The following is a 57470-nucleotide window of genomic DNA, read 5'->3' on the forward strand; positions in this document are numbered from 1 at the left end:
GCTCATGCTGGCCATCGGCCTGGCCGCCGGCGCCCTTGCGGCCCACGCGGGCGGCTCGGTCGCGGCGCAGCTGCTGGCCGCGGCCGCGGTCGGGTCTGCGGGCGTGGTGGGCTGCTATGTGTTCCGTAAAAAGAACCCGGGCGCCCAGCCCGCATCGAGCAACCGCGACGTGAACATGGATGTGGGCGAGTCCGTGAACGTGGAGATCTGGAACGCCGACGGCACCGCGCAGGTGCGCTACCGAGGCGCCCAATGGACGGTGGTTCTGCGCCCCGGCAATGCCCCCTCCTCCGGCATGCACCGCGTGGCGGAAGTCATCGGCAACCGGCTGCTGGTCGACAAGCTCTGAGGCCGCCCCCCCCACGCACCGCCACAACGCAACGCAAAGCGCCCACCCCAATCTTCACCATCGCAAAGGACCCCATGGAAATCATTGCCCTCGTCATCGTCGTCATCGCCGGCATCTTCATCGCTCGCTCGGTGAAGGTGGTTCCCCAACAGAACGCCTGGGTCAAGGAGCGGCTGGGCAAATATGCCGGCACCCTCACGCCGGGGCTGAACTTCCTCGTGCCATTCGTCGACCGTGTGGCCTACAAGCACAGCCTCAAGGAAATTCCGCTCGACGTGCCCAGCCAGGTCTGCATCACGCGCGACAACACCCAGCTGCAGGTGGACGGCATCCTCTACTTCCAGGTGACCGACCCCATGCGCGCCAGCTACGGCTCCAGCAACTACATCATGGCCGTCACCCAACTGGCCCAAACGTCGCTGCGCAGCGTGATCGGCAAGCTCGAACTCGACAAGACCTTCGAAGAGCGCGACATCATCAACGCCCAGGTGGTCCAGGCGATCGACGAGGCCGCTTTGAACTGGGGCGTGAAGGTGCTGCGCTACGAAATCAAGGACCTCACGCCGCCGGCCGAAATCCTGCGCTCCATGCAGGCGCAGATCACGGCCGAGCGCGAAAAAGCGCGCCCTGATCGCCGCTTCGGAAGGCCGCCGCCAGGAGCAGATCAACATCGCCACCGGCGAGCGCGAAGCCTTCATCGCACGGTCGGAGGGCGAAAAGCAGGCGCAGATCAACAACGCCCAGGGCGAGGCCGCCTCCATCACAGCCGTGGCCGAAGCCACCGCCCAGGCCATCGAACGAGTCGCCGCGGCCATCCGGCAGCCGGGCGGCGAACAGGCCGTGCAGCTGAAGGTGGCCGAGCGCGCCGTGGACGCGTACGGCAAGGTGGCCGCCGATGCGACCACCACGCTGATCGTGCCCAGCAACATGAGCGAAGTGTCCGCCCTGATCGGCTCCGCCATGAAGATGGTTCAAACGACCCAACGCGCGCCTTGAACGGCGCTTCAACGGTTTTTCCTAAAACGGGCCAAAACCACTGCTACAATCGCGGGCTTCGGAGAGGTGGATGAGCGGTTTAAGTCGCACGCCTGGAAAGCGTGTGTGGGCTAATCCCCACCGCGGGTTCGAATCCCGCCCTCTCCGCCAGATACAGCTCTAAGTCATTGATTTTCAAAGACTTTTAGTCAAGTCATCAAACCGTTATACGGCTGGTTATACGGTTACTTTCAGCCAGTTTTGGCTCAGGAAGTGGCACCCCCACCAGCCTGAAGAAGTTCTAGCGCCCCCGGCCCTAGAACTTTTTTTCATTGGTGGCTTCCCTTTTGACATCAACCCCCACCAGCCCGGTACCAAGCGCCAGTGCAGCCCCCTGCGGCTTTCCTGCCAGCGCCACCATGCCGCACATCAGCAGCCAGTGCTCGGTCGCCTTGAGCGCCGTCTCCAGTGCCCAGCGCTTCACGTCGGCCACCAGCATATCCCTAGGCACCCACACCGCTTCATCCCAGTGCCATGTCGCCAACCATGTGGCTTGGTGACCGCCATTTGCACTGGCATACCGCAACTGCGCGCCCGGTGCCCAGCCGCCTCAAACCGCTCGGCAATGGCCGCTTGGTGCATTGCCGACAGCCGCCCCTCGCCCTGAATCTCCAGCCACAGCCCCAAGCCTTGTGCCCAACTCCGTTGGCGCAGTCGCAGCGCTGTGACCACAGGCGCGTTGGCCTGCAGTTCTCTTGCCTGGGGTTCCAGCACAACGCCAGCTTCGCCGTAACGCAATGCCGACGTTGGTGACAACTCGACGCGCCATTCGTCACCGCTGGCTGCTATGCCTCTCTCCTGGGCTACATGCACCTGCAACGCTTCGGCCACACACTGCCACCACAGCACCCGCAGGCCTGGCGCATCGTCAACACCCATCGCTGCCCGCTCCCAACAGGCTACTTGCCGGGCCAGCACCCTTTGCGGCACTCCCATTGCCTCTGCCGCATCCCGAAACGCCAGCATGGCAGGCCCCTCGCTGACCGAATGCCCCAGCGCCCTGCGGGCAAACCGCAGCACCCAGGCATGGTCCGTGCGCCCTGACTTGGCTTGCCACAACAGCACCACCGCCACAGCGCCCAACGTATCGAGCGATTCCCGCAAGGCTTCTTCAAACCCGGCTGTGCCCATCCACGCATGCCACTGCCCCAGCTCGGCGATGTCATACGTTGCCATGAACCACACCAGCAAGCGCAGCGCCCGCGCATGTTCAGGGGCCTCTACACCCCACAGCAAGCGCGCCACTTCGGCATCGCCTTCGTCACTTTGCGGGTACTGCTCCAGCAAGGCTTGCAGATCCCGCCAGGACGCCAAGCCCAGGCGGTGGCGGGCGTGTTTGCAGAAATACCGCACTGCAGCCATGCGCTGGGGTTGTGCGGGCGGGGTGTGCAGCGCCGTGTCAACCACCTCCAACACCAGCTGCGCCGCACCATCACCGGCTTCGTGTAGGGATGCCAGCCCAGGCAGGGGCGGCAACTCCAGCAGCGCAGTGAGCAACCGCTCCAGCGGCGGGGGCATCAAGGAATCGTCGGTCATTGCAAAGCACCTCCAAACAAAACAGCTCAAAAACGAACTCCCGCCCGCCATGCGCTCATGCAGCAGCGGCACTTGGCTCACAGCCCAGCGCTACGGAAAGCGGAAGTTCAGGAAGAAGAAAAAGAAAGAGAAACCGAGGAAAACAAGCCAAACGGCCTACTCGCCCTCTTGCGCCTGCATCACAGGCGACAGCACCAACACCGCGTCGATGTTCACGCGCTCACTGAGCGTGGCCACCACACGCCGTGGCTGCTTGCTCGTCCAGCCGGTCAGCATGGCATTCCAGGGCACCAGCGGTATCGGGGCCATGGCCGGGTCCAGCACCAGCAAGTCGGCGGGTTCCTCCGCCTCAAAGCGCAAGCCCACGGCCAGCACCCAATGCATGTAGCGCTCCGTAGAAAAGCACACCAAGCACAGCTTTCCACCGGCAAGGGCATCCAAGGTGCGTTCCGCCACGCGTGAGCGCAATTCCTTGCAGTGCACCTGCTCGGCATAGGGGGCCAGTTGCTGCAGCAGCTCTTGGACCTCGCAGCCATCAAAGTAGTAGCGCTGCGCCACTTTGCGCAGCGCTTGCAGGCGCGCGTCGCGGGTGTCCCAAATCAGCGCATTGCGCCGCACTTGGCCCAGCACCATCAATGCCATCAAAACGCAGTGGTAGCCGCAAGTGGCATCCACCTCCCCCTGGCGCACATGCAGCCGCTGGTTGCCCACCATGGGGCCATGCATGCCAGCACTGATGCGGGGGTGGCAATGGTAGGAATGCAGCATTGCTCAGTATTCCTCCGGCAGCAGCAAGGTGGTCGAGCGCCGGTCGGCCTCCGTGATGATCCACAGCCTGTGGTTCGGGGGGATGTCATAGGCCGACAGCAAACGGCTGCCGTAAGTGAGCGCCGCAGCATTCGCTTGCTTGTCTTCCTGGCACAAGTCACCCCAATCCCCGGCGACGTGGCGCAGCACAAACGGCAGCGGTGCCAACTGCAGTGCTTCGAGCATATCGATTGCGCCGGGGGTGATCAGCACGGTGCCCAAGCTGAACAAGGGAGTGCGTTGTTGTTCGTAACGCGCGCATGCGGCGGCCTGACCAGGCGAAGAGGTCATGGGAAAGCTCCTGAGAAAAAGAGAAAGGGAGAAGGAAAAAGAACGAAGCGCAGCTATGCGCTCGGCACCACCGCCAGCACACCCCGGCGCGATCTGCCACCACACAACCCATCACCGCCGCGATGACACGGCCACGGCGGTGCCACGCGTGCTGTCATGGCGACAGCCGCGCGCACGCTACCGTGGGGTTACGGCGCGAGGGAAATCAAGCAGGGGGATGGGGAGAATGCGACCTGGGAATACAGGCGGGAGATTTCGATACTGGCTTTTTATTTGGCTGCAAATAGCCGACATTCAAATCATCAATTCGAATGCAATCATTATATCACAACGCCAAATCAACGCAATAAAAAGCAATTATATCAATATCCAACAAGTAGCCAGCCATTCGCTCCCCAGGCATCGATAGCACTGTTGATTTGGAGATATCGGTATTTATACCACTTAATATGAATAGGCGCTCATGCCAAAGTATTTGATCTGCAATTAACTTGAGGACTTTGCTTTGGTTTGAACAAAAAAATGCAATCCCCCTCTTAAATACGCTTTCCTTGATCCTCAAGCCAAATTTATCAACGAGTTCATCATAAAGCTGATCTTTGTTTTCTTTGTATTTATGCCTTTCCTTGGGATTTTTCGATTTATAAAGACCTTTTATCTTGCCGGAGCCTACTGCCCTCTCTATGGTGTTTTTATTAATTCCACATTCCCAACCCCAATTGTTTTTCTCGCGTCTCTTTTGTTCTTTATGTCCGATGGTGCATGCGAAATTAATGGCGCAATAAGCTTGATGTCGAATTGCAATTCTTCGGCGGATGGAATGCCGCCTAGGATGTAGAGATCAATTGGCTTTGACTTGCTATATTTAGTCTCCTCCTGGGCTACGTATGAAACCTCAAACTTGCGACTCGCCTTTTTCGTCCGCCACTTTGCATAGCTTTTCAAGAGTCTTTCTGAAGGCAGGATTCCATCGAATACTAAAGCAAACCAAATTCTGTACCAGGTAATTTTCTTAAGTTTGGTTTCTGGATTCAATTTTGGAATAGAAGGCTGTAGCCTCTTCGAAATTTCTGCAACCACAGCCAGATCGTTTTTGGCGGCAATTTCGGCCTCATCTGCACTCGACTTGATTGGCAAAGAGAATTTGACGACCGGTCGAGATGATCTTTCACCTTCGGGTTTTTCTATTGCTGCAGCGATATCCTGGTTTTTAATACCTGTAGCCAATTCAATAAATCTCGAATAAGTCCAGTTTAAATCCAAGCGACTGAGGTTTTCCGGAAAATTCATGGCATGTGATGGGTCAAGGGTGAATGAATACGTGTGCGGCAACTTAGCGGGAGTGCGTCGCCCCGTCAGGTGCTCCGCCCGTCACCTTGCCAGCGAGAGCATCTCTCCTCTCCAATTTTTAGGGTCTGAGAGCGCCTCCTTCCTGTTTGCTGGGGCGCATCAAGGATTGTTCAACTACCGAAGTTTTCCTCTTTCCTCTTAGTTTAAAACGCCAGCAGAGCCACTGTCTTCATCTTTCCTCTCCACACATTGGCGCAGTGTTTTTTTTCACGCGATGGTTCGCGCCAACGTCTTGAGCTAAATGCGCGTAAAGCAAGCAGTGGCGCGGCTTAGCGCGGAGTTGAACAACATTCGGAAAAAAAAACTGTGAACCCTGATGGCTGGATGCAGCGCACGTCGCGCTGGTCCGTAGCACATACCTGGAGTTCATCCATGAATGAGAAGCTGCAAGCCGTCACGGCCTACCAAGTGAAGTTGCCACGCAAGCGCACTGCGTCGGCCCCCACCCTTCCCGATCCCCTGCGCAATTTCAACGGCCTTCCCGATCAGGCCTTCGTACGCCTCCCCGTAGTGCTGATGCTGCTGGGGGTATCCCGCTCGACCGTTTGGCGTTTGTGTAAATCCGGCGCGTTGCCTGCTCCAAAAAAGCTGGGTAGCCATATTGCCGTTTGGCAAGTTAAGGATCTGCGCGAAGTATTGAATTCGGGTTCACTTTGGACGCATTCTGCTTCGGCATAAATTGCGGATTTATCAAACGCTCGGGAAACCAAGAAAACCCGATTTGATGCTGCCGTAGAGCTGTTTTTCAGTGGTTTTGAGGGTTTTGGCGGTGATGTCGTCAAAAGCGAATGTGCTGGTTACTAGTAATTGATTGACTATGACTAGCTCACCACCACCAACCACTCATCAACCACTAGAGCGGATCAACTAGCGGACCAACTATTTAACCAACCTGTAGCGTGCTTGCGTGATATGCAATATCGCCCATAAGGGCATCGTTGCAAGCACCAAAATCACAATTGAAAGCTTTTATGTCTGATTCTCAAACGTCCATCTTCTATATGCCAGCACCCCGCAAAAAGCATGGGGCCATCAACTTTCCTGCAAAGTATGGAATCATCTTTCACAATAAAGAGGTCTGTCACCTCAATACTATGAGTGATCACATTAAGGGCCTAACAAAGGCTAATAATAAGATCATTGCGAAGTTGAATGGTGACTTTCAGGTGTACGCCTACCAGCTATCAGTGAATCACCCTGCAACGCTGATCGGCAACAACGTATTGATGAGCAATGCTGTCTACCAGGCTGCGCTCACCCATAAATACCAGCTGCAGATCAATCTTGCGGAATCGGGGGGCGTCGACCCGGCGTATGTGAAGACTATTAGCTTGAAGCACTGCGAGTTTCAGGAGATCACGCTGACTTACTGCTTGGAGTTTGAGTCGGCGAAGCTGGCGGCAACCCTTCTATCAAAGCTCAAGCGTTATGCGGGGGTGGTGCTGAAGTCCCCCCGCAATCACGGCGAAAAAATCTCCAAGAAGGTTGGGGTTTCCGCATCTGGGGATACTCAGTCTTGGTACATCAACAAGGTCGATGGGCGCTCGGTATTGTTCTACGTGAAGGATCGAAACCAGCCGAACAAGTTTTCTAGCTTTGAGTCGCCGGAGGTGGCGGGTGATATCTACGCCATCGGCAAGCGCGTGCTGCGGGTGGAAATCAAACTCAGCACCAAATACCTTGCGGAGAGCGGGCTGAGCAAGCCAAGCGCTTGGCGCGGAACCAAGGGCAAGGCGGTGTATCAGCAGCAGTTCGATTGGCTTCGTACGTTGCTGAAGGTGGATGCGGACTACCGGGTCAACAAGCCACAGCAGCGCCATATTGGTCAGCTGTCGGTATGTGACATGCTGGTACTCGATTGGCACCTCAAGGGCAAGCCCATGAATCGCTTCCCGGAGTTCAAGTCAGGCGAGTGGAAGAAGTCGCCGATCAAGCAGCGTATCCAGGAGCGCCTGCGCATCGACATTGATATTCCCTGGAAGACCCAGTGCCGCATCGCGATCCCTGGGCTGAGCGAGTTGCTGTCGCTGGATCGGTTGGTTGAGCCACCGAAGGAGTTGCTGGCGCATTGCCATATGCCTGCCACGGTCAAGCGCAAGAACCGTGAGCTGCGCAAGCGTGTTGATGCGGCACTTGCTGCGGCGCAGATCAAGTGGGATGCGAAGGTGCGTGGCAAGGGCAAGGCCACGAGTAAAGGCAAGAGCAAAGCCAATAGCAGTGTTGCTGGCAATGGCACAACGGCCTCGATCCCGGTCTCCACGCTGTGGGCGGTTTTGGAGGGGTTCCGCAAGGCGGGGGTCCAGGTGCACTTTCCCTCGGACGGGACGACCAGCGATGTGTCTAACTTGATGGGGTAAGTTGTGGGTGCCGCCCCTTGGGCTTTCCCCAAGGGGCAGTGCCATCACCGTGGTGCGATATACCCTTTTGGAAGGTGGTCTGCCTTCCAGCGGCTGAGTGCAGGATAGTTCAGCACGGCATAGGGTGATCCTGGGGCGGCGCGATCCCGTTACTCACTTAGAGTCTCTTGGTGATGTGGGTCTTGCGCTCGCCGCCCTACTCTGGTTACAAGGCTGCAGAAAATCTCAACCGCTCGCCATCACGCGCTTCATCTTGCACTATTCTTGGGCAGCGTCTTGACCACGCAAAGCATCACGAGGGTAGAGTAAAAATGACAGTAGAAGCGATTGTCGAACTACGCGTATTAGTTGGAAGCCTGGGAGAAAAGTGGCAAGCCAATTGGTGGGGAACTGACTTCTTCAGTTCGACTGCGGGCGCTTTCCTTTCTCCCATATTCACCCGGTCTGTGTTCCTGGCACAGTACAACGGCGTGACGGCCGCCGCCGCCAAGGTTCATGACGATGTGATCGGCGTTGGGCGGACCATTCACCTTTTCCGCTTACCCATTGAGCTGGAGCAGTCCTGCCAAGAGGTGGTCAACGACAAAGCCTTTGTGACGCGCGTTCAAACCCACCTGGGCGATCGACAGCAAGCGCTGAATCGATTGGCTGAGCTCGCCACACCTGCACAAACGGTCAGCCCTGGTCCGTCGCTTTTGGGCCTGGTGGGCGATGACATCACCGCAGACTTGGCTCGTGCCGCCGGTGTCTATGCGGCAGCCTTCCAACAGCAGGTTCAGTCCTTCCCCTATTTGAAGGAAGCCGCGTGAGCGATCCGCGGTACCACACCACCCAACTTCAAGCCGGGTTGGGGCTGATCGAGGAAACCAAGCAGCTTCTGGAGGTCTACCAACCTGACATGTCAGCGCCCGCCTTGTACGACGCTGCGCTCGCCTCTGGACGGTTCCCTTTGGTCACCGCTCGCCGCCTACGCAATATTGTTGTGGAGTGTTTTGCGCCCAGGTACCTGCGCAGCTCTGGCGTGTCATCTAATCTCCAGCGCTTGGCCCCCCAGCTTTCGTCGGCCGAGCTTGCGCAGCTGTTCTTTCTCTACACGGCCCGGGCCAACCTCGTGCTGGCCGATTTTGTTTGCGAAGTTTTCTGGCCCCGATATGCCGCAGGTCGGAACGACCTGGAGCTGGAAGATGCCCGCACCTTTGTCGTCAACAGCGTGCGCGAAGGCAAGACGCAGAAGCCTTGGTCCGATATCACGATCAAGCGCATCGCCTCGTACCTGGTCGGCTGCTGTGTGGACTACGGTCTCTTGACGGTGACCGGTCGGCACAAGCGCTCCGTGGCCCCATACCGGATTCAACCCAAGGTGGCCCTCTACCTGGCTTATGAGCTTCGGTTCAGTGGCTTGGGCGACAACCAGGTGGTCTCACATCCAGACTGGAAACTCTTTGGCTTGGAGCCGCACGACGTTAGGGACCAACTCAAACGCCTATCGCTGCAGGGGCACCTGATTTTCCAAGCGGCATCCGATGTTGTCCACATTGGGTGGACCTACAAGAATATGGAGGAAGTGATCGATGTCATCGCTCAAGGCTGACTTCAACGAGCTCATGGAGCGTATCAAGCAAGGGCGGGAATTTGGTCACGCCAGCTTCGAGCCCATCTTCTACTTGGTCTTCCCGCCCAGCCAGATCCTGAACGTTAAGCGCGAGACGCCAGCGTGGGTTCATCGGCTCAAAAACGAAGGCTGGGACGTCGCTACTTTCTCCATCGCTGAGCACGTGGCCGACATCATCGAAAAGGCGCCGCTGCGCAAGATTTGGGTGGCTGCGGACCAGAAGGCCCCTCAGGCTTGGGACAAGACCAACGCTTCGCTGGCCAACGCCATCAGCAACGGGGCGCTGCAGGCACGCATTGAGGCCAAGTTGGCTGAACTGGAAGGCAAGACCAAAGCCATCCTGATCGTCACCGACCTGGAAGCTCTCCACCCCTACACACGCATCGGCGTGATCGAAGGCAAGCTCCAGGGCAAGTTTCATGTGCCCACCGTGTTCCTCTACCCGGGCGTGCGCACCGGCAAGACACGGCTGAAATTTTTGGGCTTCTATCCAGACGACGGTAACTACCGGTCGGTTCACGTGGGTGGCTGATCCAGGCAGGGAATCACAGTATGAACATCAAGCAGCTTTTCGACCCATCCAAGAACATCCATCGCAGCATAGAAAAGGTCATCACCTACGGTGTTTCGCAGGAGGCCAGACTCCGATCCGAAATCTCCGAATACGTGGTGACCGACAGCATCGACGAGCAGTTTGAAAACCTGCTGCTCAAGATGGAAGCCGCCATGGACGTTGGCGGTGAAAACGAAGTGGGCGTTTGGGTGTCCGGCTTCTACGGATCGGGCAAGAGCTCGTTCACCAAATACCTCGGCCTGGCCTTCGATGACAGCATCAAGATCGATGGCGTCCCCTTCATCCAGCACCTGCAGGACCGCCTGAAGCGCCAGAGCACCAAGGCGCTGCTGTCCAGCGTGGCCAAACGCTTCCCCGCCGCAGTGCTGATGCTGGACCTGGCCAGCGAGCAAGTGGCAGGTGCCACCATGGAGGAAGTCTCCACCGTCTTGTTCTACAAGGTGCTTCAGTGGGCGGGCTACTCGCGCAACCTCAAGGTGGCCGCACTGGAGCGCAAGCTCAAGAAGGAAAAGCGGTACGACGAATTCCTGGCGCTCTTCAAGGAGACGGCCGGTGGCGAGGAATGGGCCAACTACCGCAACGACGAACTCGTGGTGGACAGCCTCATCCCGGAGATCGCCCACAAGCTGTACCCCAACCTGTTCAAGACGACCACGTCCTTCACCACCGAAGCCAGCGAAATCGTCGTGTTCGAGAACGACCGCGTTCGCGAAATGCTGGAGATCGCCCGCGAAGCCTCTGGCAAGGAATACATCATCTTCATCATCGATGAAGTGGGGCAATACGTGGGGCCGCGCCCCAATCTGATCCTGAACCTCGATGGCCTGGCCAAGAACCTCAAGAACATCGGTGATGGCAAGGTCTGGATCGTGGGTACCGCTCAGCAAACGCTGACCGCTGACGACACCAAGGCAGCTTTGAACTCGCCCGAGCTGTTCAAGCTCAACGACCGCTTCCCGATCCAGATCGCACTCGAATCCAACGACATCAAAGAGATTTGCTACACGCGCTTGCTGGGCAAGTCTGCAGCGGCAGAAGCCGAACTGGGCAAGCTGTTTGACCAGTTCGGCCAGCAGCTGCGCCAGAACACCAAGCTGGTGGATGCGCGAGTCTATGGCGTAGATTTCGACCGTAAGGCTTTCACCGACCTGTACCCGTTCCTGCCCTCGCATTTCGACATCCTGCTGCACCTTCTGGGCGCGCTGGCCAAGTCCACCGGCGGCATCGGCCTGCGGTCGGCCATCAAGGTGGTGCAAGACATCTTGATCGACGGGTCTGAAGGCAAGCCCGCCGTAGCAGAGCAGCCCGTTGGCTGGCTGGCCACCACGGTCACATTGTTCGACGCACTGGACAAAGACATCAAGCGCGCCTTTGCCTCGCTGCACGCAGCGGTGGAGAAGGTCACCAAGATCCGCTTCACCCATTCGGTGCTGCACCAGGACATCGCCAAGACAGTCGCGGTACTGCAAATCCTGGGCAACCTGCCCATCACGCGCCAGAACGTCACCAGCTTGATGCACGGCAGCGTGTCCGCCTCCTCGCAGGTAGACGCCATCGCCAAGGCCGTTGAAGACCTGATCAACGACCCCATCGTGCCGTTTGGCGAACAAGACGGCAACCTCTGCTTCTTCAGCGAAAAGCTGAACAACATCGAGCAAGAGCGCAGCCAGGTCGCCCTGCGCGGCGTAGAACTGCGCCGCATCGTCAACGAAGCATTGACCGGCGTCTACGCCCCGCTGCCCACCACGCAGTTGCACGGCTCGTATGCCGTGTCCACGGGGCTGAAGTCGCAGTCCGCGGGCGGCATCCCTGCATCGCTGGCGGGTGAGCGCAACCCCATCCAAACCGTGGTGGAGTTGTCTGACCCCAAAGAGGTGGATACCGTGCGCACCCGCCTCACCGACGAGTCGCGTCACAACAGCTCCCGCTTCAACATCTTCCTGGTCGGGCGCACCACGCCCGAAATGGACGAACTCACGGCCGACATCTTCCGCTGCCGCGAAATCGCCACTCGGTATCGCAACGACCCAGACCAGGAAATTCGCGAGTACTGCAACGCCCAGGCCGACCGTGCCGAACAGTTGGCCGGCAAGTTGCGCCTGCAAATCCAGCGCAGCCTGCTGCAAGGCTCGTTCATCTTCCGCGGCCAGGTGGTGGCGGTGGACACCCTGTCGGCCGATCTGTTGGAGGCCGCGCGCAAACACCTGAGTGAAGTGGCCGAGCAGGTCTTTGACAGATACGCCGAAGCGCCTGTGCGCGCGGGCACCGATCTGGCGGAAAAGTTCTTGCGAACAGGCAACCTCGCAGGCATCACCAGTGCAATCGACCCGTTGAACCTGGTGCAGACCCAGGGCGGGCGCCACAGCGTGCGCACCGACCACCTGGCCATGATCAGCATCCGCGATTACATCGACCGCAATGGCATGGTCGAAGGCAAGCGCCTGACCGACGTGTTCAGCGACGCACCGTTCGGTTGGTCGCCCGACACCTTGCGCTACGTTCTGGCCGCCATGCTGGTGGCTGGAGAAATCAAGCTCAAGGTGGCTGGGCGCGAGGTCACCGTCAACGGCCAACAAGCCATCGACGCCCTCAAGACCAACAACGCGTTCAAGAGCATCGGTATTGCGCTGCGGGGTGGCGACAGACCGTCGAACGAAGTCTTGGCTCGTGCCGCTACAAGCCTCACCGAGCTGACAGGCGACTCCGTCATTCCGCTGGAAGACGAAATCAGCAAAGTCACCACCAAGCTGTTCACCCAGCTGCAGCACCAATACGGTCCGCTAACTGAGAAGGTCCGCGCGCTGAACCTGCCTGGAGTCGACCGCCTGGAGAGCTTGACGCAAGAAATCAACGACGTGCTGCTGACCGACGCGTCGGACGCTCCACGCCGCCTGGGCAACGAAGCGTCCGAACTCTTCAACAGCCTCAAGTGGGCGGCAGAGGTCAAGCTCAAGCTGGAGCAGGGCCTGGAGCCCACTCTGCAGGAGCTGGGAAAACACTGCACCACCATCGGCAGCCTGCCCAATGTGGCCCTGCTGGCCACGTTGAAAGAAGAGTTGTCAGAAGACCTGGCCCTGATTCAGCAACGCCTGCAGCAGGCGGACTTTTTCCGCTACGCGGCCGACTTCAACACCAGCCTGACCACGCTCCGCGCCCGCGTGCGCGACACAGTGCTGGCCATGCAGGACCTCATCAAGCAGCGCGTCAAAGACGCCGAGGTGGACCTCAAGCGCGTGCCCGAGTGGTCCAAGCTCACCCAGCAGGAACAAACCGAGCTGCTGGGCAGCCTGGACCGCTTGGTGGTGCAAGCCCCGGCAGACCTGACCGGGCTGACTGTTACCTTCAACACCGACTATGAACTGCAGTCCCTGGTGCAGACCCTCAAGCACCGCATTGAGAAGCTGGGGCAGCAACGCATCAAGGAGGAGCTGGAGGCGGCTCAACCCAAGGTAATTGACGGTGCCCCCCAAGAGCCGCGCAAGCCCGTGTTGCGCAGCTTCAAGGCCCGGAGACAGATCACCAAACTCGAAGACCTGGACACGCTCATCGTCAACCTGCAACAGGTACGAGGCGAACTCAAGTACGCCCACGCGTTTGACCTCAGCATTGAACTGGGAGACGAGTGAGCATGGCGTTCGATCAAAACACTCGGGGGCGCCTGCAGAAGCTTGTCAACGCCTGCCGGGCCTTGCTCAGTGACGACTTCAGCATCCAGCTGCAGCAGGTCTATGGCCTGGACCCCAAAACGGGTGAAGTCACGCCCATGGCGCGACTGACCCACCTAGACGATCGCCAACGCCACACCGCCCAAGTGCTGCGCCAGGTGCTGGGCCACTACCTGGGAGCTGACGCGGACGACACCGAGCACCGCATCGCCGTCATCGACCGCATGGTTCGCGAGCAGGCCTTTACCGTGCTCAACCGCATGGCCGCGCTGTTGATGATGGAAGCCCGCGGCCAGCTGTTCGAATCCGTCAGCAAGGCCTACCAGTCCAGAGGCTTTCAGAGCTACGCACGCCTGGCAGGCACCGCCCTGGGTGAAACCGGGCAGGCCTATCAGGCTTACCTATTCAGCCTGTTCGACGAGCTGGCGCAAGAGCTGCAAGGCCTGTTCGATCGTTTTGCGGCCAACGGCCTGCTGTTCCCGCGCGAGACGGCGCTGCGCGCCCTGCTGGACGAACTGAACCACCCTGACATCACCCCCTTGTGGGCTGAAGACGAAACCATCGGGTGGATCTACCAGTACTTCAACTCGAAAGAAGAGCGCAAGGCCATGCGCGAGGCCAGCCAGGCCCCGCGCAACAGCCGCGAGCTGGCCGTTCGCAACCAGTTCTTCACGCCTCGTTACGTGGTTGAGTTTTTGGTGGACAACACCCTCGGCCGCCTCTGGTACCAAGCCACCCAAGGCACCACCGCGCTCAAGGACCGCTGCCAGTACCTGCTCTGCACCCCTCGTGATGTGTTTCTCCGTCGGTTTGACGCAGACGACCTGCGCCCAGGCTCGGTGGCGGCACTCGTTCAGGCGGGCCAGTGGTCGGAACTGCCCGCCTTCGACACCAGCGAAGCCGGTGTGCAGGCCATGATCGAGCTTGCGCACTGCGTCAACACCTACGACCGCCACCACAACGACACCTGGGGCGACTATTTCCAGCGGCTTGAAGCAGCCTTGCGCGCTCAGCGCTATGAATCGTTGTCCACGCAAGAGCTGTGGGACGGTGTGTTTCTCATTTGCCGGGCTGACCGCCATGGTGGCGATGGCAGCGTTTACCAAGAGCGCTGGTTCGTGGGTGCTTGCCAAACCATCTTGGAACGCCTCAAAGCGGACGACGCGCAGCAAAAACCGAACGTCATTGCTTTCCACGTGGTTCGCGACCCCCGCACTTTGAAGCTGCTGGACCCGGCCTGCGGCTCCATGCACTTTGGCCTCTACGCTTTTGATCTGTTTGCCGAGATCTACCGTGAGGCATGGGCCTGGGAGCACCAGCACGGCCCAGGCTCGCTGGATGTGTCGACACAACCTCAGATTTCGCTCAAGCCCCTGTGCCAGACCTACGCAGACGAAGAGTCATTTCTGCGCGATATACCTCGCCTGATCATCGAGCACAACATCTACGGTGTGGACATCGATCCGCGCGCCGCCCAAATCGCCTCGTTGGCGCTGTGGCTGCGGGCCCAGCGCGCCTGGCACGAAGCAGGCGTGAAGGCCAAAGACCGCCCGTTGATCGGACACGGCCATGTGGTTGCTGCCATTGCCCCGCCGGCAGAGCGGGAGTTGCGCCAGCAGTTTGCGGCCAGCCTGGATCCCCGCGACGCCGAGTTGTTTGAGAAGACTTTGCAGCTGCTCAAGGGGCTGCCCGAGATGGGCGTACTGCTGCAGGTCGAACGTGAGTTACCGAGCCTTATTCGCCAGGTCTATGTGGGCAAAGGCACCGGTCTTTTTGCCCAAGAGGAGCGGGCGGATTGGCTGGCAGCCGAGGCTCGGCTGCGCCAGGCATTGAGCGACTTTGCGCAGGCAGCGAAGTCGACCTATCAGGGGCGGCTGTTTGCGCAGGATGCCTTGCAGGGGTTGCGGCTCATCGATCTGTGCCGAGAGGTCTTCGATGTGGTGGTGATGAACCCACCGTTCGGCGCGCTGGCTGTAAACACCAAGGATCAGCTTGCTAAGTCTTACAAGTACAGCAAAAACGACTTGCTTGCCATCATGGTCGAAAGAGGTCTGGAACTACTGCGTGCGGGAGGACGCATTGGCGCCATTACCTCTCGCACCTGCTTCTTTCTCTCCAGTTTTCAAAGGTGGCGCCAAAAAATTGTGCTCGGTATGGCAAACCCAGAGGTGATGGCTGACCTTGGGCTCGGGGTCATGGATGATGCACTGGTAGAGGCATCAGCGTACGTGCTGGAGAAGAAGTAATGACCCTATTCATAAATCTGCTTGCCGATTCAAACAAGCTTGAAGCGCTTGGAAGCTCCGTTCGGAATTTTAGGGTCGATAGGGGCGATCAACGAATCTTCTTGAGCTCCCCTGACACGTTTCACGATCTGCCGGGAACCTCGTTTGCGTATTGGGTTGGGAGCTCTGTTCGAGCTGCTTTCAAGCGCTTTCCAGCTTTTGAGAGTGAGCTAACGGGTTTATTGGCAAAGCGTGGCGTAAATTCTAATGACGATTTTCGTTTTATTAGGCTTTGGTGGGAGCCATCGTCAAGCTGTAATCGCTGGGTGGTTCATCCGAAGGGTGGAAAGTACCATCCCTTCTACTCAGAATTGAGCTTGGTTATCGATTGGCACCCTAATGGTCGTCACTTAGAGGCAGAGCGGGTTACTGACCGCGTATATTCACACGCCATTATTCCGAGCCGAGAACTGTATTTCCGGGCCGGCCTTACCTGGGCGCTCAGAACCAAGAGTCGTCTTTCCATGCGGGTGATGCCCAAGGGATGCGTGTTTGGTAGTAAAGGTCCCGCAGTGATTGCTCCAGGCGATGATGAAAACACATTGCTGTCGGCTCTTGCGCTTTGCTCAAGTGCGGCCTACTACGCATTTGTGGAAGTGCAACTTGCTGCCGCCGATGCGAAACCTGGTGGCGCTGCGCATTCATTTGAAGTGGGCGTGATACAGAACACACCGCTTCCGCCCCTGGGAGCCGCGACGCGAGAAACTCTTGCGTCGCTCGCGAGACGCGCTTGGTCACTAAATCGCACGCTGGACACCACCGATGAAGTTTCCCATGCCTTTTCGCTACCAGCAGCGTTGTGTGCATCTCTTGGTGATTACGACCCGCAGGCTATCGAACTAGAACTAGCACGCATACAGGCTGAGATCGAAGTTATCGCATTTGACCTCTACGGCTTCAGCGATGCTGACCGGGCTAAGGTGCATGGTGGCCAGTTTGCAGCCAATGAGGGCGATGCCGACTCAAGCGCAGACGACGAGGATGATGATGAAGACGGCGCTCCGTCAATCGACCAGACGGCTGGATTGTTGACCTGGGCCATCGGCGTGGCCTTCGGTCGTTTCGACATTCGGATTGCGACTGGCGAGCGCGCCACTCCGCCTGAACCCGAGCCCTTCGACCCACTGCCGGCGAAAAGCCCAGGCATGTTGCCCGACGGTGATGCACCGTTTCATCCTAACGCAGGCATCTTGGTCGATGACCCAGGCCATGAGCACGACCTGGTCCGCATCGCCGAGCATGTTTTAGAGCGAGTGGACATGCCGGTGCCAGCGGACCTGCGCCGCTGGTTGCTGAAAGATTTCTTCCCCTTCCACCTGCAGCGGTATTCCAAGAGCCGTCGCAAGGCACCGATCTACTGGCCGCTGTCCACCGCCTCCGGCAGCTACACCCTGTGGCTGTACTACCCCAGCCTCACCAGCCAGACGCTGTACACCGCCATCAACGATTTCGTCGAACCCAAGCTCGTCGATGTGGTGAAAGAAGCTGCCGGGCTGAAGGCCAAACGCAGCGCTCGTAACCGAGAGGAAGAGAGGCGCCTGGAAGCCCTGACCACCCTGGAAGCCGAACTGACCGACCTGCGCGACCAGCTCCAGGCCATCGCTCCACGGTACCTGCCCAACCACGACGACGGCGTCCAGATCACCGCGGCTCCTCTGTGGCCGCTGTTCCGCCACAAGCCCTGGCAAAAGGTGCTCAAAGACACCTGGGCCAAGCTGCAGAAGGGCGACTACGACTGGGCGCACCTGGCCATGAACTACTGGCCCGAGCGCGTACGCGAGAAGTGCAAGACCGATAAGTCCCTGGCCATCGCGCATGGTCTGGAGGATGTGTACGTTGAGCCAGAGGCTGCACCCAAGAAAACCAGGGGCAGAACGAAGAAGGAGGACGCTGAATGAGCGTGATGCAGCAGTCGAGCCGGGCTCAGGACCGGACCTTGGGCGTGTGGTTCCAGCACATTCAGCAGGGCATGATCAAGTTGCCCCGGTTTCAGCGCTTTGAGGCCTGGGACCGCGGGCGCATCACGAGCTTTTTGAACACGGTTATCAGCAACCTGCCGGTGGGCGTCACACTCGCCCTGGAAGTGGCCGGGGTTGAAAAGTTCGAGTCGCGCTACATCGTCAGCGCCGAGCCTGCCTCGACCGGCACGGTCACCCAACACTTGCTAGACGGCCAGCAGCGCCTGACCGCTTTTTGGCGGTCCATGCACAACAACTACGAGTGGGAGACCTTCTATGTCTACCTGCCGCAGTTCGATCGCACCCATCAGAACAAAGACGCTGACGCCGAGGTGCGGTGCGTCCCCCGGTGGACCAACAAACACCAGCTGCGGATGCCACGCTGGGCCGATGAGCCCGCCAAATGCTTAGAGCGGGGCTTGTTGCCGGTGCACCTGCTTCGGCCAGGCGACCTTTCTTCTGAGATCGATACATGGTTGACGCAGGCGACCAAGCCATTGGAGCCGTCAGACACGGACCCTGATGCGCTTGCCAAGTACAAGGCCTACACGGCCATGCGCGACAAGATCAAGGCTGAGATCACCTCCCTCCGAGAGAGGGTCACGCACTTCAACTTGCCTTATCTGTCGCTGCCGTCGGATACCAGCAAGGACGTGGCGCTGCAGGTGTTCATCAACATGAACACCAACAGCAAGCCGCTGTCGCTTTACGACATCATCGTGGCCGAGGTGGAAAGTGTGGCCGAGCGGTCTCTGCACGACCTCGAAGCCGCCTTGGTGACCAAGCACCCGAAGGCGTCCCGCTATGGCGATGTGTCTGACCTGATCCTCGCTACCTCGGCGCTGCTGCAGGAGAAGCTGCCCAATGCCCGCGGCATGGTGGAAATGGACAAGCGTGCGCTGCTGGATAACTGGCCTAAGCTGGAACGGGGTTTGGACCGCATGGCCAGCTTTCTGGAAGGGGAGCGCATTTTTGACGAAGCGCGCCTGCCCACCAACGCCGTGTTGGCTGTGATCGCGGCGGCGTATGAGCTGATACCGGAGGACGGTGACTTTTTGGCAAAGGCCGAAAAGCTGCTCAAGCGCTACCTGTGGTCGTCCTTCTTCTCCGATCGGTACGAAAACTCCGCTGCGTCGCGGGCTTATGCCGACTTCAAGGCAATCAAGGCTTTGCTGGCAAAGCGGACGTTTGACGACGCAGAGCTGACAACTGTGCCGGTGTTGAACCGCGCAGAGAGCCCGCTGGCCGACGTGGATTCATTGCTGGCGGCGCGGTGGCCCAAGGCAGCAGGCATCGAAGCGCGGGCGATCTTGGCGGTGTCGCTGTATTTGGGCGCCAACGACTTTGCAGACAACCGAACAGCCACCTACGACAGCATCCAGAAACGGGAGTACCACCACGTCTTCCCAGATGCTTTGTTGTCTGAGGCCGGAATTGAGAGCTACCTGGCACTGAATTGCGCGCTGATCACCTGGAAGACCAACCGGATCATTGGTCGCAAGGATCCGCTGGAGTATTTGAACGAGCGGGTGGCCGCTGCCGATGCGGCGACGGTCAAAGAGCGCCTGCGCTCGCACTTGATTTCCTTCGACCATTTGTCCAAGGCGCACTACGCGGGGCTGTCTGGGGACGACCTGACGAAGAAGTTAAAAGAGGACTTCGCCCAGTTCTTGCAAAGCAGAGCTGCCCTCGTCGTGGCGGCGATGAATAAGTTGGTCGCGGGTGAAACGCCTCAGTTGGAAGAGGTCTGGCAGAGCCAATCAGCGCCAGATGCTTCTTGAAGTCGGCTTGCCATTGAGGGAGGAGAAAAAAACATGTTGATCTACGCAAACAGCTTTTGGTTTGAACCGACGGGAGGGCCTGCCGAGATCATCGATTTCATTGCCAAGTGGGTGGGCCAGCGTGCCAAAAGTTTTGTGGATGGTGACCGACTTGCCCAAGGTATCCGCGAGTTGAAGCTCCGTGACGGCAGCACCCTCACCTCTAATACCACCGGTAATTTGGCTGAGGAGTTGACCTACCCATACCTGTTCAGTGCGCAGCTGAGCCACAGGGACGAGATGGTGTCTGGCCGAAAATGGATCACCGAGGTAGGTCTGCGCCAGGAAGCGGCGGGTAAGCCCGTGGAATGCTCCCTGTTGCTCAAGACCGATGAGGTCAGCGCCAGAGTGACTGCTCCCATTCAGGTAACGCGCCCCAAGCTGGTTGAGCAACTCATCAGGGCCTGTCGGCCGGCGGCAGATACGCCCGGTCTGGTGGTCAAGACCCTGGACGAAAACAGCGCGAAGGCGTTTTTGCACGAGGTGGAACGTGATGCGCGGAGGTACCCGCTGGTGTTGATCAGCTGCTCGCGCGAGGGGTTCTTTCCGGTGGAGCCTGAGCGCCTCCGTTCGGTGCTAGCGGGCTTGGCAGAAGTGGTGGCAGTTCCCAGCGGGGTGGACACTTTTGCCATCGAAGAAGAGGTCGGGCGGCGACACATGGCGTTTGGTGGTGCGGTGAACGTAGTCTTCCCGGTTCGGCATGGAAACAGGGATCGCTTCTGTGAAACGGTGCTCATGCGACCTGATGCGATTGCAGATCTCTTGAGCGGAGGCAAATCGCTGGAGTCGGAGGTGTTGGCGGCCATCACACACCGCACTAATTTACCGGCATCTTGGCGACACATTTCGCCAGCGAAGGTGGACCAGGCGATCCTACACGGTCGGGTCTCGGCTTTGCTGGAGAAAGCCAGGGGTAGCGCCCACGCGGGCGAGTTGACCGAGTACGTTGACCTGTTGCAAGCTGCCGATCAAGAGCTGTTGAGCAAGGATGCAGACCTGAAACAGGTAAGAGCGGACTTCGAAGCCAAGGACGAAGAGGTTCGAGACTTGAAGGCGGAGATCTTCAACCTGAAGCAAACCCTGAGCGGGTTGCAGGCAGACGACGGACAGGATGGGGCCATGGAGGCCTTGGAGCCGCTGCGCGAAAAGATGATGGACTTGGTCAGTTCCAAGCCGACGCTGCAAAAGGTGGTGGACCTGATGGTAACCCTGTACCCAGATCGGTTGGTGTTTCTGGAGACCGCCATGGCATCGGCGAAGGACTCGGACCGGAATGGATTCAAGCTCGCCGACAAGGCCTGCGAGCTGTTGCACACCCTCGCGACCGAATACTGGGCCGCGTTGATGGATGGCAAGGGAGATCAACATGCCAAGGGAGTGTTCGGGCAAAACGCTTTCGCAGCCAACGAATCGGAATCGTTAAGCAATGAAGGCAAGAAGTTGCGCACCTTCAACTACCGTGGCCGGGACTTCGTCATGGAAAAACATCTCAAGCACGGCGTGAAAGACAGCAAGGCCGAAACGCTACGCATCCACTTTGAGTGGCTGCCCAGCGAGAAGAAGCTGGTGGTCGGTCACTGCGGCAAACACTTGAACTTCTGAAAGCCCGTTGAATGAGCATTGCAGACTTCATCCAGAACCAAGTACTGCGCCCACGGGTGCAAAAGGCCGGTGCCCTGGTGGTGTACGACCCCGAGCAGCGATACCGGGAGGTGTGCGCCCAGATGGCTGACGACAAACTGGTGGTGGTTGATGCCACCGCCAACAGTATCGAAAGCCGCCTGCTGGCTATTCAGGGCTTGCGCAATGTGGTGGTGCAGCAGTTGCAAGGCTTGTTGGTTTACGTGCCGACCAAGGCTCCTGAGACCGAAGAGGAGAAACAGATCAATCCGTTCTCGCCTGTCGCTGCGGCCGGGATGGTGTTTCCCGAGGGGGACGGTGACAGCTATGAGAGCCTGTGTCTGAAGGCCAAGCCTGACCACGTGTCGGCCATTCGCGCGGTTTTTGCTCAAGACGCGAGCCCTACCTTTGCCGTGGTGGATGCGGTGGGTGGTGGCCTGGGATGGCCTAATCTGCGTGCGTTGCTGCACGTGGAGTCTGCGCGCGACATTTTGTTTGCACTTTTGGCCCCGAATGCTTCGCAGGTGGCTGCGCTGAACGGTAGCGAAGCCTGGTTGACCGAAGTGAAGGACCTGCTTAAAAACAGCATTGGCCTGAGCTTGAAAACCCGCGGCAAAAAATGGGACTCGGTCTCGGCTGAACTGTGGCGCTTTGTGCTTTTCAGCGAGTTCACGTTTGATCTGCCTGGTGCACTGCCTGATGCGCTGGCCGATGTTCCCAGGGCGGAAGTCAACAGCCAGCCCTTGATCGACGACTTGTGTGATCGGCTGCGCAATGATCGCCGCACACAAAGCATCTATATCGAGAATGCAGAGGGAATTGAAGCAGACCTCAAGTTGGTGAAGCTTTTCGAGGGCTGGGCCGACTTGGGAACGCGCGATACCTTTCCGTTTGAAGAGAGAACGTTCCTGGCAAGGGCTATTGACGGCGTCTTGCGCGATGACATCGATCGCAGCCGCAGCATTCTCGAGCAGCACCAAAGGTCAGTGTGGACGGGCAAGGGTGAAAGCCGCGCACAGTGGGATTTAATCCGCGCGGCGGTCGAGCTCATCCAAACCTGCGAAGACATGGACCGGCAACTGGCCGATAACGCACGCAACGCCGAAGCGCTGCTTGTGTTCTACACCAGCAGTCTGCGCGAGGTTGATCGCCTGCACCGGGAGTTTGAGCAGGCTGTGAGCGACTACGACTGGCAGGACGCGAACGGCCTGATGGCGCCAGTAAAGCACCAGGTGCGCAAGCAGTACGGCAAGCTGGTTGAGAAAGTGCAGCAAATCTTCGTTCGCCACGTAGAAAAAAGCGGCTGGCCATTGGCTGGCTACTTGGCCAACTCCGATGTGTTTGACCGGGTGGTGGCCCCCAAGCTGCAAAAGAACGGCCATAAGGTGGCGTTCTTGATGATCGATGCTTTACGCTATGAACTGGGCGTCGCGCTGGAGCGGCAACTGGCGGAGGACGGACAGGTTCACCTACAAGCTGCCCTGGCGCAACTGCCCAGCGTGACGCCTGTGGGCATGGCCAGTCTGCTGCCCGGTGCGGGGGCGCAACTGCGCTTGAGCAACAACGCGCAAAGCCTGGTGCCCATGCTGGGTGATCAGGTGGTGGAGACGGTGACGCAGCGGATGAACGTGCTCAAGCAACGCTATGGGCAGCGCTTTGAAGAGGTTCGCCTGGAAGACTTTGTGCGTGGGCGGGCGAATTTCTCAGCGGATGCGGATCTGTTGGTATTGCGTGCGGTTGAAATCGACAGCCATTTCGAGAATCACCCCGACACGGCGCCCGGTGAAATCACCCATGCGCTTAAGCGTATTCGGGTGGCGATCAATCTGCTCAAAAAGCGCGGGTTCAACGAGGTGGTGATCGCCACCGATCATGGTTTTTTCATGAATACGCACGCTGGCGCGGGCGATGTGTGCCCAAAGCCAATGGGCAACTGGCTGCCAGTGCACGACCGCTGCGCGCTGGGAGATGGTGCTGGCGACGGTAACCACCTGGTGGTGCCCGCGGAACGGATGGGCATTCGCGGAGATTTCGCCAAGATCACTATGCCGACCAGCTTGGCTGCTTACCGAGCTGGCCTACTGTATTTTCATGGCGGGCTTTCACTGCAGGAATGCGTGGTGCCTGTGATCAGCATGCAATTGAAGGTCAGCACGCAGCCCAGCGTGCACCAGGCGACCATCTCCATGACCTACCGAAACGGTGCAAAGGCCATCACGACCCGTGTACCGGTAATCGAGTTGAGCGTGGACACCGCAGACATGTTCTCGGTGGACAGCGGCTTCGAAGTCTTGCTGGAGGCGCACGACCCGCAGGGAGACGTGATCGGTGAAGCCAAGGCGGGTGGTGCGGTGAATCCGGCCACAGGCACCTTGACGCTGAAGCCTGGGGAGAAGGTCCAGGTCACCGTGAAAATGCACATGGACTTTGAGGGTAAGTTCAAGCTCAAGGCCTTGAATCCATCCACCTTTGAGATCTACGCGCAACTGGATTTGGCGACCAACTACGCGGTATGAAAACCATGAACGAACTCGACCGAAAACTGATCGATGCCTTTGACGGCAAGGTGCTCAGAAAGGACCTGTTGCACCGCATCAAGAAGGGCACCAACGTGCCCACCTTCGTGTTGGAGTTCTTGCTGGCCCGCTTCTGTGCGAGCGATGACCAGGCGGAAATGGATTCCGGCATGGAGGCGGTGATCGCAAGCCTACAGGACAACTACGTCAAACCCGACGAAGCCAACGCGGCGCAGTCCAAGGTGGCGACCAAAGGCAAGCACCGCTTTATCGACAAGATTCATGTGCGGTACGTCGAGAAGGAAAAGCGGCACTGGGCTTCGCTGGAGAACTTCAACTCGCAGCGCATCGCGATCGGCGAGAAGTTTTACCGGGACAACGACCGCTTGCTCGAAGGCGGCATCTGGGCCGAGGTCACGCTGGCGCATAATCCGATTGAAGAGGATGACTACGCCTTCCACGTGGAAGACATGCGGCCCATCCAGATCAGTCGGTTTGACTTTGAGCGCTACTGCGAAGGGCGCAAGCATTTCACCCGCGATGAGTGGGTGACCATCATTTTGCGCACGGTCGGGCTGGAGCCTGAGAAACTCTCGAAGCGGGTGCAGATGCACTTCATCGCTCGCCTGGCCGCCCTGGTCGAGCCGAACTACAACTACATCGAGCTGGGGCCTCGCGGCACCGGAAAATCGTACTTCTTCAGCGAGTTTTCGCCGTACGCGACGCTCATTTCTGGTGGTCAGGCCACGAAATCCACCCTCTTCTACAACAATGCCCGTCGTAAGGTGGGCCTGGTGGGGTTCTGGGATACGGTTGCGTTTGACGAGGTGGGTGGCATCAAGGTCAAAGATCCCGACACGATCCAGATCATGAAGGACTTCATGGCCAATGGGCGCTTCTCCCGTGGCGCCGAGGTCATTGCCGATGCGAGCTTGAGCTTCGTGGGCAACTTTGACCTGTCGATCAGCCAGGTGGTGAACTCGGTCAAGCATGACCTTTTCCAGCCGTTGCCAGCAGAGTTTGACCTGGCTGTGATGGACCGGTTTGCCGCATATATCCCTGGCTGGGAGATGCCCAAGAACAGCAGTGCTTTCCTGACCAACAACTACGGATTCATCACTGACTATTTGGCCGAGGCGTTCCACCACCAGTTCAAACACACGAACCGGTACGAGGAAGTCACTAAACGCATTCGCCTGGGCAAGTCGGTCGAAGGTCGGGATGAAAAAGGCATCAAAAAGACGGTGTGCGCCTTCCTCAAAATCCTGCACCCATCGGGCACGGCCACGGACGAAGAGTTCGAGGAATACGTGGCCTACGCGGTGGAATGCAGGCGGCGGGTGAAGGAGCAGATGAACAAGCGCAAGCCTGACGACGAGTTTGCTCAGATCAATCTTTCCTACCAACGCACGGATGGCACTGAGGTTGTCGTGTTCTGCCCCGAGTCGAAGGATGCGAGTGCTACGCAGCAACCCGCCAGGACATCGCTGAGCCCTTCGGAGGCGGGCGCTCTGGACCTGGGGGAATCGCATGGCACGGCCCTTGATGTGACGCTCACGAAGCCAGCCGAGCTGGCAGAGTTTGCGGCCGTAGTTACAACACCGGCGCCAGCGCAAGCTGCGCTAGAACCGGCGCCTGCCGAACAGCACTTCACCATCCTGTACGGCGACACGGGTCACACCTACGAGTCCATCATGGGGCCGTACCTGCAGGGCGCGAAAACGGTTCAGGTAGAAGATCCCTATATCCGTTTGCCTCATCAGATCCAGAATTTTGTACGGTTCTGTGAGGCTGTCTTGAAAGCAGGAACATTGCGCAAGATCTCGCTGATGACTAGCTTCGACGACACCACGCCGTTGGCCGACATGAACGACAAGCTTGATCAGCTGCGCCAAAGCCTGCTGGAGCAGGACGTAGAGCTGGAAATCAATGTCAACCCCAATCTGCATGACAGAGAGATTCGACTCGACAACGGCTGGGTCATCAAGATCGGTCGGGGTCTGGACTTCTACCAACGACCTAGCAGCTGGTTCGAGATAGGCGCTATGGATATGAGTCTGCGCAAATGTTTGGAGACCAAGGTAGACATCTTTAGAGCCTGACGCACCCCGGGCAACCGGGGCCTGGTAAGCAACAGACCCAGCCCGTGGACAACTGTGCTCACTGCAAAGCCAATCGCAATTCAAGCACAGTGGAGATCTTTCCCCGCAGGGCACCTCGGCCTATTGTTTGGAGAAAGGTCGGGAGCGCGCTTTAGTGCTCTGTGCAACCCCGTGCCTATGAACAGGCCAGCATCTTCAGAATTTCTGTGCGTACGGGCGTTCCTGCTTTCTTGTACAAGAGGAGCAACTCAGCGATCTCATCATCCTCATCCGCAAAGAAGAAAGCCACTGGCACATTCAACACCTTGGCCAATTTGCGCACGGTGAGCAAGTCGGGCCGATGGATGCCCAGCTCGTACCGATTGATCCGCGTGCTCGCCACGAAGGCATCGATCCCTGCCTCAATCCCCAGCATTTTTTGAGACAAGCCAGCGTTGAGCCTGGCTTGCTTAAGCCTGGCTCCCCGGCATTTGGGGTAGGTGGTGCAGCCCCAGAATGTGTTTCCGGCATTGGCCCCTTGTCTGGCGGTACGCAGTGCCATGGCGGCACCACAACATGGGCATTCGGGTTGGGCTGCTGCCTTGGCGGTAGCCTGGGGAGCTTGGACTGCCGATTGGGGTTGAGGCGCCGGGCTCTCCATTGAGTTGGAAGTCTCGCGTTGTGCAGCAGCTGGTTGGCCTTGGGTGCTCCGAGCCTGCTGAATCATGGCAAAGAGCCTGGGGCCGTCCACGAGTTCGATGTTGCGCCCCTGGGCGAAGTCTTTGGCATCGGTCGTGAACCGCCCCGAGGTGACGACAAAGCCGCCCGTGGCACCTTTGGCAGCCATGACGCCATAGAGTTCGCGCACGGTGGTCACGCCCACCTTGTAGGCCTTCCACTGTTTGCACTGCACGAAGAACTTTTCCGAACCCTTGGCCAGGACGAGATCAACGCCGCCATCGGGACCGCCCCCACCGATTTCCGTCACGCGGTACCCCTGTAGTCGGTAGGCTTCACCGACCAGCAACTCAAACTCCCGCCAGCTCATGCCGTCCAAGGCGTCGGCATTGCGTGCTTGCGCCACATCCGAAACCAGTGCTTGACGCTGTTTGCGCCGCCAGGCTGAAAGGGCTGCGGTAGATCGTCTCGTGTGACACATGCAGACTGGAGTTGTTGGGATACACGCACATCCGGCCGGAAGATCTGCATCGCCGGTTCGAGGCGCTGAAGCCGGCGGGGTGAGCGTCAGCTCGGCTGATGGGGCTCGAACCTGAGTTGAGGCAAGAGGCGTCCCTGGCCTGCCCCAGTGAGATGTCATACACCTCGCCCAACTGAGTCAGGTTCGCCCACTGAGCCAAGGCATCTACCGAGTGTCGACCCGTCCCGGTGGGTATACTGACGAAACTAAGCAGCTAACACATGCCCAGAGCCGATCTAATCGTCAATCTTGTGCGCGCTGGCACACAAGGCGATCAGAAGATGTTCAGGTCGACCGTTGAAGCCATCGCTGCCGAGGAGCGCGCTAAGCGCCACACATTGCTGGCCGACAGGTTAGAAGAAAACCTGCGTTCTATCGCAGCGCCTCAGAAAGCGCCCGAAATCGTTCGCACATTTGACGGCGGACACGGCGGGCTTCTCTACGAACTTCAGCCCAAACGGAGCCTGGAGTCGATCCTACTTGCCGAAGAAGTTAGGGCTGCGGCGCGGGAGCTGGTCGAGGAGCAACAGCGGCAAGATCTGCTTCGCTCTTACGGACTTGAGCCACGCCATAAAGTGTTGTTGTCTGGGCCGCCGGGGAACGGGAAAACAACTTTAGCGGAGGCCCTGGCCTACGAATTGATGGTTCCGCTGTTCGTCGTGCGCTATGAGGCGGTTGTAGGCAGCTTCCTCGGCGAAACCAGCGGGCGGCTAAAACGGCTATTTGACTTCGCGCGTACACATCATTGCGTCCTCTTCTTTGACGAATTTGACACCCTTGGCAAGGAGCGTGGGGATACACACGAAACCGGTGAGATAAAGCGAGTTGTCAGTTCGCTTCTCTTGCAGATCGATGGACTTCCAAGCCATGTGGTCGTAGTGACTGCCACCAATCATGCCGAGTTGCTGGACCGTGCGGTGTGGCGCCGTTTCCAATTGCGACTGACCTTGCCAGCCCCCACGCTTGAACAGCGTACGCAGTGGTTTGACCGATTCCAGCGACGACTCGGCGTGTCTCTTGGCATGACTCCGAAGACCTTGGCAAGTCGCCTCAAGGTGACTAACTTTTCCGACCTGGAGCAGTTCTGCCAGGACATTCACAGGCGCTATGTTTTAGCGCTGCCATCTGGTGACCTCAAGGAAATCATTGCCGAACGCATCGTGCAGTGGAAACTGCGAGCAGCCATCGACGACGCCATCGAGCGCTAAAGCTTGCCAGAGGGCGCAACCGGGCATTTGCCCCTACTCATCTTCCCTCAACCGTCGGCAGTTGGGCGGCAGGGCGGCCAGAGAATGGTTCCCACCCTGCATGTGCCAGGCCATGGGCGCCAAGCAGAGCGACTGACGCCGCAATTTCAAACTCTCCAGGCTGCCTTTGAGGCCCGGCGCCTCGAGCTTCAGGCTGCCGCAAACAACAGCGATCCCGATCTTGTAGTGGTCTTTGAAACGGTTGGTGCTGTGGGCGACTTCATCAGCTCGGCCGAACGCATACCGGGGCTTGAATGGCTGGCAGGTATGGTCGACGCGCAAGTCGAGCCCGATGAGGACTTCTATTCGACCCAAGACGCCGCCAAAGCGCTCGGTGGCAGGTTGTTCTTGATGGGCAGTAACAGGCAAGCGCTCGACGAGGTCGTTCGCCTGTGGTGCATATATAAGGAGACGCCGACAGGAAATCTGGGCACCGGTCTTAGCGCCTGGAAGGACTTATTCAAACACCTGAAGGATGTGCGTTTCTGGGGGCCACAAGATCGGCTGAGCGACGACCTTAGGCAAGCTTGGCGCTTTCGGTTGGAGAACGGCACACCGGCTCTGAGGTTTGAGATCGAAGCCTGGTGCTTTGCGTCGGCCGCAAAGAATGCGGCTTCGTCTGCCGAGATAAGAACCCTCGTCACTGAGCTTGGGGGACAGGTTCTTGACGAGCGGTTGATCGGCGACATCGCCTACCTAGGGTTCCTGGTCGAAATGCCGGCCCCAGGCGTTCAGCGATTGCTGGACGCCGTACCTGCTCCTCTGCTGCGATCCGAGCGGGTTATGCTGCTGCGACCACAAGGACAGGCCATGTCGCGGGTTTCCGATACAGCTCCGCAGCTGCCGGATGCTGCTGTGCCTCAGCAATTGACCTCGGGCAGTCCGATAGTGGCCATGCTGGATGGCCTGCCTTTGGCGAACCATCCACGCTTGCAGGGGCGCTTGATCGTCGATGACCCGGATCAATGGGCCGACACATACCCAGTAGCCGCACGAGTACATGGGACGGCCATGGCGTCCCTCATTGCTTGGGGTGAACTTGATAGCGCAAGTGGGGCGTTGGCTGCGCCAATCTACGTACGGCCCATCATGCGGCCTGAACAGGGTAGCAATTCGCAGGTGGAATGCACACCTGATGATCGGCTGCTCATAGATCTTGTACATGTCGCTGTGCGCCGAATGTTTGAAGGTACTCCAGCAGTGCCGGCTGCAGCTCCGACGGTGAAGGTGATCAACCTCTCGGTCGGCGACGGCTACCGCCCATTTGCTGGCGAACTGTCGCCGTGGGCGCGACTGCTCGATTGGTTGAGCCACAAGTACAAAGTGCTCTTCATCGTTAGTTGTGGCAACTGCTCAGACGACCTTATCCTGAAGGTGGCGCGAGATTCCTTGGGAGCGATGCCGCCAGAGGAGCAAGCGGGCCATTCGATGCAGGCCTTGATGGACCTGGACATGCACCGTCGGCTGCTTTCACCGGCGGAGTCGGTGAACGCGCTCACTGTCGGCGCAAGCTACAGCGACGGATCGATCTTCCCCGCTGTGACAGGACGGCATACCTTGTTTCCAGAGCAAGGTGTAGCGCCGTACTCCCGCATCGGACCGGGCTTCCGACGAGCGATTAAGCCTGAAATTCTGCTGCCAGGAGGCCGCGCGCTTTACCGAGAGCGACCTGTTTCTCCGGCGAATGAAACACATGTCTCTGGCGTTTGGAGCACACCGCAACCACCTGGTCATCGCGTGGCATCCCCCCCGGATGCGGTTGGCGATACGGCCTACACGCGTGGCACCAGCAACGCGACAGCCCTGGCGACGCGCGGGGCCGCTCAAGCATTCGATGTGCTGGAAGCCCTGCGTGCGGGCAATCCTCAGAACCTTCCTCACCGCTACGACGCTGTGATGATTAAGGCGTTGCTCGCTCATGGTGCAAATCTTGGGGACATCCAGTCACAAGTGTTGGCCGCGCGCCCTGATGTCGAGCATTGGCATGCGCAGCGTCGCCTTGTCAGTAGATATGCAGGTTACGGCGTGGCCGATGTCCAGCGTGCGCTGACCTGCACTGAGCAACGCGCAACTATGCTTGGCGTGGGCGAACTTCGAAATGACAAGGCTTGGGAGTTCAAAGTACCTATTCCCGAGGCACTCAATGCGACATTGGTTCGCCGACGGCTGACCGTAACGTTGGCATGGCTGACGCCGCCTAATCCACGGCACTCTAAGTACCGCGCCGCAAAGCTGTGGATGGACTTACCGAGCGATCCTCTGAATTTGACTCGCTTGGAAGGCGAGGCGCGGCAACTTCAGTTGGGAACACTACAGCACGAGACTTTTGAAGGCGAAGGCGCTGTGCCGGTTGTAGCAGGTCAGCACCTCTTGGTTCGAGTCAATTGTGTCGCGGATGCTGGTCGGCTGTTGAAGCCCGTTGAGTTCGCACTATGCGTCTCACTTGAGGTCGCTGAAGGCGTTGCCCTGCCTATCTACAACCAAGTTCGTGCACGAATTAGTCAGCCAATTGCCATCGGAGCGCAAGGCTAAGCTCAGCTTCCATAGCCTGCGCAGGGTGTCCTCTATCGAGGTTGATCCACCAAGCGGGCGGTATCAAGGCAGTTTGGAGACGCCGAAGACCTTATGACGTTGCGCACTCTTTGCGATGACAAGGGGCTGGGTCGTGAGGCACTCGATGCGATCAAAAGATTGAAGACCGCATCCGCTACCAGCAGTAAAAGCGCTGGCAGGTACATCCAGACCCAGCAGAAGCCTCGTTCTGTATGACGGCTTGACGCGATGCGGCGTGAACACCTCAACCAGCAGCAACGGCGGCAATCTCGGCATATCGTCCGTCGTGCTCGCGTGGTGAGCCTGTGCTGAATGTCCGCTTGCGGGCCATGAGTCCAGTTTACGAGAAGACCGCTTCGGGTCGGCCACTGCCTTCTGCGTTATTCGTGCCGACGACCGCTCCAGTCTGGAGCGGTCGGCCTTCCAGGACGTCGACGATCAACCCTAGCCCCCGCCTATCGAGGCCAATGGGACGTTCCGTGTTCTGTGAACACGGACGGCCAGTTCGATTAGCCGCTGAATCTCAGCTACGTTACGCCTATTGCCTCCCCAACATAACTACGCGCCATGGCGTGATCGCCAGCAGTTATTCGAAAATTTCGAGCAACTGAATGGGTAGCCACCCTCTGAATACAAGCCCCCTAAACTCTGTACCCAACCTCAAGCAAATGCCCATCGCCGCTCGCACTTCAGCGGGCTGGCAGCCTTTTTTGCTTCCGCAGTCAGCGCAGTTTTCATTTGCGCGGAATCCACTCACGAGGGCATTGCAGCCTGTGTCGGAGCACCCAGTTCCGCAAAGTTGCTGATCTTCACCGCCCCATCTGGAAACCGTGCAATGACTTCCAGCTCACCCCCCATCGCTTGGATGTGGCTGCGTAGCGTTGAAAGATACATGTCTGTGCGCTTCTCCATCTTGGCAATGGAGGGCTGCTGCACATGCAGTACGTCAGCCAGCATCTTTTGCGACAGCCCCCGAGCTTGGCGCAGCTCGTGCAGTGGCATTTCGCTCAGCATGGTTTGCGCGAGTTCAGCGGCTTGAGCGCGCGCTTGAGGGCTCATTGCAGCCCGCAATTCAGAAAACTTCTTAGCCATCTATTTCTCCTTCACGGCGAAGCTGGTCAAGATGCTCGTCATACAACCGATCAGCGATTGGCACATGCACTTCGTACCAGCGGTCATCACCCGTCTTATCGCCGCCGATCAATAAAATTGCCATTCGGCGAGGGTCAAAGGCATACAGCGTGCGAAACGGCCGCCCGCCGTGCTGCGTACGCAATTCGCGCATGTGCCCGTGGCGAGAACCGTTGATACCACTGCTGTGGGGGTGTCCGAGTGAGGGGCCACGCTCTTCCAGCAACGCTACCGAAGCTGCCAAGGACACTTGCTCCTGTTCAGACAAACCTTCCCACCACGCTTCAAACTCATCGGTGTACTCAACGTCCCACGACATAGTTAAATATAGCCCCCAAGGAATATTCCGTCAAGGGAATGGATATCGGGCTGGTTGATCAAACATCACTGCACTGTGTTCATAGCGAATGCTCGGCCCACGCCTGCATCATCGCGCGCCGCTTCTCCAGCATGTCCCCGCGTCGGTAGGCTGCCTCCACCTTGTTGCCCACAATGTGCGCCAGCGCCATTTCCGCCATTTCCTGGGGGTAGTCGGTGGCTTCTGCTGCCCAGTCCCGGAACGAGGACCGGAAACCGTGCACGGTGATGTCGTCGCGCTTCATGCGCCGCAGTACGGCGGTGAGTGTCATGTCAGAAAGGGGTTTGTGGTCACGCGTGCTGGGAAACACGATGTCAGTGTCCGCCAGCTTGGTGTCCTTCAAAGACTCCAGCAGTTGCACCGCAGCATCCGATAGCGGTACGCGGTGCTCTTTCCCGGCTTTCATGCGTTCGCCAGGGACGGTCCACAGTTTGTGCTCGAAGTCCACCTCGTACCAGGCCATACCGCGCACTTCGCCTGAGCGGGCGGCGGTGAGGATGGTGAACTGCAGAGCCAGCGCACCGATGCCGCTTTGCTGGCGCAGTTCGGCCATGAAGGGTTTCATGTGGCGCCAAGGCAGTGCGGCGAAGTGCTTTGATTTGGCGACTTTGGAGCGTGCGGGCAGCAGTGCGTCGAGGTGGCCTTTCCAGCGGGCGGGGTTGTCTCCCGTGCGGTACCGGTGCACGGTGGCCCAATCCAGCACGGCTTCCAAACGACCCCGCAGGCGCGAGGCGGTTTCTGCCTTGGTGTGCCACACCGGTTCAAGCACACGCATGATATGCGCGGTTTCAATCAGCGCGACATCCATCTTGCCGATGACGGGGGCTGCGTAAGTCTGCAGCGTGTTCGTCCACTGGTCGGCGTGCTTGGCGTTCTTCCAGCCAGAGCGGTGTGATTCGATGTAGCGCTCAGCGCAGCTGTCGAACGTGATGGTTTTGGCTTGCTCGGCACGCGCTACGGCAGCGGCTTGGTGCTTGACTTGCATGGGGTCGATGCCTTGGCGCACCTGACGACGCCATGCCATGGCTTTGTCACGGGCATCGGCCAGGGAGACTTCGGGGTATGGCCCCAGCCCCGTCCAGCGCTCACGACCGTTGAAGGCATAGCGCAGAATCCAGGACTTGGAGCCCCCTTCAGTGACTTTGAGCCACAGGCCGGCACCGTCGCCATGCAGGCCCGGCTCCTTGAGCCTGGTGGCTTGCAGTTGAGTGAGTTTGTTGGCTTTGACCATGGGTGGAGTTCGACGGAGACGAGACCCAAATTTTGGTCTCGTTATACGGAAAAGTATACGGAAAAAACACAAGATTGAGAGATGCTATCAGAAACCTCGTGAAACAACAAAAATCATAAGTCATTGTTTTTATTGGGTTAATTTATGATTTCGTGAGATTTCTGGACGCAAAGTGAAACCCGGGTTCGACTGCCGCCCTCTCCGCCAAAGACAGTCCTGATTCCCAGTCGGGAACAAAAAAGCCACCCTCGGGTGGCTTTTTTATTGCATGCGGCACCGCAGTGCCGACGCCCCGTTGGCCCCTACATGACCAAGGTGGCGAGATTCGCAGCCGCGACGCCAAGCACCTCCACCACACGGCGATTGGCCGCCTCCAGCGAGGCCCGGGCCCCATTCCCCGAAAACCAGTGAAAGGCGAACGCCGACGCATAGGCATCTCCTGCACCCAGTGTGGACGCGACGGTGGTGCGCTCTGCAGGATGGTGGTGGCCGTGCAGCCCATCGAAGAACGCCGCACCGCCAGCGCCGAGGGTGACCAGCACCCCCTGTCCCTGTGGGCGTGCCAGGGCCGTGGCAAGCGCCACAGCCTCGTCGGCACCCAGCTCCGGGGTGCAGGCCAGTCCTCGGTGGGCGGCCAGCCACTGCGCTTCGATCGCGTTCAGGCAGACCAGGTCTGCCGCGTTTAGCAACCGTTCCAAGGAGTCGGGCGATTGGCGCAGTGAACGTGCGCCCGGATTGACCACCAGTTGGAAAGGTCGGGACGGCAGGCCCGCCAACGCGTGGTTCAACTCGTCGGTGGCGGCATCGGACAACGCGGACACATAGACAAGCTCGGCTTGCATGAGCATTGCAGAGGCATCCGCCAACGACAGTCGGGTACTGGCACCGCGCTGCGCGAACACGGTGGCATCGCCCTGCGGGTCCAGGTGGATCACGGCCTTTCCCGTGGGGCATCCGGGGATGGCCTGCACACGTTCCACCGCGATGCCTTGCCGGTCCAACGTGTCGCGCAGCCATCGCCCTTCCACATCCGCGCCGATAGCGCAGCAGGCCGTGACCTGTGCGTGAAAGGCTGCGAATCCGAGCGCCGCGTTCACCGCGCCGCCCCCGCTGGACCATCGCACGCTGGCCACATCGTGTTTGGCTCCGGGGCCTCGCACCGCGTCCACGCCTGCAACCACAATGTCGAGCGTGGCACCGCCAATCGTCAGGACACGCACGTCAGACCCCGACCATGGCAGCGCCGATCACACCCGCCGAATTGCCCAGCCTGTTGCGCAGCACGGGGGTGTGGAACTCATCGTTGAAGACCATGCGCTGCAGCCGAAGAGCGCCCTCCTCATACAGTTCATCCATGCTGGCAAGCCCCCCGCCGATGACGATCAAATCCGGGTCCAGCACGGCGACCACGTTGGCGACCGCGCCGGCAAATTGGCTGAGAAATCGATCCAGCAATTCGACGGCCGCGCCATCGCCATGGCGCGCCATTTCAACGATGCGGGCCGCATCGGCAGACTTCCCGGTGGACTGCTGGTAGCGGGCCTCCAGCGCGGTTCCGCTCAGGTAGCGCTCGACACATCCCTGGCGGCCGCAGTAGCAGGCAGGCCCGTCCGGATCAATGGACATATGGCCCCATTCACCGGCAATGCCATGGCGCCCGCTCCACAAACGACCATTCACCACGATGCCTGCACCCACCCCCGTGCCGAGCACCAGCCCGAGCACGCAGCCGTGCCCGCTGCCTGCGCCATGACGGGCTTCGGCCATCGCAAAGCAGTTGGCATCGTTTTCCATGTTGAAGGGGCGGCCCAGCCGCTGGCGCAGATCCGCCTGCAAAGGATGGCCGTTCAGCTCGGTTGCATTGCAATTTTTCAGCAAACCGGTGGTTTTCGAAATGGACCCCGGGGTACAGATTCCCAATGTCGTTTCTGCCCCCAAAACCACAGTGGCCAATTGGCAGTGCATTTCAATAATGCGCTGCAGCACCTGAAGATAGCCATCGCTGGCCCGGGTCTCCATTCGGATTCGCCGACATTCTCGATATTGATGGTCGAGTACGATGCCTTCGATTTTCGTCCCGCCCAGATCGATCCCGATATGGAATCTTTCCTTCGAATTTTCCTTATCCGCGTCCATGCGAAAGATACCCCCCATCCATTTGATTCTTGCGTTCGACGCTGTGGCACGCATGCGCAGCTTCAACAAAGCGGCAGACGAGCTGAATATTTCCCACAGTTCCGTCAGCCATCGGATTCGTGAACTGGAGCGATTGCTGGGCAATAGCCTGTTCACACGAACGACCCGCTCGGTCGCAATGACCCCTGAAGGCGAGTATTTGCACCAGCAGATGAAAGACGCATTGGAGACGCTGGAGGAGGCCTTCTCCGGCTTCACACAGGAGCGCAGCGTGATCCGGATCAGCGTGTTGCCTTCTTTTGCGCGCTTTCGGCTGGTTCCAGCCCTCACCGACTTCCAGCGCCTGCACCCGGCCGTCTCCATCGAGGTGTCGCCGACGACATGCAAGGTGGACGTCGATCAGGGAGAGGCAGACATTGCCATCCGGTTCGCCAAAGCCCGCCCCCAGGCCCACCATTGCGAACCGCTTCTGGAGGACGAGTGGTTTCCAGTGGCAGCTCCCGCCTATCTGAAACGGTGCGATGCACCCGGCATCGAGGCTCTGTTCAAACGCGCGGTGTTCCTGTCCCATAGCAGGCAGCCCTGGGAACCCTGGCTGAAGAAGGCCGGCATACAGATTTCGCCGGCGCAGCGCATGCTGACCTATTCCGACACAGGCTTCATGCTGGATGCAGCCCTCAATCTGCAAGGGATCGCACTGGGTCGGCGTTCTCTGGTGAAAGGCCTTCTGCAAAACGGCAGTTTGGTGCGGGTTTCCGACATCGCCATTCCGTCGGAGCAAGCTTATTTCCTGCTCGCATCGGAGCGGGCCCTGATCTCTCGCCACGGCAGCACGGTGATCCATTGGATCCGTGCTCTGGTGCAAGACGGCTAATGAACGATGGTGAGCACGATGCCGATCAACACACCTGAAATCGCCAGCATTTTTTGGCGGATGAATCGCTCTGCAAAGAACAGCGCGCTCAAGGCGAACACCATGATGAGATTGGTGCGCCGAAGCACCGATATCACCGAGATCAGCGCACCCTCGGCCTGCACGGCCGTGAGATAAATGAACTCGGCCAATACGTATGCGGCGGCAATCGCAGGGACCGCCCAATTTCGGGACAGCAGGCTTCGGCATTCCATGGCCCCGAAAACCCAAGGCAATAAAAGCAGCGCCATGCCGCCACGCTGAATGGCCGAGTACGCCTGGACGGCGGCCAGATCCAAATGCAGGGTTGCCAGAATGTGCTTGTCGTAGAGGGCGTTGGCCGAAGACAGCAACGTGGCCGCGAGCATGCAAAACACCCACCCGTTGCGCTGAAACCGGATGCCCTCTTTTTGCCCGATCAGGGAGAACAGATAGTAGGAACCCATGGAGACAGCGAGCCCCATCCATTGCCACCAGTTGAGTTGCTCGGACAGGAAAACGATGGCGCCTACCGCCGTCCAAAGCGGCCCGGAAGCGCGCACGCCCGCGGAGATCGATAACGGCAAGGATTTGACCGAGTAATACGAAAGAATCCACGTGACCACCATCATTGCCGATTTGGGCAGCAACGCCAGCTGCTCGGCCCGGGTCAACGCTGCAGGGTGCAAGCCCAGGGGCTGCAGTGTGTCGGCCCAGGCAGCCGGAAGGAAAAAGAAAGGGGCCCAGATCAGCGCCCCGAGAACGGACGACCACAGCACCACCTCCAGGACCGTTTTTTCCCTGAGGGCGAGTTTGGTCAAAAAGTCGTAGGTTCCCAGCACCAACCCGGCCAGCAGGCCCAAGGCAATCCATGTCATGTTCGGGCATCAAAGTGCGAGAAAGCCGCCGTCCACGGGAACCACTGCGCCCGTCAAAAATGATGCCTGGGGACTGCTGAGCCAAAGCACGGCTTGTGCGACCTCATGCGACTCGCCGACGCGCTTCATGGGCAGGCGCTCGGCCCATCCCTCCAGCCCGCCGGAGACAGCACTGGAGCGGGCCAGCATCTCCGTGGAGATCGGCCCGGGGGACACGGCATTCACGCGCACGCCATAAGGCGCCGCCTCGACTGCGGCCGCCTTCGTCAGCGCAAGCGCTGCATGTTTGGAAGCGGTGTACGCGCCCGTGCCTTCCAGAATCGTGCGATGGGCATGCACGGAAAGGTTGTTGACGATGCAGCCCGAGCGCCGCTCGTACATCGGTCTGAGCAAATGCTTCATGCACAGCATGAGCCCGGTGCAATTGGTGCGCATCACTGCTTCAAACGCATCGATGTCTTGGTCCACGATGGCCGATGCCGTTCCAACTCCCGCATTGAGGAAGGCGATATCCACCACGCCAAGACGGCGCTCGACTTCGTCCATCAGGTTCATCACGTCGTTCTCGCTGCCGACATCGCAGGCCATCGCGAAGCCGATGCCGCCGGCGTCCAGAATCATCTTGGCGGTCTCAGCGCAAGAAGACACCGTGCGGCCCGCGATGGCCACCTGGGCGCCCTGCTTGGCGAAAGCAAGCGCCGTCGCCCTCCCGATGCCCGTGCCTCCGCCTGTCACCAGCACCACCCTGTCCTTGAAAGCGTTCATGGGGTCCAACCTGACAACGAGTTCAGCAACGATGCGATGGCCCTGGCCAGCACGCCATCCTGGGCAGACGCGGCACCGCTGATTCCGAGTCCGCCCACCAAGGTTCCTCCCACCAGCAGCGGAACACCGCCTTCCAGGGGCAGGACGTCGGCCAGGGCGAGATAGGCGGTCTTGCCCTGTTCCAGCGCCTGCTGCATCGCGGCGGTGTCCCTGCGGAAATAAACCGCTGTCCGCGCCTTCGCAATCGACGCGTCGATCGATCCCAGAAAGGCATCGTCCGCACGGGCAAACGCCAGAAGGTGTCCCGAGCTGTCCACTGCCGCCGCCGAAACGGCCAGGCCTTCGTCCAGGCCTGTGATCAGCGCGCTCTGCACCAATTGCTGCGCCTGACTGGCGCTCAGCCGCGAAAGACCGGTTTCAGGCATCTGCATGCGCCATCTCCTCGGCAGCAATGCGGATGGCATCGGCGTCCACATCATTCACAAAGCGGCATGCGCCGATCCCGTCGGGCAGTGGCAGTCGCTGCCGGCCATCGCGATGACGCATTGTGTCGGCCAGCGCCTCCTGCAGCAGGCCGGGCTGCTCGAAAAAGCGATGCCGCAAAGGCAATTGCATGGACTTCATGACACGCACGACCCGACGTACATCCTGGTCTGCAAGGAGCCCCCTCGCCCGTGCCAGGCGGCAAGAAAACAGCACATCCAAAGCGACCGCCTCGCCATGCAGCAATTCTGGCAGCGCCTTCATCTCGATCAGCGGAGCAAAGGAGTGTCCGAAATCGACGCATCGGTCCAGCGTGAGCTCCCACAGGTTGGGAGCCAACTCTTCCAGCATGCCCTCCACCGCCAGACCGATGACCTCTGGAGCGACGATCGCATCCTGAAAGCGGGTCAGCAGCAGCATCTCGGAGTGCCGCTCCAGCAGGTCGAACAACCGAGGGCTCTTGATCACCGCGAGCTTGAGCAACTCTCCCATCCCATTGGAGAGCTCGCGGGACTCCACCGTCGACAAAAAGCTGCGATCCAGCAAGGCAACGGTAGGCGCATGGTATGAACCCAGGCGGTTGCGACGATCCATTGCATTCACGGCGGTCTTGATACCGACCGCGGCATCCCACAGCGCCATCGCGTTGGTAGGAACCTTGACGTAGGGAATTCCTCGCCGATACAGCCCCGCCGCAAAACCGACGAGGTCCAGCAACACACCACCGCCAATGGCAACCACGGGCTCAGAACGGCGCAGCACCCCTGCCGATTCGAGGTGGCGAGCGATTGTCATGGCCGTATCCAAGTCTTTCGTTTCTTCCGAAACGGAAAGGCTCAGGATGGAAACGTCTACTCCATGGTGAGCATAGTAGGCGCGCATCTCTTCGCCATAAAGTTGGTCCACGTGCGCATCGATCACGAGGGCTTGGCGCAAACCAGGCTGTGCCCTGCCGCAGGTGATCAATTCGAGGGCATCGAGCCTGAAGATGCCGTCGATCTGTCGCACTTCGTATGAAACCTCCTGTGTCGCGTGCACTCTCCAGCCATGCGCCTCGAAACGGTTCAGCGCGCCCATGCTCGCCGGCCATATCACCCGATCGTTCATCCATGCCCTCCCTTTTTTTGTAGGGGGCCAAGCGTAGTGCGAAGCGACGCCGGCATTGCTGAACGTTTCGCGAGCTTTCTACGGCTTGGTTGATGAATCCTTCGCAAAGGTATGGGAGCGGCTCAAAGCCCAGCCAGACTTCCTGGCGTGCCCTTTACCAGCATGAGGCCACAGAGCGCCCCAGCGGCTACTGAATCAGAAACGGTGAACGCAGGTGCAAAGGAAAAATGGGGAGGTGGGCTTTGGGGCTGTGAGATCCCGCAAAGCCCATGCAGCCAGTGCATGCTGCAAGACAAAGAAAAAAACGGGCTACCGCTTTTGGCGATAGCCCGTTGATTTTTTTATAAATGGTCGGCGTGGCGGGATTCGAACTCGCGACCCCTTGCACCCCATGCAAGTGCGCTACCAGGCTGCGCTACACGCCGACAAGACTTAGATTATATGCACAAAAAAAACTCAGTTCAAGGAAAGCAGCGCACGAATTTCAAATAATTCCCGCCGCAGGATCTGTGTATCCAAAAGCGCAATCGAGGACAAAGTCGCCGATGGGCTCGACAAGTCGGCCCCATGTGCCGTTTGCAGAGCAAAAGAGGAGCTGCCATCCAACTCCGGCGACAACGAATCGCCCTCTTGCAGGCGATTGCGCGCTCCGCTGATCGTGAAGCCTTGCTCGTACAGAAGGTCCCGGATACGACGGATCATGAGCACCTCGTGGTGCTGGTAGTAGCGGCGGTTTCCCCTGCGCTTCATGGGCCGAAGCTGCGTGAACTCCTGCTCCCAATAGCGCAGTACGTGCGGTTTGACGCCACAGAGCGCGGCCACCTCTCCAATGGTGAAATACCGTTTGGCCGGGATGGGGGGAAGCGGTGTGCCCATGGGACGCGGTTTCTAGCGAATAAACAAGCAGCGTACTGCAGCCGGAACAAAGGCGCCAGCCACTTCCGTTCAGTGGCAGGCGGGAAAGAGACAGTGCTTCAGCCAGCAGCGCCCGCGTTCTGGATCTGCTCCTTGAGCTTGCTGCTGGCATGGAAAGTCACGACACGGCGGGCCTGAATCGGAATCGCCTCGCCCGTGCGGGGATTTCGCCCCGGTCTCGGGGCTTTGGTACGGATCTGAAAGTTACCGAAGCCCGACAGCTTCACGTCTTGACCATCCACCAGGCGCTGCGCAATCAGATCGAAAAAAGCATCGATCATGTCTTTCGATTCGCGTTTATTCAGACCAATGTGGTCGAACAGAAGGTCCGCCAGCTGCGCCTTCGTCAACGCAGGGGTTTCCAGGCTTTCTACCGCAAATTCCATCACGTCAGCGCTCCCGTTCAGCATCGTCATCACCGCAACCTCGCACCGGTACGGCTCGACAGTTGTTCGACCACCGACTGAATCGTCGCTTCGATTTCAGCATCCGTCAGCGTGGCGCCATCAGCCCCCAGCGTCAGGCGCACGGCCAAGCTCTTTTCACCGCTGGCGAGACCACCAACAGAGGCTTCGCCATCACGCAAAGGCTTGGGCCGGAACACATCAAACAGCACCGCCGCGCGAAGCCGTGTGGGAGGCACGGCAGCCTGAATGGCTGCCATCACATCAGCGTGCGTGATCCGCTCGGCAACCACCACGGCCAGATCCCGCTCTACCGCTTGATGCTTGGCCACTGCATGAAAATGAGGGACCTGCCGCTGCATGACCGCATCGAGTTCCAGCTCAAACATGACTGGGGCCTGGGGAAGCTCCCAGGACTGGCGCCACCGAGGATGCAGCTCTCCAATGAACCCAATGGCTTGGCCATTCAGCAGCACGCGGGCACAGCGGCCAGGGTGCATGGCAGTGTGCGTTGCAGGCTCAAAAACGGGCTTCAGGGGAGCAAGCAGCGCCTCGACATCGCCTTTGGCATCGAAGAAATCCACCCCTTGCTCTTTGCGTCCCCATTGGAGGACGTCGGATGCGCCATATGCAAGTCCAGCCACGCGCATGGGCTGATGGAAACCCTCTACCGTGGTATCAGACTCCGCAACGGACGCATCGCGCAGAAAGACCCGGCCCAACTCGAAAACCCGCACGCGCGACGCCTTGCGATCCAGGTTGAACTTCAAGACCTGCAGCAAGGAGCCCAACAGCGAAGAGCGCATCACGCTCATCTGGCTGGCAATGGGATTCAACAACCGGATGGGCTGTGGATTGCCCGCCAGTTCGTGCTCCCAATGCTCTTCCACAAAGCTGAAATTGATGGTTTCCTGGTATCCAAGTCCCGCCAGTGCACGACGCACGGCAAAAGGCCCCCGACGTTCTTCGGCACGCAGCTTGGGCGTGATGGGCGCCAGCGGCGGCGTGGTAGGCAATTGCTGGTAGCCCACCATGCGAGCCACTTCCTCGATGAGATCTTCCTCGATCGCGAGATCGAATCGATAGGGCGGCGGCAGCACCGTCAATGTGCCCTCGCCGGAAGTCACCGGCAGTCCCAGGCGCTTAAGCGCATCGGCACACTGCTCTTGCGTCAATGGCATGCCGATCACCTTGACGGCCCTGGCAACGCGGAGCGTGACGGGCTTGGCTTCAGGCACGTTCGGACACTGGTCGTCCATCGGACCGCAAACGGTCTCAGGTGTGCCGCAGATGTCAATCACCAACTGGGTGATGCGCTCAATGTGTTCCACGGTCTGGCTCGGATCCACGCCACGTTCGAAACGATGTCCGGCATCGGTCGAGAAGTTATAGCGGCGCGAGCGGCCAGCCACGGCCTTGGGCCACCAGAAAGCCGCTTCGATGTAGATATGGCGAGTGTCGTTCGACACGGCCGTCGCATCGCCCCCCATGATGCCCGCCAACGATTCGACCTGGCTTGCATCCGCAATGACGCCCACCTTTTCATCGAGGGCGACGGTGTTGCCATTCAGCAATTTGAGCTCTTCGCCCGCACGCGCCCAACGCACATCCAGGGGGCCGTGAATTTTGTCCAGATCGAAAATGTGAGAGGGGCGGCCCAGCTCGAACATCACATAGTTGGAAATATCGACCAACGGGGAGACGCTTCGCTGCCCGCAACGTGCGAGCCGGTCCAGCATCCACTGCGGAGTCGCAGCCTGCGTGTTGATGTTGCGAACGATACGTCCCGAGAATCGCCCACACAGATCCGAGGCGCTGATCTTGACTGGCAAAACGTCGCCATGACCCACCGGTACCGCCGGAAACTGCAGCGGCTTCAGCGGCGCTCCAGTCAGGGCAGAGACTTCACGCGCGATGCCGTAAACGCTCAAGGCATGTGCCAGATTGGGCGTGAGCTTGAGGGTGAACAGGGTGTCGTCCAGGTTCAGATGAGTCCGAATGTCCTGCCCGAGCGGAGCATCGGCCGCCAGTTCCAAAAGGCCTCCATGGTCTTCCGAGAGCTTCAACTCCCTGGCGGAGCACAGCATGCCCTGGCTTTCCACACCGCGAAGCTTGCCCACCTTGATCAAGAACGGTTTGCCATCCTCCCCGGGAGGCAACTCCGCACCGACAAGCGCGCAAGGCACTTTGATACCGACGCGTGCATTGGGCGCACCACACACGATGTTGAGCAAAGCACCCTGCCCCGTATCGACCTGGCAAACGCGCAGGCGATCAGCATTTGGATGCTGCACCGCCTCCTTGATTTCTCCCACCACGATCTTCGTGAAAGGAGGCGCCACAGGCTGCAGCTCTTCCACTTCGAGCCCTGCCATGGTCAGTGTCTCGGCCAATTCTTTGGTCGAAAGTGGAGGATTGCAGAACTCGCGCAGCCAGGATTCTGGAAATTGCATATTCAGTCTTCGGTGATTCTTGAGCGCAGCAGCCCTCGTTAGGTGGGCCGCCTGTGTGGAACGCGGCGTGCGGTTTACTGGAACTGCGAAAGAAAACGAATGTCGCCATCAAAGAAGAGGCGCAAATCATTGACCCCATAGCGCAGCATCGTCAGCCGGTCAGGCCCCATGCCGAACGCAAAGCCGATGTATTTTTCTGGATCGAGGCCCATGTTCCGGACCACGTTCGGATGCACTTGTCCGGAGCCCGCCACTTCAAGCCAACGCCCGGCCAAAGGGCCCGTCTGGAACTGGATGTCTATTTCGGCACTGGGCTCGGTGAAAGGGAAAAAGCTGGGCCGAAAGCGCAAGACCAAATCATCGCTTTCAAAGAAAGTACGGCAGAAGTCGGTGAAGACGACCTTCAGATCCTTGAAGCTCACGTTCTCGCCGATCCACAGGCCTTCGCATTGGTGGAACATGGGTGAGTGCGTGGCATCGCTGTCCACCCGGTATGTACGGCCCGGGGCAATGACGCGGATCTCCGGCATGGCCTGGCCCGAGTCGATCAAGGCGCGGTGTTTTTTGACATGCTGAACGGCATGGCGGATCTGCATGGGGCTGGTATGGGTGCGCAACAGGTTCGGAGCGGTGGCTGTGCCGCCCTCGACATAGAACGTGTCGTGCATGGAGCGCGCCGGATGGTCTTCAGGCGTATTCAACGCCGTGAAATTGAACCAGTCGGACTCAATCTCGGGCCCCTCGGCCACGTCAAAACCCATCGAGCCGAAAATGCCCTCGATGCGCCCCAGGGTCAAGGACACGGGATGCAACCCACCTTGCCCCCGTTGACGACCGGGCAAGGTGACATCCAACGATTCCGCCTGCAATTGTGCTTCCAGCTCGGCATCTGCCAACGCTTTTCGGCTTGCGTTCAGGGACGCTTCAATGGCCTGCTTGGCAACATTGATGGCGGCACCGCGAGATTTCTTTTCCTCAACAGACAGCTGGGCCATGCCTTTCATGAGCTCTGTCACTCGCCCCGACTTGCCCAGAAACTGCGCCTTGGCATTTTCCAGATCGGCAGGGGTGACGGCTTGCGCGAACAGGTTCCGCGCGCTTTCGACCAGGGAGTCCAACTCGTTCATACCAGCTCTCATCGTCTCTTGGAAATGAACAAGGGCTAGTGCCTTTTCAAGCCCTAGCCCTTGCGTTTATTGCGCAAGCAGCTATCAATAAGATAGCTACCAGTCGTGAACTCAAGCAGCAGCCAGCTTGGCCTTGACTTGCTCCACGATGCTGCCGAAGGCAGCCTTGTCGTGCACCGCGAGGTCGGCCAGCATCTTGCGGTCGATCTCAATGGCAGCCTTCTTCAGGCCGTTCGTGAATTGGCTGTAGGTCAGACCCAATTCGCGCGAAGCGGCGTTGATACGGGCGATCCACAGTTGGCGGAACACGCGCTTCTTGGTGCGGCGGTCACGGTAGGCATACTGCCCAGCCTTCATTACCGCCTGTTTGGCGATACGGAAAACATTACCGCGGCGACCACGGAAACCCTTTGCAAGGGCCAGAACTTTCTTGTGACGGGCACGGGCCGTTACACCACGTTTGACGCGAGGCATGTGAGTACTCCTTGTTCGTCGTTGTTAAAGGCCAGCACCAGGCAGCATTTGTGCAATGGAGCCCATATTGGTCTCATGCACAGAAACTGCACCACGCAGATGGCGCTTATTCTTGGTGGTCTTCTTCGTCAAGATGTGACGCTTGAAGGCTTGACCGCGCTTGACGGTGCCACCGGGACGAACGCGGAAACGCTTTTTCGCGCTGCTCTTGGTCTTCATTTTGGGCATGTGAATGCTCCTTTTGTTTGTGCTCGCGAGGCGTTTGCGAACCGATCCGCAACCTTGTTGGCCCCGAGTCACTTTTTGACGGCAAGCCTTGGCCTGCCGTTCGGTGCCGCTTGCGCGGCCCCTATGCCCGAGCCAGCCTTGAGGCTGGCCCGGTCAATTCACTTAACCACTTGGCCCACCAGCCACCTCAAGCAGTGGTGGTAGCGCCTTCCGCTGCAGGTTTGCCAGCGGGCTTTTTCTTGCCCGGCGCGATCATCATGATCATTTGCCGGCCTTCGAGCTTGGGAAACTGCTCGATCAGGATGGTGTCACCCAAATCATCGCGAATGCGATTGAGCAAGGCCAAGCCCAATTCCTGATGGGTGATCTCCCGGCCGCGAAAGCGCAGGGTGATCTTGCATTTGTCACCCTCCGCCAGGAAGCGGCGAATGTTGCGCATTTTGATGTTGTAGTCACCATCATCCGTACCGGGACGGAATTTGATTTCCTTGATCTCGATGACCGTCTGCTTGGCCTTGGCCTCTGCCGCGCGTTTTTTGCTCCTGATACTTGAACTTGCCATAGTCCATCAGGCGACACACGGGAGGGTTGGCCGTGGCGGCAATCTCCACCAAGTCCACATCCAGCTCGCCCGCCATGCGGAGGGCTTCCATGAGGCTCACGACCCCGAGCGGCTCGTTCTCAGGACCGGAGAGGCGAACCTCAGCGGCCATGATTTCACGGTTCAGGCGGTGCTTGCGCTCTTCGCGCTGGCGACGATCACGAAATTCAGTAGCGATGGCTATTTTCCTTCAATCAAAATGCTACGGATAACGTAGCGAGTACCGCACAGCTCACGCGGGCTAAAGCCAAGTTTGACACCAAATCAAGCTTTAGAAGCGATGTCCTGGGCGATGAGCGCTACGAACGCTTCGAGGGACATCACACCGAGGTCTCGATTGCCCCGGGCGCGCACTGCGACAGCTCCTGCTGCCTTTTCTTTCTCACCGGCGACGATGATGTAAGGCAGCTTTTGCAACGAATGCTCTCGTATTTTATACGTAATCTTTTCGTTACGCAGGTCAAGCGCCACCCTAAGGTCTTGATTCGGCAGTGCTTTTTGAAGCTTTGCGGCGATTTCACGACAGTAATCGTCCTGTGCACCCGTGATGTTCAGCACGGCCACCTGCACTGGAGCCAACCAGACTGGCAATGCGCCTGCGTGCTGTTCGATCAGAATTCCGATGAAGCGTTCCAGGCTGCCAACGATGGCACGGTGCAAAACGATGGGGCGATGCCGGGCACCATCTTCTCCCACGTATTCGGCACCCAGCCGCTCAGGCATGGAAGGATCGACCTGAATGGTGCCGCATTGCCAGTGACGGCCAATGGCATCGCGCAAGGTGTACTCCAGCTTGGGGCCGTAGAAAGCGCCGTCACCAACGGCGATTTGATAGTCGCAGCCAGAGGCTTTCAGGCTTTCAATCAGTGCATTCTCTGCCTTGTCCCAGCTTTCTTCGGAGCCGATGCGCTTTTCGGGACGCGTGGCGACTTTGTAGATGATGTCGGTGAAGCCAAAGTCTTTATAGACCTTTTGCAGCAGCGTCGTGAAGTTGATGCACTCCTGCTGGATCTGCTCTTCGGTGCAGAAGATGTGTCCATCATCCTGGGTGAACGCACGCACGCGCATGATTCCATGCAGGCCGCCCGTCGGCTCATTGCGATGGCACTGACCGAACTCGCCGAAGCGCAAAGGCAGATCGCGATAGCTCTTAACGCCTTGGTTGAAGATCAGGATGTGCCCAGGGCAGTTCATCGGTTTGAGCGCGTAGTCGTGCTTTTCGCTCTCCGTCGTGAACATGTTCTCGCGGTACTTGTCCCAGTGCCCCGTTTTTTCCCACAGGTGCTTGTCCAGGATTTGCGGGCCTTTCACCTCCTGATAGCCGTTGTCGCGATACACCTGACGCATGTACTGTTCGACGCCCTGCCAGATCGTCCAACCTTTGGGGTGCCAGAAAACGGTACCGGGCGAGTGCTCGTCGATGTGGAACAGGTCCAGCTCTCTGCCGAGGCGGCGGTGATCGCGTTTTTTCGGCCTCCTCGATGCGTTTGACGTATGCATCCAAGTCTTTCTTGTCGGCCCACGCAGTACCGTAGACGCGCTGCAATTGCTCGTTCTTGGCATCGCCACGCCAGTACGCACCGGACACCCGGGTCAGCTTGAAGACTTTCAGGAATCGCGTGTTGGGCACGTGGGGGCCACGGCACATGTCCACGTACTCCTGGTGGTAGTACAGACCCATGGCCTTCTCTTCGGGCATGTCCTCCACAAGGCGCAGCTTGTAGTCTTCCCCACGCGCCTTGAACACCTCGATCACCTCGTCCCGCGGGGTCATCTTCTTGATCACGTCGTAGTCCTGCGCAATCAGCTCCTTCATGCGCTGCTCGATGGCAGCGATGTCGTCGGGCGTGAAGGGGCGCTCATAGGCGATGTCGTAGTAAAAGCCTTCGTCGATGACGGGGCCAATGACCATCCGGGCCGTCGGATAGAGTTGCTTTACGGCGTGGCCGACCAAGTGAGCGCAGGAGTGGCGGATGATCTCCACGCCTTCCTCATCGCGCGGCGTGATGATTTGCAGGCGGGCATCGTGGTCGATCACATCGCTGGCATCCACCAAGCGCCCATCCACTTTGCCTGCCACCGTCATCTTGGCCAGTCCTGGACCGATGGACTGGGCCACCTCTGCCACCGTCACCGGGCCAGGATATTCGCGTTGAGAATTGTCGGGGAGCGTGATCTGAATCATTGAAGAATCCTTGTCGAGGGGGTGGCGCGCGGTGCCACAAAGCAAAAAGCGCGGAACGAAGTCCGCGCTTTTGGAAGAAGAGTGCAAATCTGTGCAGGCGCGAACAGGCAGCCTTAAAGGCCGGTCAACATCTCCGTTGTAGTTCGCGGTGTCATAACCAGATGTGCCTTTCTCGCTCTTGTGCTGATGGGTGGTCGCGGGATTCTAACCTGCCCCCAATGGAAAAAGCCTGGGGCCTTGACGCCCCAGGCCCATCGACAGCGCCAGGTCAGTGGAACTGCTCTTCTTCGGTCGAACCCGTGAGTGCCGTCACGCTGGATTTGCCACTCTGGATCACCGTGGTCACGTCGTCGAAATAACCGGTGCCCACTTCTTGCTGGTGCGACACGAAGGTGTAGCCACGCTCGCGTGCCGCGAATTCAGGCTCCTGCACCTTCTCGACATAGGCCGACATGCCGCGCTTCACATAATCCTGCGCCAGATCGAACATGTTGAACCACATGCTGTGTATGCCGGCCAGCGTGATGAACTGGTACTTGTAGCCCATGGCGCCCAATTCGCGCTGGAACTTGGCGATGGTGGCATCGTCGAGGTTCTTCTTCCAGTTGAATGATGGCGAACAGTTGTACGCCAACAGTTTGCCGGGATGCTTGGCATGCACGGCATCCGCAAACTTCTTCGCGAACTCCAAGTCCGGCGTGCCCGTCTCGCACCACACCAGATCCGCGTAATCCGCATACGCAACGGCGCGGCTGATGGCCTGATCCAAGCCCTTCTTGGTCTTGTAGAAACCTTCGGCCGTGCGCTCACCCGTCAGGAACGGCTTGTCATTGGCGTCGTAATCGCTCGTGATCAGGTCGGCGGCCTCCGCATCGGTCCGCGCGATCACCAGGGTCGGCACGCCGTAGACGTCTGCAGCCATGCGTGCAGCAATCAACTTCTGCACTGCCTCCTGGGTGGGAACCAGCACCTTGCCGCCCATGTGGCCACACTTCTTCACAGACGCCAACTGATCTTCGAAATGCACACCGCCGGCCCCCGCGCGGATCATGGCCTTCATCAACTCGTAAGCGTTCAACACGCCACCGAAGCCTGCCTCCGCGTCGGCCACGATGGGCGCGTAGTAGTCGACAAAGCCTGCGTCGCCAGGATTGGCCCCTTTGGACCACTGAATTTCATCGGCGCGGGTGAAAGCGTTGTTGATGCGCTCCACCACCTTCGGCACCGAATCGACGGGATACAGCGACTGGTCGGGGTACATCGCCGCGTATTCATTGTTGTCTGCCGCGACCTGCCAGCCCGACAGGTAGATCGCCTTGATGCCGGCCTTGACTTGCTGCATGGCCTGGCCTCCCGTGAGCGCGCCCAGGCAGTTCACATAAGGTTCGTTGTTGACCAAACCCCACAGTTTTTCGGCACCACGCCGTGCCAGCGTGTATTCCACCTGGAAGGAGCCCCGAAGACGAACAACATCCGCAGCGCTGTAGCCGCGCTTGATGCCCTTCCAACGCGGGTTCTGTGCCCAGTCTTTTTCAAGGGCGGCAATTTGCTGTTCGCGGCTGAGCTGTTCATTGAAGGATTGCGGCATAAGTCACTCCGTGGGTTGGTTGATAAGCCGGGCTGCAAGAGGCCGCCCTTGGAGATCACTTTAAGTCTTGTACAAGACTTGATCAAGCTCTTATGTCTTATATAAGAGATAAAATTTATTGTTTTAAATCAACAACTTATTCACACCATCTCTTATTGCGAAATTTAATTTCTCATATCAAGAAATTTTTCCGCAGCGCAGCATCATGTATTTTTGTAATGTGAAAATCAAATTTTGCGATACAAAAATCAGGTTTGGCGATCGGTCATCCAGTCGCCATGCACGATCCGGGTGGCGTTCTTCAAGTATTCGGAATTGATTTCATACACCAGGCATTCCAGTTCCTGCCCTCCGACAGAGACCGAGATCTCCCGTTTTTCGTACTCGCCATTGGGTTTGGGCAGCAGCCCCTCGATTTCGTCCAACTGGATCTCCAGTTCGGGCGAAATCGCATAGACCTCCCCGTGCACCGAAAAATCGCCCGGCTCCCGCACGTCCGCCAAATGCAGCGCAATGCCGGGATAGGCACCGAGGTCGTACAGCGTTCCGCAGACGGTGGCCTCCCCCAGGAAGGTCGCGCGGGGCGTCAAACGGGTGATGTCATTGCTGCCACCACGGCGCAAGGTGCCATAGACAAAAACGTAGCGTGAAAAAGGATGAAGGGTTTCGTCGGGCATGATGGCGCGCTCCAGGGTACTACCCGCAAAGTCTAGCCAACACGCGAACATGCCAAGCCGCCCCATCGCCTATCTCTGCCTTGCATTGAGCATGTCGCTCGTGGGCAGCTATGTCGCCTTGTCCAAGCCACTGGCGGCCGCGCTACCGGTCTTCCTGCTGGCCTGGATGCGGTTCGGCATTGGGGGATTGGGAATGATCCACTGGCTCAAGAAACCGGCGGATGAGGGCCCGATGACACCGCAGGTGCGGCGCCTGCTGTTTCTCGAGTCTTTTCTGGGTAACTTCCTCTTCACCCTTTGCATGATCTCGGGCGTGAGTCTCACCAGCGCCGTATCGGCAGGGGTGACGATGGCCGGAATACCTGCCGCAGTGGCAGTCATGAGCTGGTTCTTCCTGAAGGAAAAGGTCTCTGCGCGGACCTGGATCGCGGTCGGGTGCGCCGTCGTCGGCATCGCGCTCTTTTCGCTATCAAATTCAGAGCATCACACCCAATTAAATTCCCGGCATGAGGGCGAAAACGCTCCCAATCTGGTTTGGCTTGGGCAATTGCTCTTGCTGGGCGCCGTTCTGTGCGAGGCAGCCTATTCGGTCATCGGCAAGAAACTGACGGGCACGCTGGGGCCGCGCCGAATCACTTCGTTGATCAACCTTTGGGGATTCGCGCTGGCAACCCCCATGGGACTGTACGCAGCATGGCATTTTGACTTTGCCAGCCTCACACCCGGTCTTTGGACGTTGCTCGTCTTCTACGCACTGGCCGCGAGCATGTGGACCGTGTGGCTGTGGATGACGGGGCTCAAGGCGGTGCCTGCTGCACAAGGCGGCGTCTTTACCGTGATGTTGCCCATCAGCGCGGCGTTGGTGGGGGTACTGGTGCTCGGAGAGCGCCTTGCCCCGGTTCAACTGATCGCTTTCGGTATTGCGATCGCCAGCGTCGTCCTGGCCACGCTTCCTGAAAAATCTTCAGTGCGCCAGCGTTCATCCGAAGCCAATGCCAAAGCGATGGACTCGCAATCACCTCGGCATTGATTCCGCCTTCTGCTCCAGGGGCTAACGCCCTGTCACTTTGCGGATGGGGGGCTTGATGCTTTCGCGCCGCGCCGGCAACACCTGCGCGTGCTCGCGAGGGGCGTTGAGCACGATGCACGTGGAGGTTTCCGCCAGCAGGCAGAACCCCGTCACTACAGCATCCAGATGGCTGACATCGATCACTGCGATTTCCAGAACCCAGCTGTCTTCCCCCGTGACGTTGTAGGCATTCAAGACCTCGGGCGTCTCTTCGATCAGTCGAACCACCCGGGCATATTCCGCCCGGCCCACGCGGATGATGGCGCGAATGCCATAGCCCAAACGGGCGTAATCCAGACGAACGCCGTAGCCCCGGATCACCCCCGAAGCTTCCAGTTTGCGAACCCTCTCGGTCACTGCAGGCTGGCTGAGGTGCACCCGGCGGCCCAGTTCGGCCATCGAAATGCGGGCATCCTGCTGCAATTCAGCAAGGATTCTGCTGTCGTGCGCATCCAATTGAGAAACGTCGGTCATGGTGGTATTTAACCATTGAAACAAAGGCAATCTATATTTCCAGCCTTTCAAATGCCATGGAAAAGCACGCTCAGCCTGCATAGCATTTGCGGCATGACTTCACTTTCCACCTCCCCCGCCAGCCCTGCTGCACGCAGCCTCCCCACGGTGCTGCTCCTGGCCCTTTTGGCCTGCTATCTCATCTGGGGCTCGACCTATCTGGCCATCCAGCTGGCCCTCAAAAGCTTTCCACCGTTTTTCCAGATGGGCACCCGCTTTCTCGCTGCAGGCACACTGCTGATGGCATGGGTGGCGTGGCGCAAGCCCCAAAGCGGCAGCGCACCGAAGCTGCCGACGAAGCGGCAATGGATGCATGCCCTCATCGTCGGCGCTCTGATGCTGGGCGGCGGGATGGGGCTAACGGCCACCGCCAGCGTGCACGTCGGCTCCGGCCTCATCGCAGCCTGCGTGGCCGTGGTGCCGATGATGATCGCCGCATGGGGACTCTTGTGGGGAAGGCGTCCGACCCGTGGCGAGACGGTGGGCATGCTGCTGGGGGCCCTGGGTGTGTTGGTACTGGTGCAAGGTGCCAGCTTTTCCGCATCCCCTCTCAGCATGGTCTGCATCCTCGCGGCGACCTTGTGCTGGTCTTTGGGGTCTGTGCTGTCCACCACGCGCTTTCCGCTGGCCGACGGAGCCAGTGGTTTCGCCAGCGAAATGCTGTGCGGAGGCGCTGTGCTGATGGCCGTCTCCCTGGCGCTGGGCGAGAAGCCCGCGTGGCCGCCGCGACCCGAAGCCTTGCTGGCATGGCTCTACCTGGTGACGCTGGGCTCGCTGGTGGGATTCAGCGCCTACCTTTATCTGCTGCGCCATGCGACGCCGGCACTGGCATCGAGTTACGCCTTCGTCAACCCGCTCATTGCCTTGCTGCTCGGCAGCGCCATCGCTGGCGAGCATCTGACCGCCGGCGAATGGGGCGCCTGCGCGTTGATCCTGTCCGCGGTCGCGGCCATTTTCGTCTCGCGGCGATCGCGCTGAGATCGCAGCCGATGCGCCACCGAAGATCGTGCGCATCCCATTGCAATGGCGGTGACGGGCGCCAGCACCGTGGCGCTTGCGCGGTAGCCAAGCAACAAATGGAGGCAAAAAAAAGCCCTGCCTCGCTTGGAAACGCGTTTTTTTCCCAGTAGCATCTGCGGGCCAGTGGAGAAGCAGGTTTTCGCTGGTGACGATATTTCACTTCCAACAAGGAAAACCCAACATGGCAACTGCAAAGAAAGCGCCGGCCTCCGAAGCCAAGGCCGCAGCTCCCGCGAAGAAGCGCACCCCGAACGCCGCTTTCATGAAAGCCCTTACGCCCAGCCCTGCCCTGGCTGCCGTCGTGGGCTCCACGCCCTTGCCCCGCACCGAGATCATCAGCAAGCTGTGGGTCTACATCAAGGCCAACGACCTGCAAGACGCCAGCAACAAGCGCATGATCAATGCCGACGCCAAGCTCAAGGAAGTGTTCGGCAAGCCCCAGGTTTCCATGTTCGAAATGGCTGGCCTGATCGGTAAACACGTGAAGTAAGCATTCCATCGTCTGCACGTTCAGCAGGCGGCGAATGAAAAACGAAGCCGGCACCACTGCCGGCTTTTTTTCGCCTGGGCCACCGGGAACCCATGTGCTGCCGGTGTGTCAATCCACTGCTTTTCAACAAGCAAGAAACCAAAGGATTGCAAATGCGATGAATTCGCATTTATAATACCCCATTGTCAACAGCCAGCCAACACTGCCTGCACCATGATCGTTTGTGTCTGCCACCGGGTTTCTGACCGCGAAATTGCACGCCATGCACATGCTGGCATGAGTTTCGACGAGATCCAGTTCGAGCTGGGCGTGGCCACCCAATGCGGCCGTTGCGAAAGCTGCGCACGGGATGTCGTGGCCCAATGCAGCGTTTCGCATCCGGTCGCCGCGCTGCACAAAGAGATCGCCTCGCAGACGATCCAGCTTGCCAACTCCATCCTGGAAAGCAAAGCATGGAACTGCTCTCAACCCTCGCAGGCAGCCTGATTCTCGTCATCGGCTCCGTGTGGTGGATCTTCCGTAAGTAACTTGGCCTTCTAGGCATCTGGCGCTTGTCCTGTGGGCGTTGGCAGCTATCATTTTTATGTCCCAATTTGATCGATATGGCTCCTCACGGGGTGTGAGCCGCAACGCCGTGATCGCAGGCTCCGTCGTGCTGCTGCACGTGGCCGGGTTGTGGGCACTGCAGTCGGGGCTGCTGCGCAAAGCCGCAGAGGTCATCGTGCCTGCCGAGGTACTGAGCGAATTCATCACGCCGCCAGCGCCCCCTGCTCCACCCGTTCCACCGCCACCCAAGCCGGCGCCGCCGCCTCCGCCAAAACCAGCCCCCAAAGCGCCTGCCCCGCGTCCGGCGCCCATGCCGGTGGCCATTCCCGACCCCACGCCTGCGCCCAATGCGCCCACCGGGATTACCGAACCCCAGCCGCCTGCGCCCCCCATCGCGGCACCCATGGCGCCCCCTGCACCGCCGCCCGCTCCTCCCGCGCCGCCAGCCCCTCCCAAGATCGAGTTGCCTTCCAGCGATGCGGCCTACCTGAACAATCCCAGGCCGACCTACCCCGCCATCAGCAAGCGGCTGGGTGAACAAGGCAAGGTCGTGTTGCGTGTGCTCATCGGCACGGACGGGCTTCCGCAGAAGGTGGAAATCAACAAGTCCAGCGGCTTCGACCGGCTGGACCGCCAGGCGCAGGACGCCGTGATGCGCTGGCGCTTCGTGCCGGGCAAACGCAACGGCGAGCCCGAGACCATGTGGAACCTGGTCCCCGTCAATTTTGTTCTCGAATAATTTTCAGGAGTTTTCATGGAATCGCATTTCGGCATTGCCAACGTTTGGATCCAGGGTGACTTTGTCACCCGCGCTGTTGCCGTGCTGTTGCTCGGCATGTCTCTGGCCTCCTGGATCGTCATCCTGATCAAGGCGATGGACATCTTCCGCTTCAAGAAACATGCGCGTGGTGCACGTGATTTCTGGCATAGCGAAGACTTCGCCGCCGGCCTGAGCAAGCTCGGCGACGACCCTGCCAACCCCTTCCGCCATCTGGCCCTGGAAGGACGCGAAGCCACGGCGCACCACCGCAATACCAAGGCGCATCTGCATGACAGCCTGGATGTAAGCGACTGGGTCACGCGCAGCCTGCGCAACTGCATCGACGAGTTCACGGCCCGCGTGCAATCGGGCCTGGCCGTGCTGGCCTCGGTCGGCTCGACCGCTCCGTTCATCGGCCTGTTCGGCACCGTCTGGGGCATCTACCACGCGCTGGTGGCGATCGGCACTTCGGGCCAATCGACCATCGACAAGGTGGCCGGCCCGATCGGCGAGGCACTGATCATGACGGCCCTCGGCTTGGCCGTGGCGATTCCTGCCGTGCTGGGCTACAACGCGCTGGTGCGGGGCAACAAGTCCATTCTGAACAACCTGAACAGCTTCGCGCATGACCTGCACGCCTACTTCGTGACGGGCGCACGCGTCAGCGCCCCTGGCGAACAAGCCAAGGTGCTGCCGATCAAGAAGGGCTGAAAACCATGTCTTTCGGAACCCAGGACGACTCCGACGAGGTGATGAACGAAATCAACATGACGCCGCTGGTGGACGTCATGCTGGTGCTGCTCATCATCTTCATCATCACGGTGCCAGTGATGAAGCACGCCGTGCCGGTGGACTTGCCACGTGCCTCCAATCAGCGCGAAGACGTCAAGCCCGAGACCATCCGCCTCAGTGTCACCGCCGATGGCAAATACCACTGGAACGAACTGACGATCAGCGACGACGAGCTCGAACCCCGCCTCAAGGCCGAAGCGGTCAAGGATCCGCAACCCGATCTGCACATCCGTGGCGACAAGGAGGTGCGCTATGAGCGCGTGGCACAGGCCATGTCTGCCGCCCAGCGGGCGGGCGTGCGCAAGATCGGGTTCGTGACCGAGCCCCAGTGATAAATATTTACAAGATAGGCGAGCGCGTCACTTGACTAACAATTGAGAATGGTTATCATTAACTCAATCGCAAAGCACAGAGGATTTCTCATGCACGCCAGTCTCAACGCCCTGCCTTCTTCGTCTTTTTTCGGCTCCGCCGTCTTTCAGGAGCGCGAGCCGTCCGGCGCCGCGCATCTGGCAAGCTCCGCACCGGCTGTCGATAGCCGGGAGTTGCTCAAAGGCCAGAAGACCGTGGCCATCTGCCACAACGGTTCGGTCTACCGCCTGCAGGCCACCAAACTGGGCAAACTGATTCTGACCAAATAGGTTTCATCGTGGGGCGACTCCAGGGCACCTCAGTGCCTGAAGGGTCGTATTTGCCAGCCAACGGGTTGCCCGCGTAGCCAGGCTTTTTTTCTCACCACCCCAAAAACAAAACCGGCCCTACAGGCCGGTTTTTTTATATGCCATGCGGATCCGGTGTCTGCCGCGCGTCATGCCCACTACGGCATTGGCTGGGCATCCCGACCACCGCCGATTCAAAGGCCCAATGCGGCGATGCCTGCCTTGGCGATTTGCGCGTCTTCCGTCGATTTCACGCCACTCACCCCCACTGCACCCAGGCACTGGCCGTCCTTCATGATGGGCACGCCGCCTTCCAGCAGGCCGTCGATGAATGGAGCACTCAGAAACGCGGTACGGCCACCGTTGACGATGTCTTCGTAGACCTTGCTTTCACGGCGTCCCAGCGCGGCCGTGCGGGCCTTCCCGGGAGCGATGTGGGACGACACCGGAGCGGCCCCATCCAGGCGCTGAAGGGACAGCAGATGCCCACCATCGTCCACGATGGCAATCGTGACCGCCCATTGGTTTTTGAGGGCTTCGGCCTCGGCCGCCGCAGCGATCTTCTTGACATCGGCGGCTTCGAGTTCGGGTTTGTTTTTCATGGCGGTAGCAGTCCAGTCCAGTTCAAATCAGGGAAGGCAGGGCCGATGGCCCAACGAAGTCCACGAGCATACCGGCTCCCCATGGCGGCGCTCTGCGGGCCCAAGGCAAAAGACTGCATCCTTAAAGTACGGGATCGAGAGAGGGTATTTGAAAGCGCCGAGATCGGCACCACCTAGAATTTGTACGTCTGCGCTGTGCAGGCCTCAAAGGAGATATAGAAGATGAACGACCAAGTCACCACCCTGGGCTCAGCGGGATATGGGGTCTCGCAGGAGCAGCGGCAGAAAGTGCTGCGCAATACCTATTGGCTGCTTGCGCTGAGCATGCTGCCGACGGTGCTGGGCGCGTGGGTCGGCGTCGCAACCGGCATCACCCAGTCGCTGCGTGGCGGCGTCGGGCTGATCGTGTTCCTGGGTGGCGCTTTCGCCTTCATGTATGCGATCGAGAAGACCAAGCACTCTGCTGCGGGCGTTCCCGTGCTGCTGGCCTTCACGTTCTTCATGGGGCTGATGCTGTCTCGCCTGATCGGCA

General features: G+C 59.2%; 49 protein-coding genes, 2 tRNA genes and 5 pseudogenes (1 of these 56 running past the window's edge). 27 read left to right on the forward strand and 29 right to left on the reverse strand.

Annotated features, from left to right (window positions below; translation table 11 throughout):
* The 3 genes and pseudogenes from AC27IQ_RS01805 to AC27IQ_RS01815 all read left to right on the forward strand — a co-directional run.
* The coding region (locus AC27IQ_RS01805) for an NfeD family protein (protein ID WP_487087783.1) at positions 1–349 on the forward strand (349 nt) is incomplete at its 5' end.
* A 74-nt stretch (positions 350–423) separates the two neighbouring features.
* Positions 424–1345, forward strand: a pseudogene (locus tag AC27IQ_RS01810) (SPFH domain-containing protein).
* Between the two features lie 60 nt (positions 1346–1405).
* Positions 1406–1495 (forward strand) — tRNA-Ser (locus AC27IQ_RS01815).
* A 145-nt stretch (positions 1496–1640) separates the two neighbouring features.
* Here the strand turns inward: AC27IQ_RS01815 and AC27IQ_RS01820 are convergent.
* From AC27IQ_RS01820 to AC27IQ_RS01840, 5 genes are all read right to left on the reverse strand, one after another.
* Positions 1641–1823, reverse strand: a complete 183-nt coding sequence (locus AC27IQ_RS01820; protein ID WP_487087785.1) for a hypothetical protein — start codon at positions 1821–1823, stop codon at positions 1641–1643.
* Positions 1805–2920 (reverse strand): hypothetical protein, encoded by a 1116-nt coding sequence (locus AC27IQ_RS01825; protein ID WP_487087787.1) that lies wholly within the window; start codon positions 2918–2920, stop codon positions 1805–1807. Before AC27IQ_RS01825 ends, AC27IQ_RS01820 begins: the two co-directional genes overlap by 19 nt.
* Before the next feature lie 156 nt (positions 2921–3076).
* Entirely contained in the window at positions 3077–3688 is a 612-nt protein-coding gene (locus tag AC27IQ_RS01830; RefSeq protein ID WP_487087789.1) for a hypothetical protein, read from the reverse strand.
* Between the two features lie 3 nt (positions 3689–3691).
* A complete protein-coding gene (locus AC27IQ_RS01835) occupies positions 3692–4018 on the reverse strand; it encodes a type I restriction endonuclease subunit M (protein WP_487087791.1) in 327 nt (108 codons plus the stop codon).
* A gap of 681 nt (positions 4019–4699) precedes the next feature.
* On the reverse strand, positions 4700–5308 hold the full coding sequence (locus tag AC27IQ_RS01840) for a hypothetical protein (protein WP_487087793.1): 609 nt from the start codon (positions 5306–5308) through the stop codon (positions 4700–4702).
* Between the two features lie 432 nt (positions 5309–5740).
* Here AC27IQ_RS01840 and AC27IQ_RS01845 point away from each other — a divergent pair, with 432 nt between their 5' ends.
* The 12 genes from AC27IQ_RS01845 to brxL all read left to right on the forward strand — a co-directional run bounded on the left by AC27IQ_RS01845 (position 5741) and on the right by brxL (position 25877).
* Complete coding sequence (locus AC27IQ_RS01845) at positions 5741–6046, forward strand: helix-turn-helix transcriptional regulator (RefSeq protein ID WP_487087795.1); 306 nt, start codon at positions 5741–5743, stop codon at positions 6044–6046.
* Positions 6047–6339: 293 nt separating this feature from the next.
* Positions 6340–7725, forward strand: a complete 1386-nt coding sequence (locus tag AC27IQ_RS01850) for a hypothetical protein (RefSeq protein WP_487087797.1) — start codon at positions 6340–6342, stop codon at positions 7723–7725.
* A 311-nt stretch (positions 7726–8036) separates the two neighbouring features.
* Positions 8037–8534, forward strand: a complete 498-nt coding sequence (locus AC27IQ_RS01855) for a BrxE family protein (protein WP_487087799.1) — start codon at positions 8037–8039, stop codon at positions 8532–8534.
* Positions 8531–9316 carry a BrxA family protein gene (locus tag AC27IQ_RS01860; protein WP_487087801.1) on the forward strand — a complete coding sequence of 262 codons (786 nt, stop codon included), beginning with the start codon at positions 8531–8533 and terminating at the stop codon, positions 9314–9316. The genes AC27IQ_RS01855 and AC27IQ_RS01860 overlap by 4 nt, the downstream gene beginning before the upstream one ends.
* A complete protein-coding gene (locus tag AC27IQ_RS01865; RefSeq protein ID WP_487087803.1) occupies positions 9297–9869 on the forward strand; it encodes a BREX protein BrxB domain-containing protein in 573 nt (190 codons plus the stop codon). Before AC27IQ_RS01860 ends, AC27IQ_RS01865 begins: the two co-directional genes overlap by 20 nt.
* Positions 9870–9889: 20 nt before the next feature.
* Positions 9890–13537: a BREX system P-loop protein BrxC gene (brxC, locus tag AC27IQ_RS01870; RefSeq protein WP_487087805.1), complete on the forward strand. Its 3648-nt coding sequence runs from the start codon at positions 9890–9892 to the stop codon at positions 13535–13537.
* A gap of 2 nt (positions 13538–13539) precedes the next feature.
* A complete protein-coding gene (locus AC27IQ_RS01875) occupies positions 13540–15822 on the forward strand; it encodes an Eco57I restriction-modification methylase domain-containing protein (protein WP_487087807.1) in 2283 nt (760 codons plus the stop codon).
* 503 nt (positions 15823–16325) lie between these two features.
* The gene (locus tag AC27IQ_RS01880) at positions 16326–17759 is read left to right on the forward strand and encodes a type II restriction endonuclease subunit M (RefSeq protein WP_487087809.1); all 1434 of its coding nucleotides are present in this window, start codon (positions 16326–16328) and stop codon (positions 17757–17759) included.
* Positions 17756–19600, forward strand: a complete 1845-nt coding sequence (locus AC27IQ_RS01885; RefSeq protein WP_487087811.1) for a GmrSD restriction endonuclease domain-containing protein — start codon at positions 17756–17758, stop codon at positions 19598–19600. The genes AC27IQ_RS01880 and AC27IQ_RS01885 overlap by 4 nt, the downstream gene beginning before the upstream one ends.
* A gap of 33 nt (positions 19601–19633) precedes the next feature.
* The gene (locus AC27IQ_RS01890) at positions 19634–21241 is read left to right on the forward strand and encodes a hypothetical protein (RefSeq protein WP_487087813.1); all 1608 of its coding nucleotides are present in this window, start codon (positions 19634–19636) and stop codon (positions 21239–21241) included.
* Between the two features lie 11 nt (positions 21242–21252).
* On the forward strand, positions 21253–23775 hold the full coding sequence (locus tag AC27IQ_RS01895; protein WP_487087815.1) for a PglZ domain-containing protein: 2523 nt from the start codon (positions 21253–21255) through the stop codon (positions 23773–23775).
* A gap of 5 nt (positions 23776–23780) precedes the next feature.
* The gene (gene brxL / locus AC27IQ_RS01900; RefSeq protein ID WP_317702403.1) at positions 23781–25877 is read left to right on the forward strand and encodes a BREX system Lon protease-like protein BrxL; all 2097 of its coding nucleotides are present in this window, start codon (positions 23781–23783) and stop codon (positions 25875–25877) included.
* Positions 25878–26052: 175 nt separating this feature from the next.
* Here the strand turns inward: brxL and AC27IQ_RS01905 are convergent.
* Both AC27IQ_RS01905 and AC27IQ_RS01910 read right to left on the reverse strand, forming a co-directional pair.
* A pseudogene (locus tag AC27IQ_RS01905) lies at positions 26053–26328 on the reverse strand (helix-turn-helix domain-containing protein); the annotation flags it as partial.
* Positions 26329–26331: 3 nt separating this feature from the next.
* A pseudogene (locus tag AC27IQ_RS01910) lies at positions 26332–26991 on the reverse strand (restriction endonuclease); the annotation flags it as partial.
* 284 nt (positions 26992–27275) lie between these two features.
* On the opposite strand from AC27IQ_RS01910, the gene AC27IQ_RS01915 reads away from it, so the two are divergent.
* On the forward strand, positions 27276–28262 hold the full coding sequence (locus AC27IQ_RS01915) for an AAA family ATPase (RefSeq protein ID WP_487087818.1): 987 nt from the start codon (positions 27276–27278) through the stop codon (positions 28260–28262).
* An 84-nt stretch (positions 28263–28346) separates the two neighbouring features.
* Complete coding sequence (locus AC27IQ_RS01920; protein ID WP_487087820.1) at positions 28347–30833, forward strand: S8 family peptidase; 2487 nt, start codon at positions 28347–28349, stop codon at positions 30831–30833.
* A gap of 774 nt (positions 30834–31607) precedes the next feature.
* On the opposite strand, the gene AC27IQ_RS01925 is transcribed toward AC27IQ_RS01920, so the two are convergent.
* The 5 genes from AC27IQ_RS01925 to AC27IQ_RS01945 all read right to left on the reverse strand — a co-directional run bounded on the left by AC27IQ_RS01925 (position 31608) and on the right by AC27IQ_RS01945 (position 35776).
* Complete coding sequence (locus AC27IQ_RS01925; RefSeq protein ID WP_487087822.1) at positions 31608–31946, reverse strand: XRE family transcriptional regulator; 339 nt, start codon at positions 31944–31946, stop codon at positions 31608–31610.
* A complete protein-coding gene (locus tag AC27IQ_RS01930; RefSeq protein ID WP_428167130.1) occupies positions 31939–32304 on the reverse strand; it encodes a type II toxin-antitoxin system RelE/ParE family toxin in 366 nt (121 codons plus the stop codon). The genes AC27IQ_RS01925 and AC27IQ_RS01930 overlap by 8 nt, the downstream gene beginning before the upstream one ends.
* Before the next feature lie 79 nt (positions 32305–32383).
* Complete coding sequence (locus AC27IQ_RS01935; RefSeq protein WP_487087824.1) at positions 32384–33574, reverse strand: tyrosine-type recombinase/integrase; 1191 nt, start codon at positions 33572–33574, stop codon at positions 32384–32386.
* A 302-nt stretch (positions 33575–33876) separates the two neighbouring features.
* Positions 33877–34794: a carbohydrate kinase family protein gene (locus AC27IQ_RS01940; RefSeq protein WP_487087826.1), complete on the reverse strand. Its 918-nt coding sequence runs from the start codon at positions 34792–34794 to the stop codon at positions 33877–33879.
* Between the two features lies 1 nt (position 34795).
* Positions 34796–35776, reverse strand: coding sequence for an ROK family protein (locus AC27IQ_RS01945; RefSeq protein ID WP_487087828.1), 981 nt, complete (start codon positions 35774–35776; stop codon positions 34796–34798).
* Between AC27IQ_RS01945 and AC27IQ_RS01950 the strand changes: the two genes are divergently transcribed.
* Positions 35763–36584, forward strand: coding sequence for a LysR substrate-binding domain-containing protein (locus tag AC27IQ_RS01950; RefSeq protein WP_487087830.1), 822 nt, complete (start codon positions 35763–35765; stop codon positions 36582–36584). The two genes, AC27IQ_RS01945 and AC27IQ_RS01950, sit on opposite strands and share 14 nt — an antisense overlap.
* Here the strand turns inward: AC27IQ_RS01950 and AC27IQ_RS01955 are convergent.
* The 15 genes and pseudogenes from AC27IQ_RS01955 to AC27IQ_RS02025 form a co-directional block, all read right to left on the reverse strand.
* A complete protein-coding gene (locus AC27IQ_RS01955; RefSeq protein ID WP_284430820.1) occupies positions 36581–37480 on the reverse strand; it encodes a DMT family transporter in 900 nt (299 codons plus the stop codon). The two genes, AC27IQ_RS01950 and AC27IQ_RS01955, sit on opposite strands and share 4 nt — an antisense overlap.
* 9 nt (positions 37481–37489) lie before the next feature.
* The gene (locus AC27IQ_RS01960) at positions 37490–38245 is read right to left on the reverse strand and encodes an SDR family NAD(P)-dependent oxidoreductase (protein ID WP_487087832.1); all 756 of its coding nucleotides are present in this window, start codon (positions 38243–38245) and stop codon (positions 37490–37492) included.
* Positions 38242–38676, reverse strand: a complete 435-nt coding sequence (locus tag AC27IQ_RS01965; protein ID WP_284430818.1) for a GlcG/HbpS family heme-binding protein — start codon at positions 38674–38676, stop codon at positions 38242–38244. The genes AC27IQ_RS01960 and AC27IQ_RS01965 overlap by 4 nt, the downstream gene beginning before the upstream one ends.
* Entirely contained in the window at positions 38663–39835 is a 1173-nt protein-coding gene (locus tag AC27IQ_RS01970) for a sedoheptulose 7-phosphate cyclase (RefSeq protein WP_487087834.1), read from the reverse strand. The genes AC27IQ_RS01965 and AC27IQ_RS01970 overlap by 14 nt, the downstream gene beginning before the upstream one ends.
* A 348-nt stretch (positions 39836–40183) precedes the next feature.
* Positions 40184–40260: transfer RNA gene (locus AC27IQ_RS01975), tRNA-Pro, on the reverse strand.
* 31 nt (positions 40261–40291) lie between these two features.
* Entirely contained in the window at positions 40292–40711 is a 420-nt protein-coding gene (locus AC27IQ_RS01980) for a MerR family transcriptional regulator (RefSeq protein ID WP_487087836.1), read from the reverse strand.
* A gap of 98 nt (positions 40712–40809) precedes the next feature.
* Positions 40810–41166: an integration host factor subunit alpha gene (locus AC27IQ_RS01985; RefSeq protein WP_272563834.1), complete on the reverse strand. Its 357-nt coding sequence runs from the start codon at positions 41164–41166 to the stop codon at positions 40810–40812.
* Positions 41166–43607 carry a phenylalanine--tRNA ligase subunit beta gene (pheT, locus tag AC27IQ_RS01990; RefSeq protein ID WP_487087839.1) on the reverse strand — a complete coding sequence of 814 codons (2442 nt, stop codon included), beginning with the start codon at positions 43605–43607 and terminating at the stop codon, positions 41166–41168. The genes AC27IQ_RS01985 and pheT overlap by 1 nt, the downstream gene beginning before the upstream one ends.
* 74 nt (positions 43608–43681) lie before the next feature.
* Positions 43682–44734 carry a phenylalanine--tRNA ligase subunit alpha gene (gene pheS / locus AC27IQ_RS01995; RefSeq protein ID WP_487087841.1) on the reverse strand — a complete coding sequence of 351 codons (1053 nt, stop codon included), beginning with the start codon at positions 44732–44734 and terminating at the stop codon, positions 43682–43684.
* A gap of 111 nt (positions 44735–44845) precedes the next feature.
* Positions 44846–45208, reverse strand: coding sequence for a 50S ribosomal protein L20 (rplT, locus tag AC27IQ_RS02000; protein WP_092745027.1), 363 nt, complete (start codon positions 45206–45208; stop codon positions 44846–44848).
* 24 nt (positions 45209–45232) lie between these two features.
* A complete protein-coding gene (rpmI, locus tag AC27IQ_RS02005) occupies positions 45233–45436 on the reverse strand; it encodes a 50S ribosomal protein L35 (protein WP_092745026.1) in 204 nt (67 codons plus the stop codon).
* A gap of 187 nt (positions 45437–45623) precedes the next feature.
* Positions 45624–46164: pseudogene (gene infC / locus AC27IQ_RS02010) on the reverse strand (translation initiation factor IF-3).
* Between the two features lie 137 nt (positions 46165–46301).
* Positions 46302–48222: pseudogene (gene thrS, locus AC27IQ_RS02015) on the reverse strand (threonine--tRNA ligase).
* Between the two features lie 268 nt (positions 48223–48490).
* Positions 48491–49810, reverse strand: a complete 1320-nt coding sequence (aceA, locus tag AC27IQ_RS02020; RefSeq protein WP_487087844.1) for an isocitrate lyase — start codon at positions 49808–49810, stop codon at positions 48491–48493.
* A 248-nt stretch (positions 49811–50058) separates the two neighbouring features.
* Complete coding sequence (locus tag AC27IQ_RS02025) at positions 50059–50487, reverse strand: gamma-glutamylcyclotransferase family protein (protein ID WP_487087846.1); 429 nt, start codon at positions 50485–50487, stop codon at positions 50059–50061.
* Positions 50488–50536: 49 nt separating this feature from the next.
* On the opposite strand from AC27IQ_RS02025, the gene AC27IQ_RS02030 reads away from it, so the two are divergent.
* Complete coding sequence (locus tag AC27IQ_RS02030; protein WP_487087848.1) at positions 50537–51517, forward strand: DMT family transporter; 981 nt, start codon at positions 50537–50539, stop codon at positions 51515–51517.
* Between the two features lie 21 nt (positions 51518–51538).
* Here the strand turns inward: AC27IQ_RS02030 and AC27IQ_RS02035 are convergent, their stop codons facing one another.
* Positions 51539–52030 (reverse strand): Lrp/AsnC family transcriptional regulator, encoded by a 492-nt coding sequence (locus AC27IQ_RS02035; protein ID WP_487087850.1) that lies wholly within the window; start codon positions 52028–52030, stop codon positions 51539–51541.
* Positions 52031–52123: 93 nt separating this feature from the next.
* Here AC27IQ_RS02035 and yedA point away from each other — a divergent pair, with 93 nt between their 5' ends.
* The 7 genes from yedA to hemP all read left to right on the forward strand — a co-directional run bounded on the left by yedA (position 52124) and on the right by hemP (position 56318).
* Positions 52124–53047 carry a drug/metabolite exporter YedA gene (yedA, locus tag AC27IQ_RS02040; protein WP_487087852.1) on the forward strand — a complete coding sequence of 308 codons (924 nt, stop codon included), beginning with the start codon at positions 52124–52126 and terminating at the stop codon, positions 53045–53047.
* Positions 53048–53270: 223 nt separating this feature from the next.
* On the forward strand, positions 53271–53579 hold the full coding sequence (locus tag AC27IQ_RS02045; protein ID WP_272552302.1) for an SWIB/MDM2 domain-containing protein: 309 nt from the start codon (positions 53271–53273) through the stop codon (positions 53577–53579).
* 213 nt (positions 53580–53792) lie between these two features.
* Positions 53793–54065 (forward strand): (2Fe-2S)-binding protein, encoded by a 273-nt coding sequence (locus AC27IQ_RS02050; protein ID WP_317358716.1) that lies wholly within the window; start codon positions 53793–53795, stop codon positions 54063–54065.
* Between the two features lie 97 nt (positions 54066–54162).
* Positions 54163–54864, forward strand: a complete 702-nt coding sequence (locus tag AC27IQ_RS02055) for an energy transducer TonB (protein WP_487087855.1) — start codon at positions 54163–54165, stop codon at positions 54862–54864.
* A 15-nt stretch (positions 54865–54879) separates the two neighbouring features.
* Complete coding sequence (locus AC27IQ_RS02060; protein WP_092745016.1) at positions 54880–55596, forward strand: MotA/TolQ/ExbB proton channel family protein; 717 nt, start codon at positions 54880–54882, stop codon at positions 55594–55596.
* Positions 55597–55601: 5 nt separating this feature from the next.
* Complete coding sequence (locus AC27IQ_RS02065) at positions 55602–56009, forward strand: ExbD/TolR family protein (RefSeq protein WP_284430805.1); 408 nt, start codon at positions 55602–55604, stop codon at positions 56007–56009.
* Positions 56010–56099: 90 nt separating this feature from the next.
* A complete protein-coding gene (gene hemP, locus AC27IQ_RS02070) occupies positions 56100–56318 on the forward strand; it encodes a hemin uptake protein HemP (protein WP_092745014.1) in 219 nt (72 codons plus the stop codon).
* A 212-nt stretch (positions 56319–56530) separates the two neighbouring features.
* Here the strand turns inward: hemP and AC27IQ_RS02075 are convergent, their stop codons facing one another.
* A complete protein-coding gene (locus tag AC27IQ_RS02075) occupies positions 56531–56938 on the reverse strand; it encodes a GlcG/HbpS family heme-binding protein (protein ID WP_092745095.1) in 408 nt (135 codons plus the stop codon).
* Positions 56939–57160: 222 nt separating this feature from the next.
* Between AC27IQ_RS02075 and AC27IQ_RS02080 the strand changes: the two genes are divergently transcribed.
* On the forward strand, positions 57161–57470 hold the beginning of the coding sequence (locus AC27IQ_RS02080) for a Bax inhibitor-1/YccA family protein (protein ID WP_272563846.1). The gene runs 383 nt beyond the window's last position; only the first 310 of its 693 coding nucleotides appear in the window; it begins with the start codon at positions 57161–57163; the stop codon falls past the right edge of the window.

This window comes from Acidovorax sp. KPB24-07, from assembly GCF_057543315.1.

Excerpts from the sequence above, each read along its gene's own strand:
- AC27IQ_RS01820 (WP_487087785.1), bottom strand. The coding sequence starts at position 1,823 with ATGCTGGTGGCCGACGTGAAGCGCTGGGCACTGGAGACGGCGCTCAAG.
- AC27IQ_RS01825 (WP_487087787.1), bottom strand. The coding sequence starts at position 2,920 with ATGACCGACGATTCCTTGATGCCCCCGCCGCTGGAGCGGTTGCTCACT.
- AC27IQ_RS01830 (WP_487087789.1), bottom strand. The coding sequence starts at position 3,688 with ATGCTGCATTCCTACCATTGCCACCCCCGCATCAGTGCTGGCATGCAT.
- AC27IQ_RS01835 (WP_487087791.1), bottom strand. The coding sequence starts at position 4,018 with ATGACCTCTTCGCCTGGTCAGGCCGCCGCATGCGCGCGTTACGAACAA.
- AC27IQ_RS01840 (WP_487087793.1), bottom strand. The coding sequence starts at position 5,308 with ATGAATTTTCCGGAAAACCTCAGTCGCTTGGATTTAAACTGGACTTAT.
- AC27IQ_RS01845 (WP_487087795.1), top strand. The coding sequence starts at position 5,741 with ATGAATGAGAAGCTGCAAGCCGTCACGGCCTACCAAGTGAAGTTGCCA.
- AC27IQ_RS01850 (WP_487087797.1), top strand. The coding sequence starts at position 6,340 with ATGTCTGATTCTCAAACGTCCATCTTCTATATGCCAGCACCCCGCAAA.
- AC27IQ_RS01855 (WP_487087799.1), top strand. The coding sequence starts at position 8,037 with ATGACAGTAGAAGCGATTGTCGAACTACGCGTATTAGTTGGAAGCCTG.
- AC27IQ_RS01865 (WP_487087803.1), top strand. The coding sequence starts at position 9,297 with ATGTCATCGCTCAAGGCTGACTTCAACGAGCTCATGGAGCGTATCAAG.
- brxC (WP_487087805.1), top strand. The coding sequence starts at position 9,890 with ATGAACATCAAGCAGCTTTTCGACCCATCCAAGAACATCCATCGCAGC.
- AC27IQ_RS01875 (WP_487087807.1), top strand. The coding sequence starts at position 13,540 with ATGGCGTTCGATCAAAACACTCGGGGGCGCCTGCAGAAGCTTGTCAAC.
- AC27IQ_RS01880 (WP_487087809.1), top strand. The coding sequence starts at position 16,326 with ATGCGGGTGATGCCCAAGGGATGCGTGTTTGGTAGTAAAGGTCCCGCA.
- AC27IQ_RS01885 (WP_487087811.1), top strand. The coding sequence starts at position 17,756 with ATGAGCGTGATGCAGCAGTCGAGCCGGGCTCAGGACCGGACCTTGGGC.
- AC27IQ_RS01890 (WP_487087813.1), top strand. The coding sequence starts at position 19,634 with ATGTTGATCTACGCAAACAGCTTTTGGTTTGAACCGACGGGAGGGCCT.
- AC27IQ_RS01895 (WP_487087815.1), top strand. The coding sequence starts at position 21,253 with ATGAGCATTGCAGACTTCATCCAGAACCAAGTACTGCGCCCACGGGTG.
- brxL (WP_317702403.1), top strand. The coding sequence starts at position 23,781 with ATGAACGAACTCGACCGAAAACTGATCGATGCCTTTGACGGCAAGGTG.
- AC27IQ_RS01915 (WP_487087818.1), top strand. The coding sequence starts at position 27,276 with ATGCCCAGAGCCGATCTAATCGTCAATCTTGTGCGCGCTGGCACACAA.
- AC27IQ_RS01920 (WP_487087820.1), top strand. The coding sequence starts at position 28,347 with ATGGTTCCCACCCTGCATGTGCCAGGCCATGGGCGCCAAGCAGAGCGA.
- AC27IQ_RS01925 (WP_487087822.1), bottom strand. The coding sequence starts at position 31,946 with ATGGCTAAGAAGTTTTCTGAATTGCGGGCTGCAATGAGCCCTCAAGCG.
- AC27IQ_RS01930 (WP_428167130.1), bottom strand. The coding sequence starts at position 32,304 with ATGTCGTGGGACGTTGAGTACACCGATGAGTTTGAAGCGTGGTGGGAA.
- AC27IQ_RS01935 (WP_487087824.1), bottom strand. The coding sequence starts at position 33,574 with ATGGTCAAAGCCAACAAACTCACTCAACTGCAAGCCACCAGGCTCAAG.
- AC27IQ_RS01950 (WP_487087830.1), top strand. The coding sequence starts at position 35,763 with ATGCGCAGCTTCAACAAAGCGGCAGACGAGCTGAATATTTCCCACAGT.
- AC27IQ_RS01955 (WP_284430820.1), bottom strand. The coding sequence starts at position 37,480 with ATGACATGGATTGCCTTGGGCCTGCTGGCCGGGTTGGTGCTGGGAACC.
- AC27IQ_RS01960 (WP_487087832.1), bottom strand. The coding sequence starts at position 38,245 with ATGAACGCTTTCAAGGACAGGGTGGTGCTGGTGACAGGCGGAGGCACG.
- AC27IQ_RS01965 (WP_284430818.1), bottom strand. The coding sequence starts at position 38,676 with ATGCAGATGCCTGAAACCGGTCTTTCGCGGCTGAGCGCCAGTCAGGCG.
- AC27IQ_RS01970 (WP_487087834.1), bottom strand. The coding sequence starts at position 39,835 with ATGAACGATCGGGTGATATGGCCGGCGAGCATGGGCGCGCTGAACCGT.
- AC27IQ_RS01980 (WP_487087836.1), bottom strand. The coding sequence starts at position 40,711 with ATGGGCACACCGCTTCCCCCCATCCCGGCCAAACGGTATTTCACCATT.
- AC27IQ_RS01985 (WP_272563834.1), bottom strand. The coding sequence starts at position 41,166 with ATGACGATGCTGAACGGGAGCGCTGACGTGATGGAATTTGCGGTAGAA.
- pheT (WP_487087839.1), bottom strand. The coding sequence starts at position 43,607 with ATGCAATTTCCAGAATCCTGGCTGCGCGAGTTCTGCAATCCTCCACTT.
- pheS (WP_487087841.1), bottom strand. The coding sequence starts at position 44,734 with ATGAACGAGTTGGACTCCCTGGTCGAAAGCGCGCGGAACCTGTTCGCG.
- rplT (WP_092745027.1), bottom strand. The coding sequence starts at position 45,208 with ATGCCTCGCGTCAAACGTGGTGTAACGGCCCGTGCCCGTCACAAGAAA.
- rpmI (WP_092745026.1), bottom strand. The coding sequence starts at position 45,436 with ATGCCCAAAATGAAGACCAAGAGCAGCGCGAAAAAGCGTTTCCGCGTT.
- aceA (WP_487087844.1), bottom strand. The coding sequence starts at position 49,810 with ATGCCGCAATCCTTCAATGAACAGCTCAGCCGCGAACAGCAAATTGCC.
- AC27IQ_RS02025 (WP_487087846.1), bottom strand. The coding sequence starts at position 50,487 with ATGCCCGACGAAACCCTTCATCCTTTTTCACGCTACGTTTTTGTCTAT.
- AC27IQ_RS02030 (WP_487087848.1), top strand. The coding sequence starts at position 50,537 with ATGCCAAGCCGCCCCATCGCCTATCTCTGCCTTGCATTGAGCATGTCG.
- AC27IQ_RS02035 (WP_487087850.1), bottom strand. The coding sequence starts at position 52,030 with ATGACCGACGTTTCTCAATTGGATGCGCACGACAGCAGAATCCTTGCT.
- yedA (WP_487087852.1), top strand. The coding sequence starts at position 52,124 with ATGACTTCACTTTCCACCTCCCCCGCCAGCCCTGCTGCACGCAGCCTC.
- AC27IQ_RS02045 (WP_272552302.1), top strand. The coding sequence starts at position 53,271 with ATGGCAACTGCAAAGAAAGCGCCGGCCTCCGAAGCCAAGGCCGCAGCT.
- AC27IQ_RS02050 (WP_317358716.1), top strand. The coding sequence starts at position 53,793 with ATGATCGTTTGTGTCTGCCACCGGGTTTCTGACCGCGAAATTGCACGC.
- AC27IQ_RS02055 (WP_487087855.1), top strand. The coding sequence starts at position 54,163 with ATGTCCCAATTTGATCGATATGGCTCCTCACGGGGTGTGAGCCGCAAC.
- AC27IQ_RS02060 (WP_092745016.1), top strand. The coding sequence starts at position 54,880 with ATGGAATCGCATTTCGGCATTGCCAACGTTTGGATCCAGGGTGACTTT.
- AC27IQ_RS02065 (WP_284430805.1), top strand. The coding sequence starts at position 55,602 with ATGTCTTTCGGAACCCAGGACGACTCCGACGAGGTGATGAACGAAATC.
- hemP (WP_092745014.1), top strand. The coding sequence starts at position 56,100 with ATGCACGCCAGTCTCAACGCCCTGCCTTCTTCGTCTTTTTTCGGCTCC.
- AC27IQ_RS02075 (WP_092745095.1), bottom strand. The coding sequence starts at position 56,938 with ATGAAAAACAAACCCGAACTCGAAGCCGCCGATGTCAAGAAGATCGCT.